Source organism: Vibrio sp. PBL-C16, from assembly GCF_034321865.1.
GTDB lineage: Bacteria > Pseudomonadota > Gammaproteobacteria > Enterobacterales > Vibrionaceae > Vibrio > Vibrio alginolyticus.
Genome location: NZ_JAXLNY010000002.1, coordinates 518,827 through 576,497, shown reverse-complemented (window position 1 = coordinate 576,497; position 57,671 = coordinate 518,827). Strand labels below are relative to the sequence as shown.

Here is a 57,671-nt window from a genome sequence, read left to right as displayed (position 1 = left end):
CTTCCCATTGCTCTTCAGTGCGAGCGTGGATGACCGCAAGAGGTTTATCACTGTCTGCAACCTCACCTAGGCGGATGAACTCGTCGAAACCAACTGCGTAGTCGATTTCATCAGTAGCAACTCGACGACCACCACCCATAGCAACCACAGCCATGCCGATAGCACGTGTATCCATTGCAGAGACAATGCCCGTTTCTGTTGCGTAAACTGGCTTGATGATTTCTGCTTTTTCTAAGTAGTTGTCGTAGTTTTCTACGAAGTCTGCTGGGCCGCCTAAGCCGGCAACCATCTTGCCGAAGCACTCAGCCGCTTTGCCGTTATCCAGCACTTCCATCAGTTTTGCGCGTGCGTCTTCTGTGTTCTCAGCAAGCTTGCCAAGTACTAACATTTCAGCACATGAAGCCATGGTCACTTCAAGTAGACGAGGGTTACGGTATTCACCCGTTAAGAAACGAACCGCTTCACGAACTTCCACTGCGTTACCCGCTGAAGACGCCAATACTTGGTTCATGTCCGTAAGAATTGCCGTAGTCTTAGTGCCAGCACCGTTTGCTACCGCAACGATTGATTTTGCTAGCTCTTCAGACGCTTCGTAAGTTGGCATAAATGCACCTGAACCCACTTTTACGTCCATCACTAGCGATTCCAGACCCGCCGCCAGTTTCTTAGAAAGGATCGACGCCGTAATCAGGGAGATATTGTCTACCGTTGCGGTAATATCACGAGTCGCGTAAACACGCTTATCCGCAGGAGCAAGGTCACCAGTTTGACCGATGATCGCCACACCAGCGTCTTTGGTTACTTGACCAAAAACATCGTTGCTCGGCGTAATGTTGTAACCAGGGATAGATTCAAGTTTATCCAGCGTACCGCCTGTATGACCAAGACCGCGGCCAGAGATCATAGGTACGAAACCGCCACACGCTGCCACCATTGGGCCAAGCATTAAAGAAGTTACGTCACCCACACCACCGGTTGAGTGTTTGTCGACAATTGGACCACCGAAGTTCATGTGGCTCCAGTCGATAACCATGCCCGAATCACGCATTGCACACGTTAAGGCGATGCGCTCATCCATGGTCATTTCATTAAAGAAAATCGTCATAGCAAACGCCGCAATCTGACCTTCAGATACCGTGTTGTTCGCTACGCCTTGAATAAAGAAGTTGATTTCGTCGGCGGTTAGGACTTCGCCGTCACGTTTTTTACGAATGATTTCTTGTGGTAAATACATTAGTGCCTCCCAAGCTCTTTTGAGCCATGGTTGTAGTAGGATAGAAGAGGTTTGGTAGCACCCGTTTAGGTGCTACCGTTCAGACGCATTATTGGAATTAGTACGCTGTTGGATCAGCGACGTCGTCCGATACTTCTAATGTATTTAGTAGGTTGGTTAGCAGGCTAGACGCACCAAAACGGTAGTGACGAGCATCAACCCAGTTGTCACCTAGGATTTCGTCAGCCATTGCTAGGTATGCTGCTGCGTCTTCAGCAGTGCGCACACCACCTGCTGGTTTGAAACCAACAGTTTCTGCAACACCCATGTCGCGAATAACTTCAAGCATCATGCGAGCGTATTCTGGTGTTGCGTTTACTGGCACTTTACCAGTTGAAGTTTTAATGAAGTCAGCACCTGCTTCAATACAGATTTGAGATGCTTTCTTGATTAGTGCTTCTTCTTTTAGTTCACCTGTTTCGATGATCACTTTAAGAAGAATGTCACCACAAGCTTCTTTACATTGCTTAACTAGTTCGAAGCCTACTTTCTCATCACCCGCCATTAGCGCGCGGTAAGGAAAAACTACGTCAACTTCGTCTGCACCGTAAGCAACCGCCGCTTTTGTTTCAGCAACTGCGATTTCAATGTCGTCGTTACCATGTGGGAAGTTCGTTACTGTTGCAATACGAACCTCTGGCGTACCTTGCTCACGAAGTGTCTTCTTAGCAATAGGAATAAAGCGAGGGTAAATACAAATTGCAGCTGTGTTGCCTACTGCTGTTTTCGCGTCATGACATAGTGAGATCACTTTTGCATCAGTGTCATCATCATTCAACGTAGTTAGGTCCATAAGTTTAAGTGCACGTAGCGCTGCTGCTTTTAAATCGCTCATTTCTATCTCCGATCAATATTCAAAAAATTCACTACTCAGCCTTACATCACGTCTTTAACTATAATCAACAAGTCGAGACAATGTGAGTAAATGGCTAAACAGTCTATTAATGAACGGACTTGGTTCCCTGAAGACTCGGCATATACAGCGAAAATTTATCATATGCCAATTGCTATCCTTGTCACCGCACAGTACCAGTTTGGCCTATGGCACAACAATCTATGATTGCGGTGTCTTTAATATCACATCACAAAGCAAAACGCCTATTAGATCTGATATTGCAGGGCAATTCATTTGCCCATCGATTATGTAATATTCATTACGTGATTAAGAATCAAGCTTAACCACTATCCTGTGATTAATACATTATAGAGTTTCACCGCAAAACTGTAGCACCAAATGGAGCGCAAACGGTTTGTATCTCAAAATTTCCTAGCCCCTATTCCATTGACTGCGTAATACCTCGACTAAGGCAAACACCCGATGAAATTTTGGAGCCCGAAAAACGAAAAATGCCCCGCAGCAATCTCTTGCTACAGGGCATGATGTAAAACGGCGTCTATATATTAAGAACCGATTCTAATTATAGTGCTGCAAGGCTTAAGCAGAAGCCTGCAATTGTCGCTGCCATAAGGTTAGACAACGTACCTGCAAGAACTGCTTTAACACCCATGCGAGCGATGTCACTACGACGGTTTGGTGCAAGGCTACCTAGACCACCAAGTAGAATCGCAATAGAAGAAAGGTTCGCGAAACCACATAGTGCGAATGAGATGATAGCTGTTGTCTTCTCAGACATTACTTCACCAGTTGCCGCGATTACTTGAGCGTTTTCACCTAGGTATGGTGTGAAGTTCAAGTAAGCAACGAATTCGTTCACTACGATTTTCTGACCAATGAATGAACCAGCTGTTACAGCTTCTGCCCATGGAACACCGATTAGGAATGCTAGTGGAGAGAACGCGTAACCTAGAATTAGCTCTAGTGTTAGTTCTGGCATGCCGAACCAACCACCGATGCCACCTAGCATACCGTTGATTAGCGCGATTAGACCAACGAATGCGATTAGCATTGCACCTACGTTAAGCGCAAGTTGTAGACCAGAAGCCGCACCGCCCGCAGCTGCGTCGATTACGTTAACTGGTTTGTCGTCACCGCCGTCCATCGCTTCTTCGATACTTTCGTGAGGCTGGTCAGTCTCAGGGTGAAGGATTTTAGCGAACAGTAGACCACCTGGTGCTGCCATGAATGATGCCGCAACTAGGTACTCTAGTGGAACACCCATAGATGCGTAACCAGCTAGTACACCACCAGCAACAGAAGCTAGACCACCACACATTACCGCGAATAGCTCTGATTGAGTCATTTTTGGAACGAATGGACGAACAACTAGAGGTGCCTCAGTTTGACCTACGAAGATGTTAGCTGCAGCTGACATTGATTCCGCACGCGAAGTGCCTAGCGCTTTTTGTAGTGCGCCACCAAGAATCTTGATAACCCATTGCATAACGCCAATGTAGTAAAGAACTGAAATCAGTGCAGAGAAGAAGATCAGTGTAGGAAGAACACGGAATGCGAAGATGAAACCGCCGCCGCCGAATACTTCGAACATCTTGTCAGAAACAAGACCACCGAACAGGAATGATGAACCATCGTTACCGTAGTTGATAACGTTAGAAACACCTGAAGAGAAACCGTTTAGTAGATCACGGCCCCAAGGTACATACAGAACAAATGCACCTAATGCGAATTGGATAGCGAATGCGCCACCCACAGTTCTAAAGTTGATAGCTTTTCGGTTGTTAGAAAATGCCACTGCAATCGCAAGAAGCACTACCATACCGATTAGGCTCATAAACAGGCTCATAGTTTATGACTTCCTTATAAGTTATTTATTGGCGTGTTACAAAATGGAGCTATAAAGCGGGGGCAATTATACTCATGCAGAATCAATTAAAGTAATGCCAGCCTCACACTTTCCTATAAGATTCATGATTGATTCAACCAGCTTTGTGAGTTAATTCACAATAAGCAGGAAAACGTTTTCGATTTCAAACCACATCTTTAGATTTTATTCACATATCGAGAAAGCAAAATTGCTATTTTTCCACAGTTGAGAGGCAATCGATTGCTTTCGGCCGTTATGCAACTCTACGAGCTCATTAAAGACGTGAATGAGTTTGGCTGGGTGATTTGACTCCCCTTGATATCCAAGTATAGGCATATCTGGTGCGTCTGTTTCGATTACTAGGTTTTCGAGTGGTAATTTTTGAATTGCGTCGCGTGTTTTCTTGGCTCTTGGGTAGGTAATCGTTCCTCCTACACCGATAAAAAAACCTAATTTGACCCACTCCATGGCTTGCTGATAACTCCCAGAAAAAGCGTGTAGCACACCACCTCTAGGGAGATTCGCCGATTTCACCATTTGAATGAGGCGATTGTGCGCTTTTCGGCTATGTAAAATAACTGGGAGTTCGAAGCGTCTAGCCAGCTCAAATTGAACTTCAAGTATCTTTTCTTGCAACTGTGGATAAACATCAATGGCAAAATCTAAACCACACTCTCCTATTGCTACGCACTGTGGTCCTTTTTGATTTAGATAGCCTTCTAGCTCTGTAAGGTGCTGCTCAACGTTATCTTCAAGAAAATACGGATGAAAGCCGAGCGCATAATACAAATTGGCATGTTGCTCTGCCAAAGTTTGAATACGAGCCCAGTTTTGCGGACCGACGGAAGGAATCAAAATTCTTGCGACGCCTTGCGTTTGAGCAAGCTCAAGTTGATGCGCAAAGTCATCTTGAAACACATCAAAATCAAAGTGGCAGTGCGTATCAAAGAGCTTCATCTTGACGCTTTTTATCTGTATCTGCGGGCAGAAAATCAGAGGATGGTTGGGCTTCACTCTTCTCTTCAGTTTGATGGGCAGGGTCTTTTCGATATGGGACACAACTGCGTTTCTGATCGGGAGTTAACCCCATCTCTTTACACCAGTTGTCGTAACGCTTTAGCCCACGTTTAAACCAATTCATATCTTATCCTTATATAAAAACGCCCTTGGCTAAGTTTATAGCCAAGGGCGTTTTAAAATCTAGTTTGCGTTAAGGCTTACCCTAACCGCGCAAATTAGTGCTCACGCGTCGCACGGAAATCAACGTCAGGGAAACGCTCTTTCGCCAAGTTTAAGTTAACCATTGTTGGAGCGATATACGTTAGGTTATCACCACCATCCAATGCTAAGTTCGCTTGATTCTTGCGTTGGAACTCATCCAGTTTCTTCGCATCACCACACTCAACCCAACGAGCAGTTGCAACGTTAATGCCTTCATAAATCGCTTCAACGTTATACTCAGATTTCAAACGAGCCACAACAACATCGAACTGAAGTACACCAACGGCACCAACGATCAGATCGTTGTTCTGTAGAGGACGGAATACCTGTACCGCACCTTCTTCTGATAGCTGAACCAAACCTTTGAGAAGCTGCTTCTGCTTTAATGGATCTTTCAGGCGAATACGACGGAATAGTTCCGGAGCGAAGTTCGGAATACCAGAGAACTTCAGTGATTCACCTTGCGTAAAGGTATCACCAATCTGAATAGTGCCGTGGTTGTGTAGACCAATGATGTCACCGGCGTAAGCGTGTTCTGCACGTGCACGGTCACCAGCCATAAAGGTTACTGCATCAGAGATACTCACTTGCTTGCCAAGACGAACGTGGTTCATCTTCATACCTTGCGTGTAAGTGCCCGATACAATACGCATGAATGCGATACGGTCGCGGTGTTTTGGGTCCATGTTCGCTTGGATCTTAAATACGAAACCAGAGAACTTCTCTTCGGTCGCTTCAACTTCACGTTCAACCGCTTGACGAGTTTTCGGCGCTGGGGCCCATTCAGTTAGACCGTCTAGCATATGATCCACACCAAAGTTACCTAATGCAGTACCGAAGTAAACTGGCGTAAGATCACCGGTTAAGAACATTTCCAAATCAAACTCAGGGCAAGCACCCATGACAAGCTCAAGCTCTTCTCGAACACTTTCCGCAAGGCCTGCACCAACTTTTTCATCAAGCTCTGGGTTGTCGAGACCTTTGATGATTCGAACTTCTTGAATCTCATGACCGTGACCTGATTCGTATAAAATCGTTTCATCACGGTGAATGTGGTACACACCTTTAAATTCTTTACCACAGCCGATTGGCCATGTAATTGGCGCACACATCATGCCCAACTCGTTTTCTACCTCGTCCAATACTTCCATTGGATCACGAACGTCACGGTCAAGTTTGTTCATGAAGGTTACGATTGGCGTGTCACGCAGACGCGTTACTTCCATCAGCTTACGTGTACGATCCTCGACACCTTTCGCCGCATCGATAACCATCAAACACGAGTCTACTGCCGTTAACGTACGGTATGTATCTTCCGAGAAGTCTTCGTGTCCAGGCGTATCAAGTAGGTTTACCAGACAGTCATTGTAAGGGAACTGCATTACAGAAGTGGTTACCGAGATACCACGTTCTTTTTCCATTTCCATCCAGTCTGATTTTGCGTGCTGTGCGTTACCACGACCTTTAACCGTACCTGCTTTTTGGATCGCGTTTCCGAATAAAAGGACTTTTTCAGTAATGGTGGTTTTACCCGCATCCGGGTGAGAAATAATAGCGAACGTTCTGCGCTTAGACACTTCGCCTAAAAAAAGGGGATTTGACATTAGTTAATCTTCTAAATTACTTTCATGCTCACAAAATAGGCAAGCATATCTACTATTCGATATTGTGCGGTATTCTCGCTTATTATCGCTGTGCTAGCAAACTGGAAAGACATGAACTGAATTTACTCGGCTCACCAGCCTTTACCTGCAACTAACAAGGGAGAGCCAGCTCCACACAAAGAGATGTAAAAATTCAAAAAATTATTATTACATATTCAAAAGCCTCGAATCCGGATACGCATTTAAAGCATAAGTGTTGATGAGGTAATTAGTAACGGCCTAAAACTAACTCAAAAATAAGTAACTCATGATAATGGCGTCTTCCTTACCATTTCCCGATTTAGCTGGGTAATAGTTGTAACGACGGTCCACTTCATTAAAACCTGCTTGCTCATAAATATGGATAGCTGGGTGATTACTTTCACGCACTTCTAACCAAGCACTCTCTGCTTTGGCTTGTTCACAGTGTTCAATAAACGCGTCCAGCAATTTTTGCCCTAGCCCTCTGCCCTGTTGAGAAGGCGCTACTGCAATATTTAATAGTGTCACTTCTCCAACAATATTCTGTCCATAGAAGTAACCAACCACTTGAGAGCCTTCCAGCATCACATGATGGCAAGCACCGCGACTGGATAAGTCACGAACCAAAGATTCGGCCCAAGGGTGAGAATGTGCTTGCTGCTCGATTTGCCAAACTTGGTCGAGGTGATCTGCACACATCGGCGTAATTTCAATTGTCACGCATTAGCTCCGTTAAGAGTACGAACAGATTTGTTGCCACAATGCGCGGCGCTGTTCGTTATTACCATCAATATCTTGTAATAGTGGCGAGGTCAGGTGCTTTGCCTTGATGCTTTTATCAGCCTCACAGCCTGCAAACCACACCCACTCTAGCTGATGTTCACCCAGCATGGATAAGCGCTCAGGCTCTAGGTGTAGCGCATCATCAAGCGTGAGCTTAATGCTTTTTAATACGCGCTCAAACATCAATGCCGTCTCGTTTTCTGGACATATTGGCGATACCAATAGGAGTTTACATGAACTTTGCAAATCCAATAATGGCGATTGATAGCCTTCCAGTCTTTCAGGGTGTACCAGCTCCCATGTGCTGATCCCCATTTCACGTAAATACTGTTTCTCGTTAATTGACATTTTCCGTCACCTATTTGAACGAGGGCAATCCTATCAAATTATCGCGATTATACCTAAAGGACTTCAAGGAACACCTGAACACAATGAGATGATTTGGATATTCCTTAACATAGCGTTTTGCCAACGGCCACACATTGGGTATGACATATGAGGTACATTATGAAATTCTTAAATACGCTACTGCTTTGCACACTGGTAGCCGCCACCAGCATGAGTGTTTTTGCTAATAACAGCGATGAGTGGGAGCTGATTGCAACGAAAACCGTTAACTTTCATACAGAAACAGATACCGTGACACCAAATAGTCTATTCCGAAACCGAAGCTTCAGTAAAATAAAACTAAAATGTGTGCAAGGAACGGTAGACATTAATGGTTTAAAAGTCGTCATGACAGATGGTAGTGAGAAAAAGCTTTCCTCGATGGGCGTACTAACAAGCGGATTGTCGACTCGTGCCTGGAGCCTTCCAGGTACAAAAGAAGCCAAGCTAAAACAGATTGAAATGACTTACAGTAGCTGGGGAAGCACAAAACTTAGCCTGCTAGGGGTAAGTAAAAAAGCGAAAATAGAGGTCTGGGGCAAAAAGAAAAGTAACCCGTCATCGTAACCTCCCTATCTCAGTTTTCAGTGAATAAGAAAGAAGCCCACATAGTCGTGGGCTTCTTTCATTTACAGTTCAGAAAACTCTGGCGCATAGTCTATACGTCCGGAGCGTCCGGCACATTGACCTTCGACCAACTCTGCGATTCGAAATGCACCTTTAGGGACATCCCAAGCACATTCAAAGCCCATCTCGTCGCATGATTGAAAACCCTGGCGCGCGTAATAATCAGGATCGCCCAACACCACACACACTGGATAGCCAAAATCACGCAGTGAATCAAAACCTTCTTTGATCAACTCTGCAGCGATGCCTTGGCGACGGTAATCTTCATGAACAGCTAATGGCGCTAGCCCTTGCCATGACAAATCTTCACCATTTAAGGTCACAGGGCTAAATAAAGCATGGCCTATCACCTCTCCCTCATCTGTACACGCGACTAAGGAAAGCGTGAATTTGCTGTTTTCGCGCAAACGCATCACAAGCTCAGCTTCAGCTTCCGTCGGGAAGGCGTGTTTCAATAAGCGGTCAATGGTAAGAATGTCCGCTGGGGCTTCAGTTCGAATAAGCATTCGCTACTCCGGTTGGTTGTGCAGGCGCTTGAACTCCTTTCTGAACAAAATCAGCCAATTGATTCAAAGCGACTTGCATTGCTTTCGGTAACTGCTCTAAGTCGACACTGTCCATTAAGTTTTTCACTTCTAAGCCAAGCTCAGTATCACCTTCAATTGAAAGGCGACGTTGGAAGAACAGTGTGTCAGGGTCTTCTTTACGACCAGCAATCAGTACTAGGTCGTTTAGATTACCACTAAAACTCACATCTTCCTGAACTGGTTTTTCAGCTACCACCAATTTTTCGTCTTGATAGCTGATGTACCATGCTAAGTTCAAGTCTTTAATCGCAACTTTTAACCACTTGTCTTCAAGGAACTCAAAGTCACCATCTTCCAAGGCTTCTTTAAACACCATTTTTAGCCCTTCCAGCAACGCTTTTTGCTGAATTGGCTGTGGTAATAACTGGACTGGAGAACGCAAAATATTAGCTGCGTTCTTTACTAGTTGACTGCGAATCTTGTTTAACACGTTCATTATCCGTTACTTTGTCATTAGGTTGCTTATATTAAGCAATCGTGGCGATGAGATTACTGTTATGTATCAATAAAGTGCTTATTTTAGATTGGTGGTTTATTGTTCACTAACGCTTCTTTTTTTGAACTTACGTGTATTATTGATGCGAACAGGTGGATAAACACTTTTACAACCGTATTTTCAAAGTTATAGTTATCTGAGCGTATCCATGTGATTGTCGACTGCACAGCTAAAACCGCGAGCCCTTTAATGGCAGGTAACACTTTAGCTTGGTGGTAGACCGCCGCAGGCTTATCAGGGTGTCGCTTTTTATACACGGACGAATAATCTGGCTCATTGGAGATCGGTAATACCCTAATGCCTTCCCAGCAATTAAAACATTGGTTTGCCACGCTAACCTCAAATAGCCCTTTCTTCTTTGCCATTCTTGATAAAAAACACAATTATCGAATGGTAAGTGACCGTTACTGCGATATCGCAGGTTTAAGTCATGAGGAAATCGTCGGCTTAAACGATTGCCAAGTGCTGGGTGAGCAGTTTTATAAGAAGCTTGCACCATACTATCAGCGCGCGTTCAAAGGGGCACATGTCGAAGCCGAAATCACGCTCGATGAAACCGACCTTGAAACCAGCCTTCACTTTAGTCTTTCGCCAGTTTTTGAAGGTAACGACATTCGCTTTGTTGTTTTTCACGCTGTCGATACTTCAGAAAAGCAGATACTCGTTCGCTCCTTAGAAGAGTCCGAAAGTAAGTTTGCGAAGTTAACACAACTGCTACCAGACGGCTTACTGCTTATCGAGGATGATATTGTCATCTCTGCGAACCCCGCATCAGCGCGCCTTCTCGGACTTAACTCTCCTCATGAATTGTTGGGCGAAGAGCTAAGTCGTTTATTCATCGATGAAAACAGTAAAAAGGTATTTAGTCATCGATTGAGTACATTAATTTCTGACAAACCTTTTGTCTGCTTAACCAGTGCAAGATGCGGCTTTGAACGGAAAGTTCAGCTACACGCGGATTCCACGGCGATATTAGGTAGCGAATCTCAAATTATCCTAATCCAAGATGCTGATGATGCGCCCAAAAACCTGTCTTCTGCATCGAATGAAGACATACACATTGACTCGCTCACCAAACTCTACAACCGCTTTGGCTTCACCAAACGTTTGGAACAGCTGATCAAAAAGCAAACACCGCTTCTGGTGTTCTATTTGGATATCGATAACTTCAAAAACATTAATGACTCACTTGGTCACCATATTGGCGATAAAGTGATTCAAGAGGTATCGGCCCGTCTTAAACGGTTACTACCAAACCAAGCGATTATTGGTCATTTGGGTGGCGATGAGTTTGGCGTCATTCTGCCGGAGCCAGAAAATACCCGCATGGCTGAAATTTTGTCCGATCGCATTATCTCGTTGATCAACCAACCTTTCGACTTGCACCACTTCAGCAAACGCCTTGCCTGTTCAATTGGTAGCGTTCGATACCCTGAAGACGGACAAGATGCACGAATCCTACTACAAAATGCCGATACTGCGATGTATGAAGCCAAAGATCGTGGTAGAAATCGTCTGATCAAATTTAACGATCAAATGAACAAAGAAGCGCGTATGCGTTTGTGGCTTGAAATCGAACTGCAAAAAGCATTGCAGCAGAACGGTTTGGAAGTGTGGTATCAACCTAAGGTTAACGCGCGAGACTTCAGTATCAACGGCGCAGAAGCGCTCGTTCGTTGGAAGCATCCAGTCGAAGGGTACATTAGTCCTGGCTCATTCATTCCTGTCGCCGAGCGCGCTGGGTTAATCGAACACCTTGGACGTGTCGTGATGCGTGATGTTTTCAATACGGTAAAACGTTGGAAGCAACAAGGCATACTGCCAGGCCGTGTCGCCATCAACCTCTCTCCCGAGCAATTTGGCAACCCACAGCTGATCGACTTTATGGAAAAGCTGCTTCGCACTACCGAGCTTGATCCAAGCTGCATTACCTTCGAGCTAACCGAAAGTGCCGTGATGAGTGATAGCGAACATACACTGCAGATGTTGAATGCGATTAAAAAGCTTGGCTTCGCTCTCTCTATCGATGACTTTGGTACCGGCTACTCTTCTCTTTCCTACTTAGCGCGTTTCCCTATTGACGAGCTAAAAATCGACCGCGCTTTTATTAATGATATCGACACACTACCGAAACAAGTCACTGTGATTGAAAACATCATTAATCTGGGTAAGTCGCTCGACTTAACTGTCGTTGCCGAGGGGGTGGAAACCCACCAGCAAGCTACTTTGCTCTCTAACCTTCAATGTAATGCGATTCAAGGATTCCATTTTTATCGCCCGCAGCCAAAACATGAAATTGAAGAGCTGTTTGTACAGAATCGTCGTCACAAGAACTAACCCCGACCCGATACCCTTACTCGCAAGGGGTAAATATCGACTTTATTGAGCTAAACCTAACTTAGGTCAATTTCGCTATTCATAATTCTTCATAAAATGCGGACACCTTTTTATTCTCAATGATTGTGAGCATATGGAACTCTTGTGTCCCGCGGGTAACCTGCCTGCGTTAAAAACTGCGATTGATTGCGGTGCCGATGCCGTCTACATTGGTTTCAAAGATGATACCAACGCCCGTCACTTTGCTGGCCTCAACTTTAACGGCAAGAAATTAGAAAAAGCGGTGCAATACGTTCATGACCGCAATAAAAAAATTCATGTCGCGTTGAATACCTTCGCTCATCCCAATGGCTTCGAGCGCTGGACGAACGCAGTAGACAATGCAGCGGCACTGGGTGTAGACGCGCTGATTGTTGCAGACATTGCAGTGCTGGAGTACGCGGCTCGCAAATATCCCGATCTGGAACTACACCTTTCAGTGCAAGCATCAGCGACCAACGTCGCAGCCATTGATTTTTACAAACAAAACTTCAACGTAAAACGGGTAGTATTACCTCGCGTTTTATCGATTCATCAGGTCAAACAGCTTTCACGCAACATCACTAGCGATGTCGAGTTAGAAGTCTTTGCTTTTGGTAGCCTTTGCATCATGTCTGAAGGTCGCTGCTACCTATCGTCATATATGACAGGCGAGTCTCCAAACACTGTAGGAGCATGCTCTCCAGCTAAGTACGTTCGCTGGCAAGAAACAGAAAATGGTCTGGAATCCCGCCTTAACGACATTTTGATCGATCGCTACAGCACCGGTGAAAATGCGGGCTACCCTACCTTGTGTAAAGGTCGTTTCGAAGCAGAAATCGAAGGCGAGAAAAAACGCTACCACGCACTGGAAGAACCAACCAGTTTGAACACCCTCTCTATGCTGCCAGAACTATTTGCTGCAAATGTGGCGTCTGTAAAAATTGAAGGTCGCCAACGTAGCCCAGCTTACGTAGAACAAGTCACTCGAACATGGCGAGCCGCGATTGAACGTTACCAAGCAAACCCAGAAGCTTATCAAGTCGAAGCGGCTTGGGATGCCGCATTGGCAAACGTGTCTGAAGGTACGCAGACCACACTTGGTGCTTATCACCGCAAATGGCAGTAGAGGTTAAGATGGATAATTCAATGAAATACGCGCTTGGCCCGCTGTTGTACTTCTGGCCAAAACAAGACATCGAAGCGTTTTATGAACAAGCGAAATCAAGCTCCGCGGACATCATCTATCTTGGGGAAACCGTATGTTCAAAACGTCGAGAAATGAAGCCTTCGCATTGGCTTGAAATCGCAAAAGAGCTGTCTGCATCTGGCAAGCAAGTGGTGCTATCAACAATGGCACTACTAGAAGCTCCGAGTGAAGTAAACATAATGAAGAAGTACATCGACAACGGTGACTTCGCGATTGAAGCAAATGACGTATCTGCTGTTCAATTGGCATCAGAGCATAAAGTGCCTTTCGTCGTTGGCCCTGCAATCAATACTTATAACGCACACACGCTCAACTTATTTTTGAAGCAAGGTATGATGCGTTGGTGCATGCCTGTCGAGCTCTCTCGCGAATGGTTAAACGATACTTTGGTTCAGTGTGACGAGCTTGGTATTCGTAACAAGTTTGAAGTTGAGGTATTTAGCCACGGTTATTTGCCTTTAGCGTATTCCGCTCGCTGTTTCACAGCCCGAGCTGAAAACCGAGCGAAAGACGATTGCGAAACCTGCTGTATCAAATACCCTACGGGTATCCAGGTCAGCAGCCAAGAAGGACAAGAAGTCTTTAACCTTAACGGCATTCAAACGCAATCAGGGTATTGTTATAACCTGATCAATGACTTACCAAGTATGCAAGGCCTGGTTGATGTGGTCCGATTAAGCCCTCTCGGTGTGAGTACACTTTCTGAGTTAGAGCATTTTCGCTCAAACGAGCACGGCGACAACCCTGAAAAACTTGAAAGCCGCCAATGCAATGGCTATTGGCATCAGCTAGCTGGCTTAGAAGTAAAAAACATTTAGCTCCCCAAAAAAGAAAAGCGAGGCCCAACCTCGCTTTTCTCTATCAGCCATTGTTAACAGGCTTGCACTGTTGGTTCGACAGAACTCTCATTAAGCAGCTTTTTCACATCTCGCCACAACATACTGATCACGACCAAACTCAATGCAATGTTAGACAATGGGAAAGCTAACCAAATGCCTGTCACGCCGAAAAGTTTCGGCATAATGAATAAGAATGGCAACTGGACCAGCATGTTGCCTAGTGTTACAAACATGGCTTTGCTGCCTTTGTTTACTGATTGATAGTACGCGGCCGCCACAACTAAAAAACCATCTAAGAACAACGCAAACATGTGTAAACGAATCCCGATCACGGTGCTATCAATCAACTGTTGGTCAGCATTATTAAACACCGCAACCAGTTCGTACGGGAAAAGGTTCATCAAAACAACGAATGCCACCCCACCAAGCACAGATGTCCCCATCGCGACCTTTAATAACTTTCTGATGTTCTCCTGATTACGTGCACCGTGGTTGAAGCTCACTAAAGGCTGCATACCATTCGCAATACCTTCGGCTATCAGATAGTAAACCGTCACGATGTACCCCAAAATGGCGTACGCTCCAATCAACATTGCACTTCCGTATTGAGCAAATAACGCGTTGTGCAGTGCCACCATCACAGAGCCGTAGGCGTACATAAAGAAACTTGATGTACCTATCATGATAATCTTTGGTGCAGCATCAACCTGAACTTTGAAGTCGCGGATACGAAGGCGTAATGTTGCTTTTGAAGTAAAGAAGTAACCAATACCGAGCACAGTGACCACTAATTGTGCAAGTGCAGTGGCAATAGCGGCTCCGGTTAATTCCCACTCCAACCAAGCAATAAATACGTAGTCTAATACAATGTTAATAACGGCACCGATGACCATCAAAATCGTTGCTAAGTTCGGGCTGTCGTCATTGCGTAATAAAAACGGAACTGCGATAGAACCCAACGTGAATACGCACGCGACAATCAGAATATGCAAATATTGCAGCGCAAGTTCAAACACTCGCCCTTCCGCACCTTGCCAGCGAATAAATTCATCCGAAAACAAGAACAATATTGTAGCAACGATCGGCATCAATGCCGCTAACAACGTCAATCCGGTCGTTAGGATTCGCTTAGCGCCTTCATGATCGTTCTCTCCTTGCTTGATCGAAGTCAGCGCGCCAGTCCCCACCCCAATCATCATTCCTATACCGAGGATCGAACCGATAATAGGCCACGCAACATTGATCCCAGCTAATCCGTCAGCGCCAACATAACGGCCAATAAAAATGCCATCAACTATTTGATACAAACCGTTTACGAGCATTGCTGCGACGGTTGGAATCGTATATTTCCAAAACTGTCTATAAATTGAGTTTTGCATGACTGTCACCAGTAGTTAGCAAAGCTAACCATTTAATTAGCAAGGCTAACTAAATGGTTAAATTAAATAAAAGAAAGATGAAACAACAAAAACTAAACCATACAGCTGAGGCCTTTGCTTCAGTTTAAAATGACTTATTACTCAATGCTTTATTCAATAAAGCTTGTAACTGTTCAGCTTCTTGCTGATTTAATTGTTGCATCATTTGGTCAGAGATATCTTTGTACACTACCTGCTCCAAAGACATTTTTTCTGCGACTTCTTCCGTAAGCAACACACGCTTAGCACGAGCATCCTCATTACATGCGATGCGTTTCACCAAACCCTTTTTTTCCAAACGCACAACCATTGTCGATGCGGAAGGCTTAGTCACTTGCAGCTCTTCTGCAAGATCGGTTATTCGCACACCCTCAGGGTAAACCTGAATCACACGTAAATAATCGAACTCATTAAAGCTTAGATGTGATAATGGATCTTCTTTGGCATAGACACGCCAAGCTTTGGCGCAAAAACGCTCTAAATCAATCAAGCTTTCTTCTAATGCCATAAAAGCCACCACCACTTAGTTAGCAAGACTAACTATTTTAAATGAGTCACTAATCAAGTTCAATCATAAAAAAAGCCGCTCTCATCGAGCGGCTCTAAATCATTCAATTTCCAGCTTCTTGGCAGCCTTTAACTTGGCCAATCTATCTTGCTGTAATTGATCGTAAATTTGCGCCAGCTCCAAGAAAGAATAGCGATGCTCAACATAATCGTAAACGTTGAACGAAATCGCGAGCTTATAAAGTGAGATGGCACTTGCGATATCACCTTCAAGCTGATTACGCTTTCCAAGGTAGAAATACGTTTCCGTCAATCGTTCAGCTAGGCGGTAGTTCTCTCTCGTTCCATCCATAATTGCTTTAAGCGCGTCTTCGTCCGAGACGTCTCGTAGCATGATAGCAACAAGAACCCATCCCCACTCTTCACTACGATCTCGTAAATAACGCTGTTGAAGATTGGCTTTTGCTTGCTCTGGATTTTGCTCAGCTTCGATGATGTACAGCCATAATGAACGAAAAGGATCCGTTGGCATTTCTTGATAATGCTTGGTCATATCTTCTAAAGCGAGATCGATTCGGCCACCATAATACAGTGCAATCGCACGGTTGCGCTCAGCATAGGTATTATCAGGAGCCAACTCTATGGTCGAGTCAAACGCTTCATATGCCGCATCAAACTCTCCTACTTGGGTAAAGTATACTCCCAAAAGATTGAAGATGTCCGGCTGAGCAGGATTCAACTGCAAAGACTGGTTAAAGTCCAAACGGGCAAGATCACGCAAACCAACGCTGTCGTAGTAGCTACCGCGCTCATAATGCATTTTAGCGCGCACTTCATCACTAAGGTCGGGACGTTGTAGCAACTGCGAGAGACGCGCAATTTGTACTTCTTGTTGAACACTAGGCTGAAGTGGCACCGCCATCGGTGGATATAACCACTTTTGTGCTGATTGTTGAGAAGTATTTGCACAACCGGTCAGCGCGATAGCAACACATAAAATTGCGGTTTGAAACCATTTCACTAATTGATACTCCTGTTTGGACCGCTCAAGATTTGTTTCTCTTAATGCAATATAGGCGATAACCTCGTTTGAGGTTAATACATCGAAACAAACCAAAAAAGGGGAGCGAAAATGCTCCCCTTTTATAACATGCTTTCAGGCCCTTAATCTAATAAAAGGCTGAAAGTCTCATTTTGTCTTACTCGTCTTTAGCAGCCGGTGCTTCAGCAGCAGCTTCTTCAGCTGGCTTTTCTACCGCTTCTTTCATGCTTAGACGTACACGGCCTTGGCGGTCGATTTCAAGAACTTTAACTTGAACTTCTTGACCTTCAGCTAGGTAGTCAGACACTTTCTCTACGCGTTTTTCTGCGATTTGAGAAATGTGTACAAGACCATCTTTGCCTGGAAGAACCGTTACGAATGCACCGAAGTCAGCTAGACGTGCAACTTTACCTGTGTAGATACGGCCCACTTCCACTTCAGCAGTGATCTCTTCGATACGGCGGATAGCTTCTTTCGCAGCAGTGCCTTCAGTTGCCGCAATCTTGATAGTACCGTCGTCTTCGATTTCGATAGTTGTACCAGTCTCTTCAGTTAGAGCACGGATAACTGCACCACCTTTACCGATAACGTCTTTGATCTTCTCAGCGCTGATCTTCATCGTGTGAATACGCGGAGCAAATTCAGAGATGTCTTCACGAGCACCAGAGATAGCTTCATCCATTACAGATAGGATGTGCTTACGTGCGCCTTGAGCTTGGTTAAGCGCAATTTGCATGATTTCTTTAGTGATGCCTTCGATCTTGATGTCCATTTGAAGTGCAGTGATACCAGTGTTAGTACCTGCTACTTTAAAGTCCATGTCACCTAGATGGTCTTCATCGCCAAGGATGTCAGAAAGTACAACGAAATCGTCACCTTCTTTAACAAGACCCATTGCGATACCAGCAACAGATGCTTTGATTGGTACACCTGCGTCCATAAGCGCAAGAGAAGTACCACATACTGAAGCCATTGAAGATGAACCGTTAGATTCAGTGATTTCCGATACAACACGTACTGTGTATGGGAACTCATCAACAGAAGGCATTACTGCAGCAATACCACGCTTCGCCAGTTTACCGTGGCCGATTTCACGACGCTTAGGAGAACCTACAAAACCAGTTTCACCTACACAGTATGGAGGGAAGTTGTAGTGCAGTAGGAAGTGATCTTTACGCTCACCAGTTAGCTCATCGATGATTTGAGCATCACGCTGAGTACCTAGCGTTGCCGTAACGATCGCCTGAGTTTCACCACGAGTGAATAGCGCGCTACCGTGAGTACGAGGAAGAACACCAGTACGTACATCTAGTGCACGAACCATGTCTTTTTCACGGCCATCGATACGAGGGTTACCTGCAATAATACGGCTACGTACTACTGTCTTCTCTAGATCATGGAAGATAGTGTGGATTTCTTTTGTATCTGCTTCAGGATCTTCAGCAAGAAGAACTTCATTTACTTCCGCAGCGATCTCATGGATGCGGTCGTAACGAGCCATTTTCTCAGTAATTTGGTAAGCTTCAACAAGTTTAGCTTCTGCTAGATCAGCAATCTTATTTTTAAGCGCTGTGTTCTCTTCAGGAGCAACCCAATCCCAAGCAGGAGTTGCAACTTCTGCTTTGAATTCGTTGATAGCTTGAATAGCAACTTGTTGTTGGTCATGACCATAAACAACCGCCGCTAGCATTTCTTCTTCAGTTAGGTTGTCCGCTTCTGACTCAACCATCAGTACTGCTGACTCTGTACCTGCAACAACAAGGTCAAGCTTAGAAGTTTCTAGTTCAGTTTGGCTAGGGTTAAGTACAAGCTGACCATCGATATGACCAACACGCGCCGCACCGATAGGGCCGTTGAATGGAATGCCAGAGATAGCAAGAGCAGCAGAAGTACCGATCATTGTAACGATATCTGGCTGAACATCTGGGTTTACAGACATTACTGTCGCGATAACCTGAACTTCGTTTTTAAACGCGTCTGGGAATAGCGGACGGATTGGACGGTCGATTAGACGAGCTGTTAGCGTTTCGCCTTCAGAAGGACGACCTTCACGTTTGAAGAAGCCGCCTGGGATTTTACCCGCAGCGTAAGTACGCTCTTGGTAGTTAACCGTTAGTGGGAAGAAGTCTTGACCTGCAACGGCTTCTTTTTTACCTACAACAGATACGAATACAGACGTATCATCCATTGTGACCATAACTGCTGCTGTAGCTTGACGTGCAATAACGCCAGTTTCTAAAGTAACTGTGTGGTTGCCGTACTGGAACGTTTTAACAACTGGTTTTTCGAACATTGTTATTCCTTGTTTCTAATCTTCCTTTAGTGCTTAAAGAAATCTTAGATGTGTTAATTGACACTCAAGGCATTACGAATCGCGACTAGTAAAAAGAAACTCGGAAATTCCTTTTGAATAGTCGCGACCTTTTGGTCGACGTGGTTGACTGTAATGCTATGAGCTTTTGAGAAAACCTCTTACAAGGTTTAGCCGCCAGTATTATAACGGCATAAGTCTAATTTGGCTAAATTTAGGCAACAAAAAAGGGGCATAAAGCCCCTTTTTAGACAAACTGCTATGCAGTCGCTGATTAGCGACGTAGGCCTAGACGTTTGATTAGGTCTTGGTAGCGAGCTAGGTTTTTACCTTTTAGGTAATCTAGAAGCTTACGACGACGAGAAACCATGCGTAGAAGACCACGACGGCTGTGGTGATCGCCTTTGTGCGCTTTGAAGTGACCTTGTAGGTGGTTGATAGAAGCTGTAAGTAGAGCTACTTGAACTTCTGGTGAACCAGTGTCGCCTTCGCCTTGTGCGTATTCTGCAACGATTGCTGCTTTAGTTTCTGCATTCAGAGACATAATTCTCTCCTAATAAGAGTAGGTTTAAAGTTGTAGCAGCCAATCTCTGATTCAGCCGCTACGCGAAGCGCGGATTATAGGGAAATTTCCTATCTCGTGCAATATAAAAATACCGACACTCAGGTCGGTATTTTCAATCATTTACTTGGATGCAACGTCATCTCGGAACACGACCAATCGCTTAGGAGCGATTTTGCCATCTTCGTTCATTTCGCCAACGCCAATAAACAAGCGTTCTTCACCCATAGTAAGGCGAAGTGAGCCCTCAGTCGGAGCACCAAATACTTGAACGGGCTGCCCATGTTGGACCATATTCGCCAGTTCAGGCACCAAGTTGACTTCTGGTAAGTCTTCTACCGCTGTATCCATTGGCAAAAGCAGTGGGTCCAGTAGCTCTCGAGGCGCTCGTTCCTCGCGGTGAGCTTGCTCTAGCAACTCATTTAGTTGCTCAAGTGTTACCATATTCTCGTAAGGGTATTTAGCAACACCAGTACGACGAAGCATAGTTACGTGCGCACCACAACCTAACATTTCGCCCAGATCATCAACGATAGTACGAATATAGGTACCTTTAGAGCAGTGCACTTCCATCTCTACTTCATCGCCTTCAAAACGGTGAAGAACAATCTCATATACCGTGATCTTACGAGATTCACGCGGAACTTCGATGCCTTTACGAGCGTATTCATACAAGGGTTTACCTTGATACTTCAACGCAGAGAACATGGAAGGCACTTGATCAGATTCACCACGGAACTGATCGATGCACGCTTCTAGCTTGTCTAACGTAACATCGACTGGACGCGTCTCTACAACTTCACCATCCGAGTCAGACGTATTGGTACGTTCACCCAGCTTTGCGATCACACGGTAGCGTTTATCAGAATCAAGAAGAAACTGAGAAAATTTTGTCGCTTCACCCAAGCAAATTGGCAGCATGCCTGTCGCTAATGGGTCCAAGGCTCCAGTGTGGCCTGCTTTCTCGGCAAAGTAGATTCGCTTTACTTTTTGCAGTGCATCATTGGAAGAGATACCTGTTGGTTTGTCCAACAGTATAACGCCATTAATTGGACGACCTTTACGACGACGAGCCATTATTCTTCGTCCTCACGACCAGAATCTTTTTGCTTTTGTTTGTCTGAACTAACGACTTCAGACACTAGGTTAGACATACGCATACCTTCAACAAGCGTATTGTCATAGTGGAAGCGGATTTCTGGCGTTAAACGTAGACGAATACGCTTACCTAACATCATGCGAATGTGCACTTCGTGCTCACGTAGCGCTGCTAGACATGATTCTGGTGTTTGCTCACCCACACACAGGAAGGTCACAAATACTTTTGCGTAAGCTAGGTCACGAGAGACTTCTACGTCTGAGATCGTCACCATGCCAAGGCGAGAGTCACGAACTTCACGTTGAAGGATCATCGCTAGTTCTTTTTGCAGCTGCTGTGCAACGCGCTGCGTGCGGCTAAATTCTTTTGACATATCTTTACTCTTATATAGAAAGAATGGGGGGTTGGTCAAAGCCAGCCCCCCATGGTGTATTCAACAACCAATTACTACTTATCTTTCAAAGACAATATTAGTAATTTTAGTCAATTAGTCTAGAGTACGTTTAATTTCAACGATTTCGAAGACTTCGATTTGGTCACCAACGCGAACATCATTGTAGTTCTTAACGCCGATACCACATTCGTAGCCATTCTTAACTTCTTGAACGTCATCTTTGAAACGACGTAGTGACTCTAGTTCACCTTCGTAAATAACAACGTTATCACGTAGTACACGGATTGGGTTGTTACGCTTGATCACACCTTCTGTAACCATACAACCAGCGATAGCGCCCAGTTTCGGTGACTTAAACACGTCACGAACTTCAGCAAGACCAATGATCTCTTGCTTGAATTCTGGAGCAAGCATACCGCCCATTGCTTGTTTCACTTCGTCAATCAATTGGTAAATGATTGAGTAGTAACGTAAGTCAACAGCTGCGGCTTCAACAGCACGACGAGCAGAAGCATCTGCACGAACGTTAAAGCCAAGGATGATTGCGTTTGAAGCTTCCGCTAGTACTACGTCAGTTTCCGTAATACCACCTACACCAGAACCAACGATGTTCACTTTAACTTCGTCAGTAGATAGCTTAACTAGTGAGTCAGCGATTGCTTCTACAGAACCTTGAACGTCTGCTTTAAGTACAACGTTAAGTTCAGCAACTTCACCAGCAGTCATGTTAGAGAACATGTTCTCTAGTTTAGATTTCTGCTGACGAGCAAGTTTCACTTCACGGAACTTACCAGCACGGTAGTTAGCTACTTCACGCGCTTTACGCTCGTCACGAACTACTGTTGCTTCATCACCTGAAGATGGTACACCTGAAAGACCTAGGATCTCTACAGGGATAGATGGGCCAGCCGAAGTAATTTCTTTACCTAGCTCATCACGCATTGCACGAACACGGCCGTATTCTTGACCACAAAGAACGATGTCGCCTTTGTTTAGTGTACCTGATTGAACAAGTACTGTTGCAACTGGACCACGACCTTTATCTAGGCGAGATTCAACAACAACACCAGATGCCATGCCTTCAGCTACAGCTGTAAGTTCAAGAACTTCAGACTGAAGAAGGATTGCTTCTAGAAGACCATCGATGTTTGTACCCTGTTTAGCAGAGATGTGAACGAACATGTTCTCACCGCCCCACTCTTCAGGAATAACGTCGTATTGAGCAAGCTCGTTCTTAACGTTATCTGGGTTCGCGTCTTCTTTATCGATCTTGTTCACAGCAACAATTAGAGGAACGCCTGCCGCTTTCGCGTGCTGAATCGCTTCTACTGTTTGTGGCATTACGCCATCGTCTGCTGCAACTACAAGAACAACGATATCTGTCGCTTGAGCACCACGAGCACGCATTGCAGTAAACGCTGCGTGTCCAGGAGTATCAAGGAACGTGATCATGCCGTTGTCTGTTTCAACGTGGTACGCACCAATGTGCTGAGTAATACCACCCGCTTCGCCAGAAGCAACGTGTGTGCGACGGATGTAGTCAAGTGTTGACGTTTTACCGTGGTCAACGTGACCCATGATAGTAACAACTGGAGCACGTGGAACTGCTTCCGCGTTAGTGTCACGGTCAGATAGCACCGCTTCTTCCAGTTCGTTCTCTTTACGAAGAACTACTTTATGGCCCATTTCTTCAGCAACAAGTTGTGCTGTTTCTTGGTCGATCACTTGGTTGATAGTCGCCATAGCGCCCATCTTCATCATTACTTTGATAACTTCTGTCGCTTTAACCGACATCTTGTTAGCAAGTTCTGATAGAACGATCGTTTCGCCAATTACAACGTCTTGCTTAGCAACCGTTGCTGACTTATCAAACCCGTGCTGCATTGAAGTCGGCTTAGCAAGTTTGCCCTTACGACCTCTACCGCCACGTTGGTTGTTACGGCCACCGCGAGCTTGGTCGTCTTTACCCGAAGCTGCTTTTTTCTTCTTACGACGACCGCCTTCTACTTTGCGATCTGCTTCATCTTCGGCTTCACGTGCGTATTGTGAAGTCGTTACATGGTAATCTGTATCTTCCATATCACCCTTTTTCTCTTCTGCAGCAGACCAACGCTCTTTATTCTTTTCAGCCAATTCGCGAGCTTCTTCAAGCTTGCGCTGACTTTCCTCTTCAGCCTTACGCTTAGCTTCTTCTTCCTGACGACGTTTAAGCTCGTCGGCCTCTTTTCGCGCTGCTTCTTGCTTAATTTTCTCTTCAGCATCACGCTTTGCTTTTTCTTCAGCATTACGTTGTGCATTCGTATCTACGTCTCGCTTCGCTTTTTCTTCAGCTTCACGTTTCGCTTTTTCTTCCGCTTCACGTTTTGCAGCTTCTTCAGCTTCACGTTTCGCAGCTTCTTCAGCTTCACGTTTTGCAGCTTCTTCTGCTGCACGTTTTGCTGCTTCTTCTGCTTCACGTTGTGCTGCTTCTTCAGCTTCACGTTTCGCTTCATCTTCAATTGTGCTGCGCTTCACGTATGTACGTTTTTTGCGCACCTCAACCTGAACATTCTTACTCTTACCACCACCCGCGTTCACACTAAGTGTACTACGAGTTTTACGCTGAAGCGTAAGGCGAGTCGGCTCTGAATCACCTGATTTATCACCGTGTTCTTTCTTTAAATGAGAGAGAAGCTTCTGCTTCTCTTCATCAGTAACATTGTCAGAGCTCGCCTTTTTAATGCCAGCGTCAGCAAGTTGTTCAATCAAGCGGTCGACTGGCGTACCAATCTCATCACTCAGTGCTTTAACTGTTAATTGTGTCATGCCGCTTCCTCCTTGCCGAAAATTATGCTTCTTCGCCGAACCAACAGATGTTACGTGCGGCCATAATTAGCTCACCTGCACGTTCTTCGGTCAGGCCTTCGATACCTTCTAAATCGTCAATACCTTGGTCAGCAAGATCTTCCAGTGTCGCTACACCTTTCGCTGCCAATTTAAATGCCATCTCACGCTCAAGACCTTCAAGTGCAAGTAGGTCCTCAGCAGGTTCTAGACCTTCAAAAGACTCTTCTTGTGCTAGTGCGATCGTCGTTAGTGCATCTTTTGCACGTCCACGAAGCTCTTCGATTAGTTCTTCATTCAAACCATCGATTTCTAGTAGCTCGTTAACTGGCACGTATGCGATTTCTTCTAGCGTTGAGAAACCTTCTTCAACAAGAAGTTGAGCGAAGTCTTCTTCAATATCTAGGTACTTCATGAAGTTTTCAATAGATGCTTGTGATTCTTCAGCGTGTTTCTTCTGAAGATCAGCAACTGTCATAACATTCAGTTCCCAACCGGTTAGTTGAGATGCTAGACGCACGTTTTGACCGTTACGACCAATAGCTTGCGCTAGGTTGTCAGCTTCAACTGCGATGTCCATTGAGTGTGCATCCTCATCAACGATGATAGAAGCAACATCAGCTGGCGCCATTGCGTTGATAACGAATTGAGCTGGGTTATCATCCCAAAGAACGATATCGATACGCTCACCACCAAGTTCGCCAGAAACAGCTTGTACACGTGCACCACGCATACCAACACACGCACCTACAGGGTCGATACGTTTGTCATTTGTTTTGACAGCGATCTTAGCGCGAGAACCAGGATCACGTGCTGCGCCTTTCAGCTCGATAATATCTTCTGCGATTTCAGGCACTTCAACACGGAACAGTTCTGCCAACATTTCTGGCTTAGAACGAGTGATGAACAATTGGAAACCACGTGCTTCAGGCGCGACTTTGTAAAGAAGGCCACGTACGCGGTCGCCTGGACGGAAGTTTTCACGAGGAAGTTGGTCATCACGCAGGATTACCGCTTCAGCGTTATTACCAAGATCAAGCACGATTGTGTCACGGTTTACTTTTTTCACGACACCAGTGATTAGATCACCTTCATTATCGATGAACTGTTCAACGATTTGTGCGCGCTCAGCTTCACGAACTTTTTGAACGATAACTTGCTTAGCAGTTTGAGTCGTAATACGGTCAAACGTTACTGATTCGATTTCGTCTTCTACGTAGTCGCCAAGCTCGATTGAGTCATCTTCGTATTGCGCTGCTTCTAGTGAGATCTCTTTTGTAGGGTTCTCAACGTCATCAACAACTAACCAACGGCGGTAAGTTACAAACTCACCGGTTTTACGGTCAATGGCAACACGTACGTCGATTTCGATTTCGTATTTTTTCTTTGTAGAAGTTGCTAGAGCAATCTCAAGAGCCTCAAAGATACGCTCACGAGGTACCGCTTTTTCGTTCGATACCGCTTCTGCTACCGCTAAAATTTCTTTACTCATTGTATTTAGCCTCTAAGCTTAAACTTTTTTAGGGAACTAAAATTTAGGGATCAGGTTAGCTTTGGAAATGTTACTTAGAGCAAACTCTTCTTGCTGACCGTCTACAGTAATTGTCACTGTTTCGCCATCAACACCGTGGATAATACCTTTCCACTTACGACGGTTTGCTACAGCCATTTTCAATACGATGCTGACCTCGTGACCAATAAATTGCTCGTAATGTGCTGCTTTAAAAAGTGGTCTTTCTAAACCTGGAGAAGACACTTCTAGGCTGTAAGCAACAGAAATTGGATCTTCAACGTCTAAAACTGCACTAACTTGGTGGCTAACTTCTGCACAGTCGTCTACGTTAATACCATTTTCATGGTCAATGTAGATACGTAACGTTGAGTGCGCGCCTGCACGAATGAATTCTAATCCAACTAACTCATAACCTGATGCCGCTACTGGCGCGTCAAGCATTTCAGTAAGTTGTCTTTCTAAACCAGTCATTTAACCACTCCAGAAACAAAAAAAGGGCTCAGAGCCCAATCAAAAAACCAAGCAGTATCTGAGCTATTTCAAAAAGCTCAGATAACAAAAAACCCCGATAGTCGGGGTTTTATGCTGCTGGACCCTGATACGTTAAGAATAGCCAACAATTGCTTTTCTTAACTCGTAGTGTGGTTAGCACTACGCAAACTTGCCAATCTACGATTTCCTTTTAAAGAAAGAGATTGGTTGCGGGGGCCGGATTTGAACCGACGACCTTCGGGTTATGAGCCCGACGAGCTACCAAGCTGCTCCACCCCGCGTCCGACTTGCTGAGCATTATACTCGCAAACAAGTGATTTACAAGTTTGTAAATACATGGTGCCGAGAGAGGGACTCGAACCCTCACACCTAAGGCACTAGCACCTCATGCTAGCGTGTCTACCAATTTCACCATCTCGGCATCAAAACCTTACAGCTTATTGAGGAATTTCATCACCCGCAGGGGCAGGAACTTCACTCGCTGCATCCTTAACTTGTTCGACAACTGGTTGACCTAACGTTGGGTCTACCCATTGTGATTCAGTCTGGTGCGTAGACATACGACCAAGTAACAAGCTAACGATAAAGAATACGGTTGCTAAAATAGCAGTTGTTCGGGTTAAGAAATTACCTGAGCCGCCAGCACCAAACACTGTGTTTGAAGCACCAGCACCGAACGAGGCTCCCATATCTGCGCCTTTACCTTGTTGAATCAACACAAGGCCAATCACACCAAGCGCTGCCAACAGGTAAATCACAAGTAGAACTGAAAACATTTTTTCCACCTATGTTCCAAATTGTTGAGCCAGCGCCGTTCAAAAGAACAAATCATAATGAACAAGGCTAGCGACCTCCTAACGGGAGGCGGAGCAATACTAGCGAAAGCCAGTAACGCTGACAAGGGAAAATTAGTAAAAAATCAATGCCAATGCGTTAAGCGCTCAAAAAAAGGGCAAAAGATGCCCTTTTCATTCAAGACATGCTTTAACGCAATGATTAACAACTTGCTTTAACAGCCTCAGCGATTTTCAATGCTGAGTGTTGAACTAGTTCACCATCTTCGCCTTCCACCATAACGCGGATCAAAGGCTCAGTGCCAGACTTACGCAGCAGTACACGCCCTTTATCACCAAGTGTCGCCTCTACTTCAGCGACAGCGTTTAATACAGCTGTAGCTTCAAGAGGGTTACTTTCTCCTGAGAAACGGACATTTTCTAAAACCTGAGGATATAATGTCATTCCTTGCGATAGTTCATATAAAGACATATCGCTGCCAATTACAGAAGCAAGTACTTGAAGTGCAGCAACAATCGCATCGCCGGTTGTGACTTTATCTAATAAGATCACATGGCCTGAGTTTTCAGCACCAATTTTCCAACCTTTTTCTAGCAGTTGCTCCATGACATAACGGTCACCAACAGCAGCACGTACAAACGGAATGCCTAGCTGCTTTAAACCATTTTCCATACCCAAGTTAGTCATTAGTGTACCAACAACACCACCCTTTAGCTCACCACGACGAAGTGCATCACGAGCGATGATATAAGCAATTTGGTCACCATCAACTTTGTTACCTAGGTGGTCGACCATAATGATGCGGTCACCATCACCATCAAATGCGAGACCAAGATGCGCTTGCTCTTCAACAACACGCTGTTGAAGAGCTCGTACGTCTGTTGCGCCCACTTTTTCATTAATGTTGATGCCGTTAGGCTCTACGCCCATAGCGATAACTTCTGCCCCAAGTTCTTTGAAAACATTTGGAGCGATGTGGTACGTTGCACCGTGCGCACAGTCTACTACGATCTTAAAGTTCGCAAGGCTCAACTCAGATGGGAAAGTACTCTTACAGAATTCGATGTAACGACCAGCTGCATCATTTAGGCGGGTTGCTTTACCAAGCTCAGCAGACTCCACACATTCAATTTCTTTATCTAACTCAGCTTCGATCGCCAATTCGATATCGTCAGGTAGCTTAGTACCCTCAGAAGAAAAGAATTTAATGCCGTTGTCGTAATATGGGTTATGTGATGCAGAAATCACAATACCAGCCTCGGCACGGAAAGTCTGAGTTAAATATGCCACAGCTGGAGTTGGCATGGGACCAGTAAATGTTGCTTTAAGTCCCGCAGCTGCAAGGCCAGCCTCTAGTGCAGATTCAAGCATATAACCTGAAATACGTGTATCTTTACCTATGATAACTTTCTTTGTGCCTTGTTTCGCTAGTACACGACCAGCAGCCCAGCCAAGCTTAAGTACGAAGTCTGGAGTGATTGGGTATTGTCCTACTTTACCGCGCACACCGTCAGTACCAAAGTAACGTCTTTCATTCGACATAAACTTTCCTTTATTATTTTTAAATATTGTTTTTCGTCATCTCAACAACTTTCATTGCTTCGATTGTCTCTTCAAAGTCATGCACGCGAATGATCTGCGCGCCTTTCATCGCGGCAATCGTAGCACAAACAACACTTGCGTTCGTACACTCTGCTGCTGGCTTGTCTAACAGTTTGAAGATCATGGATTTACGAGACATGCCAGCCAAAATAGGCAGGCCGAATTCATGAAACTTTTCAAGATGAGCAAGCATATGATAATTGTGTTCGATTGTTTTGCCAAAGCCAAACCCAGGATCGAGAATCAGTTGAGATTTATCAATCCCTGCAGCTTCACACGCCGCGATACGTTCTTCTAGAAAAGCCGACACGTCCCCCATTAAATCATCATAATGAGGGTCAACTTGCATGGTCCTAGGTTGACCTTTCATATGCATCAGACAAATTGGAAGGTTTGCTTCTGCTGCGACTTCCAGAGCGCCTGGCTCTTGCAGCGAACGGATGTCATTGATCAAATCAGCCCCAGCATCAATTGCTTGACGCATCACTTCTGCTTTACTGGTGTCAACGGAAATCCACACATCATACTTTTCACGAATGGCTTTGATTACTGGGACAACACGCCTAAGCTCTTCTTCCAAAGACACATCCGGTGCACCAGGCCTTGTCGATTCACCACCAACATCAACAATACTTACACCAGCCTTTATCATTTTATCAACTTGAGCAAGAGCAAGTTCAATTGAGTTGTATTTACCGCCATCCGAAAAGGAATCCGGTGTCACATTTAGAATGGCCATGACATGTGGACGCGAAAGGTCCAAAGATTTGTTATTTGCTGTAATCATCATCATAAACACAAAAACCCCGAGATAACTCGGGGTTTAATATTATCGATACTCTTTATTCAGAGTCTTTCTTTTCAGGCGCTTCGTTAGAAGTTGTTTCAGAAGAGCTAGGCTGTTCTACATCTTTCGCAGTCTCCGTTGCTTCTTCTTTAACTTCTTGCTTTGCTTGAGGCTTGTCGCTGTCTTCTGGTTTGCTTGCTGAGTTATCACTCCAGCCCGCAGGCTCACGAATTTCAGCTTTGCGCTCCATTAAGTCATCAATCTGGCGAGCATCAATGGTTTCATACTTCATCAGCGCATCTTTCATCGCATGCATGATATCCATGTTCTCTTGAAGAATCTTCTTCGCACGATCGTAGTTGCGGTCAATGATCTGACGAACTTCGTCATCAATCAACTTCGCTGTATCGTCAGACACATGTTTAGTCTGAGTTACACTACGCCCTAAGAACACTTCGCCTTCATCTTCTGCATACAGCAGAGGGCCAAGCTTTTCAGAGAAACCCCATTGAGTAACCATCTTACGAGCAATATCTGTTGCGCGCTCGATATCATTAGAAGCACCGGTTGATACTTTGTCAGCACCGTAGATAAGTTCTTCTGCTAAACGACCACCGTACAAGCTAGAAATCATTGACTCTAGGTGTTGGCGAGACATACTCACGCGGTCCTGCTCTGGAAGGTACATTGTTACACCCAACGCACGACCACGTGGAATGATAGACACTTTGTACACTGGATCGTGTTCAGGAACCAAGCGACCAACAATCGCGTGACCCGCTTCGTGGTATGCTGTTGACTCTTTCACTTCCTCAGACATCACCATTGAACGGCGCTCAGCACCCATCATGATTTTGTCTTTCGCCAGTTCAAACTCAACCATAGAAACGTTGCGCTTGTTACCGCGCGCAGCAAACAGTGCAGCTTCGTTAACTAAGTTTGCTAGGTCAGCACCAGAGAAGCCTGGAGTACCACGTGCGATGAGAGAAGGCTCTACATCACCCGCTAGAGGGACCTTACGCATGTGAACTTTTAGGATCTGTTCACGGCCACGTACATCTGGAAGACCAACTACCACTTGACGGTCAAAACGACCAGGACGCAGTAGCGCAGGGTCTAGCACGTCCGGACGGTTAGTCGCAGCGATAACGATAATACCTTCGTTACCTTCGAAACCATCCATCTCAACGAGCATTTGGTTTAGTGTTTGTTCACGTTCATCATGACCACCACCAACACCTGCGCCACGTTGACGACCTACCGCATCGATCTCATCGATAAAGATGATACAAGGTGCAGCTTTCTTTGCTTGTTCAAACATGTCACGCACACGAGATGCACCAACACCAACGAACATTTCTACGAAATCAGAACCAGAGATAGTAAAGAATGGTACTTTCGCCTCACCGGCAATGGCTTTCGCTAGAAGCGTTTTACCCGTACCAGGAGGACCAACCATTAGAACACCCGTTGGAATCTTACCGCCCAGTTTTTGGAAGCGGCTTGGATCGCGTAGGTAGTCCACCAGTTCTTTCACGTCTTCTTTTGCTTCGTCACAACCAGCAACGTCAGCAAAAGTTGTCTTGATTTGTTCTTCGCTCATCATTCGAGCTTTACTCTTACCAAAAGACATGGCGCCTTTACCACCGCCGCCTTGCATTTGACGCATGAAGAAAATCCATACACCAATTAGTAAGATCATTGGGAACCAAGAGATGAAGATAGTACCAAGCAAGCTTTGCTCTTCTGGAGGCGTGCCTTGTACTTTCACGTTTTGGTTAATTAGGTCATCTAGAAGCTTTTGGTCATACACTGGCATGTAAGTGACCATTTTGGCACCGCCGCCACGACGAACAAAGCTAATTTCACCGTCTTTAAAAGTTGCTTCTTGAATCTGGCCTTGGCCAACTTCCTGTACAAACGTGGTGTAATCCACGGTTCTGCCATTGCTTTCTCCAGGGCCAAAGCTCTGGAATACCGACATCAATACGACGGCGATAACAAGCCACAGAATTAAATTTTTTGCCATGTCACTCAAGGTGTAAGCCTCTCGATAACTAATTGTAATTAAAGGTAGGGTACTACAGTTCATTAACTGTAGCTATAGTGTTAACACGCTCTCAAGAGAGCAAAATGGTTAACCTTTGTAACCAGTGGCTACGACGAAGACCTCTCGAGAGCGAGCTCGCGATGAGTCTGGTTTTCTAATTTTTACGGCTTTAAACATGTCTCGGACTTCTTTCACATACTGATCGAAGCCTTCCCCTTGGAAAACCTTTACGACAAAGCTACCATTAGGCGCTAGAACTTGTCGACACATATCTAAAGCTAATTCAACTAAATACATAGCGCGAGGTTGATCAACAGAATTGTTTCCCGCGATGTTAGGCGCCATATCAGACATTACTACGTCTACCATGGAAGGTTGGATCCTTTCTAGCAAAGCTTCCAATACCGCATCATCACGAAAGTCGCCTTGTAAAAAGCTAACGCCAGCAATCGGGTCCATAGGAAGCAAGTCACACGCGATGATCTGACCACTGTCCCCTACTATCTTAGCAGCATATTGAGACCATCCGCCCGGCGCAGCCCCCAAGTCGACGACTGTCATTCCAGGCTTTAACAATTTATCTTTCGTTTGAATCTCATCGATCTTGAAATAAGCACGTGAGCGGTAGCCTTTTTTTCGGGCTTCATTCGCGTATTTATCATCAAAGTGTTCTTTCAACCAACGACCAGAACTAGCCGAATGTTTTTGTTTACTCATTTTAATCCCAACAAGGCACAAATTGGAGCTATTGTTTTAATAGGCGCTACCTATTACTCAATAAATTATAGTCTTCAGCAATAGATGGCGTTAAAATAGCTTTTTTCAACCCTTATTTTAAAGAAAATTGGCCGCGTAATGAACCTAAGCACCAAACAAAAGCAGCACCTTAAAGGCCTAGCTCACAGTTTAAAACCTGTTGTGCTAATGGGCGCAAATGGACTTACAGAAGCCGTGCTAGCAGAAATTGAAATCGCTCTTAACCATCACGAACTTATCAAAGTAAAAGTTGCTTCGGAAGATCGTGAAACAAAACAGCTAATCATCGACGCTATCGTACGTGAGACGGGCGCTGAAAAAGTTCAGACTATTGGTAAAGTGCTTGTGCTATACCGCCAGTCTGAAGAGCGTAAAATCGAAATCCCTCGTAAGTAACTCTACTTACGTTGCTGAAGAAAAAAGGTCGCCTGAGGCGACCTTTTTGCGTTTTATCAGAGTAGTAATGCTACTCCAAACGACTTAGATATATTCTACTCGGTCAATTTCGAAGTCTTTCGCGCCACCCGGAGTTTGAATAGCAACTTCATCGCCTTCCATCTTACCAATCAGGCCACGAGCAATAGGTGAGCTCACTGAAATGCGACCTGCTTTGATATCGGCTTCGTCATCACCAACGATTTGGTACGTTTTTTCTTCTTCGGTGTCGATATCAATCAAGGTTACGGTTGAACCAAAAATAACTTTACCCGTGTTCTCCATCTTCGTTACATCAATAACTTGAGCAACTGACAGTTTGTATTCAATGTCACGGATTTGTGCTTCACAAATGCCCTGCTCTTCACGAGCGGCGTGATATTCAGCATTCTCTTTTAAATCACCTAGCTCACGAGCTTCAGCAATTGCCTCTGAGATCTGAGGACGTAGTTTAAGTAGACGATCGAGTTCTGCACGTAGCTTTTGCTCGCCACGTAGTGTCATTGGAACTTTTTCCATTTTATAACCTCAAGCCCAAATGGGTCTTTGGACAAAAAAAGCCCACCCTGTCATAGGACTGGGTAGTGCGCTTAAAGATGTATTTCGTTTAGTGTAAACAAACTCCCGGACGAAATCATCTTAATTCGAAAGACAGCAAGACTATGCCTTTTCGGCATAATGATATAACTCACTTTTAGAGCGGTTCTAGGGCGAATCACCTTCTCAATTTATTGAAAAACAACACTGTTCATTACACCAAAAACCTCAAAAAAGATAAAAACTAATCAATGTCAGGCTAATGTCATTGCCAATAATTTCAATCAAAAACAGCAATTTAAATAAAAACAACGCACAATTGAACAGTGTTCATCAGTGGGATTTATATCATTTTACTAACTCATACGGAAACTTTAGCAGTAAAACATGTCCAGCGAGTTGTTAGATCAATGGCTTACAAGTGCGAACTATATCGCTCAATTAGCCAATTTTGGACCAACAACTTGTGAGAGATCACCTCTCCCCCATACAACAATGATTATGGACAGCTAACTAGGACAAATAAGATGAAAAAGACTCTAATTGCTCTTTCTGTATCTGCAGCAGCTATGGCAACTGGCGTAAACGCAGCTGAACTTTACAACCAAGACGGTACTTCTCTAGAAATGGGCGGCCGTGCTGAAGCACGTCTATCTGTGAAAGATGGCGACGCTCAAGACAAATCTCGCATCCGTCTAAACTTCCTTGGTAAACAAGAAATCAATGACAACCTATACGGTGTTGGTTTCTGGGAAGGTGAATTTGAGACTGCTCAAAACGGTACTGTAGACGGCGACGACAAGAGCGATCTAGAAACTCGTCTTGCTTACGCTGGTCTTGGCGGTGCTTACGGTGAGTTCGCATACGGTAAAACTGAAGGTGCACTAGGCGTTATCACTGACTTCACAGATATCATGGCTTACCACGGTAACTCTGCAGCAGACAAACTAGCTGTATCAGACCGTACAGACAACATGATGGCTTACAAAGGCCAGTTTGAAAACCTAAGCGTAAAAGCAAGCTACCGCTTCGCTGATCGTATGGAAAACAAAAACACTGGTGAGTACTACGACAACAAACAAGACGGTTACTCTCTATCTGCAATCTACGCTCTAGCTGACACTGGTCTTGAGCTAGGTGCTGGTTACGCAGATCAAGACAAAGCTAACGAGTACATGCTAGCTGCATCTTACACAATGTCTGATCTTTACTTCGCTGGTGTATTCACTGACGGCGAGAAAATGGAAGATTCAAACAACAGTAACACAGTTGATTACACTGGTTACGAGCTAGCGGGTGCTTACACTCTAGGCCAAACAGTATTTACAACATCATACAACAATGCAGAAACTAACAACGAAACTTCTGCAAACAACTTCGCTGTTGATGCTTCTTACTACTTCAAGCCTAACTTCCGTGGTTACATTTCTTACAACTTCAACCTGATTGATGCAGGTGACAAGTTTGGTTCAACTGACACTAGCAAAACAGTTGCAACTAAGATCGATGCTGAAGACGAGCTAGCTCTAGGTCTACGTTACGACTTCTAATTCCGGTCTTTGACTAGAATATCGAATGCCCGCTTTAAGCGGGCATTTTTTATACTTCATTTTAAGCAGCGCGCCTTTCTCTCGTGTCTCATTCATGAAGACATTTGAAGCATTTATTTAGTTACCTAGCATATTGAAAGGACTTGCGTATACTCAATCACATAACTCACCTTAGAAAGTATCATTATGCGTTTACGTTGGCCCTTGCTCATATTCTCTTCATTACTTTCTGCTTTTTCACAAGCGTACCCTCATCAAGAGGTGTTGCCTGAAGGCGCCCGCATCAGTTTAGTTGCGGAAAAACTCAGTGAAAATGCTGAGCTTGACGGTGTTCATCCTACCGAACAACTGTTCCCACCAGCGAGTACATTAAAAATCGTCACCGCATTAGCCGCAAAGCTAGAACTGGGTGATAATTTCCGGTTTCGAACCAAGCTGGAAACGTCGAACTCAGATGCAGTGATTTACTTTGTCGGCGACCCAACACTCCAAACCAACGACTTAAAATCACTTCTCACTCTAGCTAAGAAAAATGGCTTAAAACGGATTAACGGTGACCTATGGCTCGATAACAGCGCATTCACTGGTTATAACCGTGCGGTGGGCTGGCCGTGGGATATCTTGGGAGTTTGCTACAGCGCTCCGGCATCGACCATCACACTCAATAACAACTGTGTACAAGCCTCTATCTATACACAAAAAGATGGTGGAACGCGGGTCTACGTACCAGAGCATCAACCTATTCGTGTCACAAGTACCGTAGAAACAGTTTCTAAAACCATTAAGAAAAGTCGTCATTGTGACTTAGGTTTAGTTGCAAATCCCGATAACAACTACAAGCTAACAGGGTGCTTGGTTGAAAGAGACAAACCATTGCCACTGAAATTTGCGGTTCAAGACCCTGAGCGTTACACCAGTCAAAGGTTGGCGACTTTGCTCAAGGAGCTCAACATTGGGGTATCAGGAAAGATTAGGGTCGGTACGGCGCCAGAAAAGCAGCGAAAGCTCATCGCAATGCATCAATCAAAGGCCTTACCAGACATTCTTGAAGATATGCTCAAAAACTCTGACAACTTGATTGCCGACACATTAACCAAAACACTTGGTGCTAAATTTTTCGTTCAGCCAGGCAGTTTTACTAACGGTACAGAAGCGATCAAGCAGATCATTTTCGCCAACACTGGTATTGATATTCGTAATGCGCGCCTAGAAGACGGCTCAGGACTTTCGCGAAATAACCGGATCTCCGCGACCAAGATGGCTGAAATGCTGCGCTATATTTGGAAGCATGAAAACGAACTCAAATTGATTGCCATCATGCCGAAATCAGGTGAATCCGGCACATTAAAGTACCGACAAAGTATGCGAAAACTTCCAATTAAAGGACAGCTGATCGCGAAAAGTGGCTCTATCTACGGGACTTACAATATGGCTGGATATGGCTTGGATAAAAATGGTCAACCTAACACCATTTTTGTTCAGTTTGTTTCAGACTACTTCCCAGAAAAACGGGACGACAACACACCTGTCATCGCCCCGATTACACATTTTGAGCAGCTTTTTTACAATGACATTGTGAACTTTAGTCAGGCAATACCTAAGAAATAGTTCACCACGTTAAAGTAAATCCACATTCCTGAAATATCGACGATAGACGCAAGAACTGGACTCACCAATACGGCTGGGTCCAACTTGCAAGCTCGTGCAATAATTGGCAACAGCCCGCCCAATGTTGTAGAAATGGTGACTTGAATGAACAGCGCAACTGCTATTGCCAGTGCGATATCGGTTAGTTCAAAGCCTCCTGTTGATTGTCCTGCACTAAATAACATAATGCGTCCAATCATCACGATAGCGATCGCTAGCGCAATAAATAGAGCGACTCGGCTCTCTTTCCACAAAACTTCTAACCATTGGCGTTTTTTTAACTCTCCAGTAGCAAGAGCACGAATCACCAAAGTTGCTGCTTGTGTTCCTGTGTTACCACCAGCAGCTGCAATCACTGGCATGTACACTGCAAGTAAAACAAGCTGACTAAGGGTGTCCTCATACTGAGCGATGATCAAGCCTGACACTATCCCTAAAAGAGCCAGCGCAATGATCCATCCAATACGCTGTTTTACATGCCCTAAAACACTAGTTGATAAATAACCATCGGGTGTATCAACTTCAGACATATGCAGACCCAGTTGGTGAGCATAATGACGTGCGCGTTTGTCATGACCTGCTTGCTCAAGTTGAGCAATAAGACTATTCACATAGCCGACAGAGCAATGCTGTAAAATACCTACAGCCTCATCAATCGGCATAACCGTAAGCAAATGGACTTGTTGCTCTTGCTCGTACTGCAAGAATGCATTGCGAGCTGCACCAATTTCTACTTCAGAAAAGTTTGGTGTTGTTTCAATAAAAGTGTTGTTCATTACCGTCATGGCGAATCTCCCGATTGGCATTGGTAACGACCATCGACAAAGCATGAAAAGCCACTCTTGCACGCTAAAAGTCAGACAACAATTAAGATGCACAGAGAAAACCAATGCGAATGCACTGTCTATTCAGAATGTATGAAGGAAATAACGAGAAGAAAATTAGAAAAGATGCCTCACCACTTAGGTAAGGCGGAGATCGCCAATACCGAAGCGGGTTATTTCGCTCCCTTAATCTTACTCACCCAACGACTGGGAGGATGGTCGGTATTGTTCATGTAAATCTCCGATAGCGCTGCCATTATTGGCAGCGCAAGTATAGTAGCAAAGTTCATCAGGTATGGAAGTTTTACTTTGCCGTTTTTGCTAAATTTTCATACAAAAAAAGCGCCCTTCGGACGCTTTCATTTGCAGTCATTATGAATTACTGAATAGTAATACGAGCAAATTTACGTTTGCCTACTTGGAACACGTAAGTACCCGCTTCTGGAGCAAATTTGCTGTCCGCAATTTTTTCACCATCAATCTTCACAGCGCCCTGCTTGACCATGCGCATCGCATCTGACGATGATGGACATAAGCCTGCTTCTTTCAACAGATTACTCACTGGGCGACCTGCGTCAAAGTCAAACTCTGGCATTTCATCAGGAATTTGGTTCTTCGCAAAACGGTTTACGAATTCTTGCTCTGCTGCATCGGCATCGGCTTCACTGTGGAAACGAGCAATAATTTCTTTTGCTAGCAATACTTTGATGTCACGAGGGTTTTTGCCCGCTTCTACATCAGCTTTGAATTGAGCAATCTCTTCCAGAGGACGGAAAGAGAGCAGCTCGTAGTAGCTCCACATTAGGTCATCAGAAATAGACATGATTTTACCAAACATTTCGCTTGGCGCTTCGCTGATACCGATGTAGTTGTTTGCTGACTTAGACATCTTCTTCTCGCCATCAAGGCCCACTAGAAGCGGCATCATCAGTACAACCTGAGGTTTTTGACCGTGAGACTTTTGCAGTTCACGACCCATTAGAAGGTTGAACTTCTGGTCTGTACCACCTAATTCAACATCCGTTTCCATTGCTACTGAGTCCCAGCCTTGTAGAAGTGGGTACATGAACTCATGAATAGCAATTGGCTGACCACCCGCGTAACGCTTTTTAAAGTCGTCACGCTCTAGCATACGAGCAACGGTTTGGTTTGCCGCAAGGCGAATCATACCTTCTGCGCCCAGTTCAGACAGCCACTCAGAGTTAAACTGAATTTTAGTCTTTGCAGGATCGAGAATTTTGAACACTTGCTCTTTGTACGTTTCAGCGTTACGCAATACGTCTTCGCGACTTAGCGGCGGACGAGTTGTGTTTTTACCTGTTGGGTCACCAACCATTGCAGTGAAGTCACCGATTAGGAACGTCACTTCATGACCTAGTTCTTGGAACAAGCGAAGCTTATTGAAAATAACCGTATGGCCTAGGTGAATGTCAGGTGCTGTTGGATCAGCGCCCAATTTAATACGTAGAGGACGGTCTTCTTTTAGTTTTGCGATTAGCTCTTCTTCTGGAATCAGCTCTTCAACACCGCGCTTAATCTCGGCTAGTGCAGCTTCAATGCTCGCCATTCTTGTTCACTCCCACAGATTTGGCAAAAATATAATAGCTGAACATATTACTTGAATAGCGATGCATTTTGAAACACGTTAGACTAGGTAGTTGTCACTTTTTCCGTTTAATTTAGCAATCAAGTACCTCATGCATTCGATTTTTGTCCGACTTCCACTCTTGCACAAAGTATTGATCGGTTTTTTTAGTGCGCTGATTATCTTCGCGCTCTTCTTTTTACCTGATCCGCAAGACCTAGACCCGCAGCAGAGCCGATTAAAAGTTGGTCAACATTATCCTGTGCCAGTTTCCCTCGAACTCAGTGCACTAAATAGTTCATCGCCTGCGGTTCCTGCCGTGCTGCGCTGGGAAACATACAAAGTAAAAAATGGCGAGAGTGCTGCCATCTTATTTAGTCGCGTAGGGCTTTCTGCTCGTCTATTACATGAACTGGTGTCATCAGACAAAGAAGTGGAAAAACAGTTAACTCGGCTTCGACCTGGTGACCGATTGCAATTTGGTTTTGACGAAAATAACGACTTGGTGCAGCTAAGAAGAACACTAAGCGCGTTCGAGACTTTTCGTATCACATTAAAAGACGGCAAGTACGTTTCTGAAGTTGATAAAAAAGAAGTCGACTTCCAGTACAACTACGCTGAAGCCACCATCAAATCAAACTTTTGGAATGCAGGAATATCTTCTGGATTAAATGGTAACCAAATCATGGAACTGGCTGGCATATTTGGTTGGGACATCGACTTTGCTTTAGATATTCGTAAAAACGACAGCTTCCGAGTACTTTACCAAGAGGAAGTGGTAGAAGGTGAAGTAATCGGCCGTGGAAAAATCATTGCTGCGATCTTTAAAAACCAAGGCGATACCTTTACCGCAATATTGGATCAGAAAAGTGGCAAGTATTACGACGAAAATGGGCGTGCAATGAAAAAAGCATTCTTACGCGCGCCGTTGGACTTCCGTCGAGTTTCGTCTAATTTCAACCCACGCCGCTTACATCCAGTGACGGGACGCGTTCGTCCTCATAGAGGCACGGACTATGCGGCACCAGTGGGCACCCCGATTTGGGCGGCTGGTGATGGCGTTGTTCAAAAATCGTCTTACAACAAATTTAATGGTAACTACGTTTTCATTAAACATAGCAATACTTACATTACCAAGTACCTGCACTTAACCAAACGTACTGTACGAGCTGGTCAACGCGTTAAGCAAGGCCAAACCATTGGTACGCTTGGCGGAACTGGCCGTGTAACTGGCCCTCACCTGCACTATGAGTTCCTTGTGAATGGTGTCCATAAAAACCCGCGCACGGTGAATTTGCCACAATCTAAATCCCTGACAGGCAAAGCGAGACAAACTTTCATGGCAAACGCGAAAATTAGCATGGACAAGCTTGAACGCTACAGCAAACTGCTAGCAATGAAGTAAGCCAGGTATTGAAAAGGGCAGCGAAGCTGCCCTTTTTGTTTTGTCGATATCATCACGATAAAGCTTACTGTTCGGAGTGATGCTCTCTCCCGAGCATAAGCAAACACGGTGTCAGAACTAACGTTAGCAAAGTCGCAAACGCCAAACCACCCGCGACAGCGGTCGCAAGCTGAGACCACCATTGAGTGCTTGGTGCGCCAAACTCCACTTTCTGATTAACTAAGTCGATGTTCATTTCTAACACCATTGGCAATAAGCCTAATATGGTGGTCACCGTCGTAAGTAAAACGGGTCTTAAACGCTGCACACCCGTACGCAAAATAGCCTCAGATTTTTCTAAGCCACGTTTACGCATCTGATTATAAGTATCGATTAAAACAATATTGTTGTTTACCACGATACCAGCCAACGCAATCACTCCAATTCCCGACATAATGATGCCAAATGGCTTTTGGAAAATAAGTAACCCGGCGAAGACACCAACGGTAGAAAACAGCACTGCACTAAGGATTAAGAAAGCTTGATAAAAGCTATTAAACTGCGTAATTAAAATCAAAGCCATCACACCAAGCGCGACAATAAAAGCATTTTGCAAGAATGCTGATGAGTTTTCCTGCTCTTCATTTTGACCCCGAATCTTATATTCAATGCCTTCCGGTAAGTCGAGCTGTTCCATTCCAGCGGCAATCTTAGGTAACTCAAGCGCCAAATTGTAACCTTCCACCATATCCGCTTTAATATTGATAACTCGATGACTGTCGACCCGACGAATAGTGTCTTGCTTATGATCTGGTTTGATTTGAGCAAAATTCGTAATCGGTACCAGACCAGCTGCCGTTTTCACTCTCAGTTGATCAAATCGACCTATGTCGCGCTTATCTTGCGGATAGCGCACCAAAATATCGACTTCTTCATCCGCATCATCGGGCAAATAATCGCCTATTTTCAAGCCGTTCGTAACAAACTGGACGGTATTCCCGACTAAAGTAGCATCCGCTGCAAAGCGAGAGGCGTCATCTCGCTGGATATCAATTTGCCAATCAATCCCTTCCTTATTAGTGGTATCACTCAAGTTGGTCAGTGCAGGATTACCATCAGCCCAATGTCGTACTTTTTTGGCTGCTTCATCTAACGCACTAACACTCAAATTTCGTGATGACACTTCAATCACGAGATCATGCTCGACAGGCGGTCCTGCGTCCGGGAATTTATACTCAAGTTCAACACCATAAAAGCGGTCTGTCGTCTCTTTTAGTTCCTCAATAATGGTTTTCACTTTGCGTCGATACTGCCAATCCACAGGCGTTATTTGAATCTGGCCAATCTCGTCCCCATTATCGCTCGATCCTGTGCGCGTGTAGACACTTTCAAACTCGTCATGACCGAGCATCACCTTCTCGATTTCGCGCATAACAACATCTTTTTCGTGAATAGACAGGTCACCATAAGAACGAACTTTAACGGTAAAAAAGGCAGGGTCCACCTCAGGGAAAAACTCTGCACCCAAGCCAGCTTTGTTGTAAGTGAAGCCGACACCTGCCGCTAGCAGTATCGCGCTGAGTAAGACCTTCCATGGATGACGAATCGCTACCGACAGAGTCTGGTAATAAAGCTTGGTAATGCCTGTCGCTTTTTCAAAGTTGCCGTTATGCAGCTCAACCATTTCTCGCTGAGCTTTCTGATTGACTACTTGAGGCTTGCCAATGATCCCACCGATGACAGGAACGAACAATAAAGCCATCATCAGAGAAGCGGCCAAAGTAGCAATTAAAGTAAGTGGTAAGTACTTCATGAACTCACCAGTGATGTCTGGCCAGAAAAGTAACGGAGCAAACGCAGCCAATGTGGTTGCTGTGGATGCGGTAATAGGCCAGGCCATTCGCTTTGCGGCATCTCGATAGGCTTCTTTACGTGGCGTTCCTTCTTGCATGCGCCGATCTGCAAACTCTGTCACCACAATGGCACCATCCACCAACATGCCTACTGCCATAATTAAAGCAAACAGTACGACGATATTGACCGTCAGCCCAAATACCGATAACACCAACAACCCAGTCAAGAACGATCCTGGAATAGAAATCCCCACGAGAAGCGCGGTCCTAACCCCCAATATGGCAATAATGACGATAACTACGAGGATAATTGCGGATAAGATATTGTTTTGTAGATCACTGAGCATCAATTTGACATCGTCGGATTGATCCCAAGTGTATTTAACTTGCAAATTGTCGGGCCACTCGGCGCGCTTCTGTCCCTGAGCCAGTACTTCTTTTACCAGCTCAACCGTTTCAATGATGTTTTCCCCTGCCCGTTTTTTTACGTCCAAAACGATGGCAGATTCGCCATCTAAACGAGCAAAACTTTCAGGATCGCGAAATGCACGCCGTACTGTCGCCACATCGCCAAAAGTGATCACCTCTTTTCCATTCACCTTGATAGGTAGTTCAAGCACATCTTTCAGTGAATCAAAAACCGATGGGACTTTTACCGAAAAGCGTCCATACCCAGTATCGACAAACCCCGCAGCCACAACTCGGTTATTCAAGGCAATTAAATTATAGATATCCGCTTGATCGAGACCGTAGCTTTCCATCAATAGCGGATCGACAACTATCTCCACGATGTCTTCGCGATCTCCTGCGATTTCAACCTCAAGAATCTGACGGAAACTTTCCAAACGATCACGTAACGTTCTGGCAATCTGAACAATGGTTCGCTCTGGTACGGTGCCATAGAGCACAACGGTCAAAACAGGCTCTTCAGATGCAAACGTGACTTCGTTTACCGTTGGCTCATCACTGTCCTCTGGTAACTTTGGCTTCGCAAGATCAACCGCATCACGCACATCTGCCATCGCTTTATCAAGATCCACTCCGACACTAAATTCCAGCGTCACCGAAGCATGACCTTCTGATGCCACAGAGGTCATCTCTTTTACGCCTTCAATAGAGCGCAACTCTTGCTCTATTGGCCGAACTAATAAACGCTCGGCATCGACAGGAGAAATGCCTTGATGCCCAACAGAAACGTAGATAATAGGAATGGTAATATCAGGGCTCGATTCCTTGGGGATTGTGACGTAAGTAATGACACCTGCAATTAATATCATCACCAACAATGTCAGCATAGTGCGAGCGCGAGATAACGCAGCATCAATCAGAGTGTACATAGGTGCTCCTTACTGCTCATTAGCCGCTTCAATAACTACGTCATCAACTTTATTGGCCAGTACTTGATCACCATCTCGCACAAAACCTTGTCCCAGCACGATAATGTCTACACGCTCTCCTAACCCAGAGAGCCACACACCATCATCCTCGGCCTTAACGAGTTGAATTGGAACAAACTCAACATGCTCATTACGCAGTGTCTTGACACCTAAGTTACCTTCTTCATCTAGTGCTAACATGGCAGCCGTAATCTTTACTGCCAACACTTCACTCAAAGGCAGCTGTACTTCTGCGCTCATACCAGCAGGAATTCTTGCGTCTTGATTATCAATTTCGATTTCAATTGGAAACGTATTAGTAGAAGCAGAAGAAACACGTCCAATGTAGCGCACACGACCTTGATGATGCTGTTGGTTAATGGTTCTTACGTCGGCTTCTAGGCCTTCCTTAAGATATTGTATATGCCGTTCACTGACATCGGCTTCAATCACTAAAGTATCCAAATCAATGACCGTCGCAATAGGATCGCCAATCCCGACAAAATCACCTAACTCAACAAAGTGATGATCTACGATGCCATCAAATGGCGCTTTAACCTCAGTATTTCTTAAAGCCGTTTGCACGTTACTCAAATTCGCACGTGCATCTACCAACGCTGCTTGCGCTGTCGCAAATGCAACCTCACCTTGCAGTCCGCGACTTTTTAGCGATTTAGCTGCATTAAACTCTTTCTCTTTAACCAACAGCATCGCCTGGGCCCGTTTAAGTTGAATGCCAAGGTCGCGCTTATCGATGTTTGCGATCACTTGTCCCTGTTTGACCGCTTGGCCTTTCTTTATGTTAAGACTGACTATTTTACCGGCAACTTCGGCGCCAAGACGCGCTTGACGATTGGGCGCTGTTCGTCCATACAATTCAATGGTTTTACTGGTAGGTTCGGCAAGAAAAGTATCAAACATCACCTTTGCAAGTGGTGTTGTGTTCGTGGATGTTGAAGAGTTAGGATGATCATCTTGTGCTTTGAGTTGGCCGATGGTTAGCCATGCAACAAGAAGTAAGACGAGGATAAGAGATACTAGCCAAGGGCGCTCGACAATTCGGCGCCCAAAAGAAAGTCCAGACATATAAAGTCCTTTTTATTATTTCTCTGCATATCTGCGAGCGTGCGCTTTACGTGACATCCTTCTACATAAAGCACAGGCAGCCATTAGCTGCCTGTTAGGTGTTAATTACACACTGAACGATGCACCACAACCACATGTTGTCGTTGCATTTGGATTATTTACGAAGAAGCGCGCTCCTTCCAACCCTTCTGTGTAGTCAACAATACCGCCAACGAGATATTGCAGACTCATAGGGTCTACAACCAGTGTTACACCACTGTTTACGATTGTCGTATCGCCTTCGTTTACATTTTCATCAAAAGTAAAGCCGTATTGGAAGCCGCTGCAGCCGCCGCCAGTAATGTATACGCGCAGTTTCAATGCTGGGTTTTCTTCTTCAGCAATCAATGCTTTAACGCGAGATGCTGCTGCGTCAGAAAAAGATAATGGTACGTTTACTTCGCTCACGAAGACCTCTCTCACTCGTGTAATGCGTCAAGCCTGAAGCAAGACGTCAAATTTGTGCTAATTGAGACGATTATCCAATACCTGACAAACTCGTTCAAGTATTCGCCGCCGATTCTTTATAACAGATGCGGATATATAAGATTACACTGCGAAACAACACATAAATTAAGCAAAACGTTTCTAACTTGATTATAGCTAGGTACAATGCGCTCCACTTGGTCCGAGAAATCAAAAGAGGATAACCCCATGACCAAATCATCAGAGCTGTATCAAAAAGCTCAGCAAACCATCCCTGGCGGTGTCAATTCACCAGTTCGTGCATTCAACGGCGTTGGCGGCTCTCCGCTATTTATCGAACGAGCAGACGGTCCACTGATTTTTGATGCCGATGGTAAAGCGTATATTGATTACGTTGGCTCTTGGGGTCCAATGATTCTTGGTCACAACCACGCGGTTATCCGCGAAGCAGTAATTGATGCAGCGCAACGCGGTCTTAGCTTCGGTGCGCCAACAGAACTTGAAATCGCGATGGCAGAATTAGTTTCTGAGCTTGTTCCATCAATGGAGCAAATCCGCATGGTAAGTTCTGGTACTGAAGCTACGATGAGCGCGATTCGCCTTGCACGTGGCTTCACCGGTCGCGACAAGATCATGAAATTTGAAGGTTGTTACCACGGCCACGCTGACAGCTTGCTAGTAAAAGCAGGTTCTGGTGCACTAACTCTAGGTCAGCCAAGCTCTCCTGGCGTTCCTGCAGATTTTGCTAAGCACACGCTAACAGCAACATTCAACGACCTAGATTCTGTACGCGAGCTATTTGCTGCTAACAAAGGCGAAATTGCTTGTATCATCGTTGAGCCAGTAGCAGGCAACATGAACTGTATTCCACCAGTGGAAGGCTTCCACGAAGGGCTACGTGAAATCTGTGATCAAGAAGGCGCGCTACTAATTTTTGATGAAGTAATGACAGGCTTCCGTGTTGCTCTAGGCGGCGCGCAAGCACACTACAACATCAAACCCGACCTAACGACACTGGGTAAAGTGATTGGTGGCGGTATGCCAGTAGGTGCTTTCGGTGGCCGTAAAGAAGTGATGCAATACGTTGCACCTACAGGCCCAGTTTACCAAGCTGGTACCCTTTCCGGTAACCCTGTCGCAATGGCAGCAGGCTACGCATGTTTGAACCTTCTAAAAGAAGAAGGCAACGAAAAGCGCCTAGCTTCTAAAACGAAACAACTTGCTGAAGGTTTTAAGTCTCTAGCAGAAAAACACGGTATTCCGCTAGTTGTTAACCAAGTGGGCGGTATGTTCGGCTTCTTCTTCACTGACCAAGAAAAAGTAACTTGCTACGAAGACGTAACGAAGTGCGATATAGAACGCTTCAAGCGTTTCTTCCACTTAATGCTAAAACACGGTGTCTACCTTGCGCCATCTGCGTTTGAAGCGAGCTTTACTTCACTCGCTCATGGTTCAAAAGAGATTGATGCCACACTAGAAGCTGCTGACCGCTGTTTTGCTGTTCTTGCAGAAGAAGCGAAATAATCGCTAAAAACGGCGATAACGCATTTAGAAAAGGACCGTAACGGTCCTTTTTTATTGCCAATTCAAAATAACCAATATCGCTAATACCCCAACGACAATGCCAAACCACGGTATTCGCTTAGCTTTTTTCTCGGTTTGACACTTTTTATCACCGTTGCAACAACCCATAGCTCATCTCTTGATTGATAACCGACTGATTTGTAGTCATTATAGCAAGGTACATCGCCCTGCTCTAATTCGGCATTGTCATAAGCTTGAAAGAGTTAAGAGTGCAAAGTAATAAAGGTTACACGCCATCATTGAAGGCATAAACCGTAAACGTCACCTGTAAGTTGGACTAATACCATGCCAAATAATGTAAAAATAACGTCGAGTCACCGAGTACTAATGGTTGCTTTACTCGCCGCTGCTTTTGCTTGCTACTTATTGGTTGAGCCATATATCAATTCCATTGTGATGGCTTTTATCATTTCTTTGCTCATGTTTCCGATACACGAATGGTTTGAGCAGAAAATTCCCAAGCACCCAAATATGGCAGCACTGCTGTCATGTGTCGTCTTGACGTTTATTATTGTTATCCCGCTTTTATTTGTGTTTGCAGCCATTGTTCAGCAAGGCTCTGTTTTCTCACAAAATACATATAATTGGGTTACCAATGGTGGCATCCAAGATATATTCCAACATCCTTTCGTTATCAAAGGCTTAGCGATTGTTAATGAGTACTTACCTTTTGATAAAATCGAGCCCAAAGCCATTGCTGAGAAAATTGGTCAATTTGCTACATCGTTTGGCTCTAACTTAGTTGCTATCAGCGCAAAGATTTTAGGAGACGCAACCAACTTCCTAATGAACTTCTTCCTGATGCTGTTTGTGCTGTTTTTTCTGCTTCGTGACCACGACAAAATTATCTCTGCGATTCGTCATATCCTGCCACTCTCACGTAGCCAAGAAGACCGCATATTGACAGAGATAGAGCAAGTTTCTAAATCAGCCGTGATGGGCTCATTCATGACAGCGATTGCTCAAGGTTTGGCTGGCGGCATCGGTATGTGGCTAGCTGGCTTCCCTGGGCTATTTTGGGGAACGATGATGGGCTTTGCATCATTCATTCCAGTGGTAGGAACCGCGCTAATCTGGATTCCTGCAGCAGCGTACTTGTTCTTAACAGGCGATATGACTTGGGCTATCTTCTTGACGGTGTGGAGTGTAGTCGTCGTTGGCTCTATAGATAACCTATTGCGTCCGTTGCTAATGCAAGGCAGCGCCGGCATGAATACCCTTATGATTTTCTTCTCATTACTGGGTGGTCTGCATCTGTTTGGTTTGATTGGTCTTATCTACGGCCCACTTATTTTTGCCGTGACCATGGTACTGTTTAATATCTACGAGGAAGAATTCAAAGACTTCCTTAACCAACAAGACAACAGCTAGTCACCGCTTAATCACTTCAAGCTTGGGGCAGATTGTGCGAAAATCTGCCCCAAATTATTTCTGATGAACCAAATTTATGTCTGCTTATATCGCTCCTAGCCAAATAGCTCAGCGCCAACTTGAATACTTCAATGGAAAACACGTTTTAGTCGCTGGTGAAGTTGAAGACCTATTTCCTCTTGAGTTAGTGGCTCATTGTGAGTCTGTTGAAGTGTTTACTTCCAACTATAGCTACTACCGCCAAATTCAAACCTCTGACAAAGTGAAAAGTCATTTTGGCTCTGTGTTTGATGTTGAAACAAAAGCAGACATGGTCCTTTTATACTGGCCAAAAGCAAAAGCCGAAGCAGAATACTTGCTGGCGATGTTGATGGCGAAACTGGGCATTAACACCGAAATCGTCATCGTTGGTGAAAACCGCTCCGGCATCAAGAGCATCGAGAAGATGTTCCAAGAATACGGCCCTGTGAACAAGTACGACTCTGCTCGTCGCTGCTCATTTTACTGGGGTAATTGCCTCAATGAACCAAAACCTTTCAACCAAGCAGATTGGTTTAAGTCTTACACTGTTACACTCGGTGAGCAGTCGCTAGCGGTTAAGAGCCTACCTGGCGTATTCAGCCATGGCGAGTTCGACTTAGGTAGCCGATTGCTGCTTGAAACCTTACCTAAGCTGTCGGGCAAAGTGCTCGACTTTGGTTGTGGTGCAGGTGTACTCGGTGCGTTTATGGCGAAAGCGAATCCAGAGATCGCGATTGAGATGTGTGACATTAATGCTTATGCGATCACTTCTAGCCAAGCCACATTAGAAGCGAATGGTTTATCCGGACGCGTATTTGCATCAGATATATACTCGGATACCGAAAAAGACTACCGCTTTATCGTCAGCAACCCGCCATTCCACAGTGGTCTAGACACAAATTACAACGCAGCGGAAACCTTGTTGGGTCAGGCGCCACAATACCTAACCAAAGACGGCGAAATGGTGATTGTCGCGAATAGCTTCTTAAAATACCCACCAATTATCGAGCGGGCGTTTAATAATTGCGAGACGCTAAATAAGACCAATAAATTTTCTATCTACTACGCGAAAAAATCATAACTTCCCTCCGCGCAGGCACAAACCTGCGCGATTTTTTCTCATAAATTCAACACTCATAAGAAAAACTGCGTCACCCTGCACGCTTTACAACTAACTTTCTTGTCAAAGAAAAAAAACTCGTTAATTTTGTTAATTCTATCTAGTTGAACATCTTATCCGTTTTTAACGAGAACCTCGGCAGCGAATTATGTTTTAGAACTGCCCATTATGAGTTGTAATCTTATCCATGTTTAAATTCTACAAAAAACAGAAATTTAAGCGCCTTCAGAGTACACTGATGACCGCATTTCTGGTGCTCAGTATCACACCTCTTACCATTACTGCGATCTTTTTCTTGCAGTCCCACAGTAAAGATCTGCAAGAACAAAGCACCTCGCACTTACTGTCTGTTCGAGATACAAAACAGCAGCAAATCATCGACTACTTTGAGGCACGAGAAACCGAAGTCATGGGCTTTGTGCGCTCAGAGTTGGCTTACGCCAGTGGTGGCCGATTCTACGGTCTCGTCAATGCTTTTAGTCGTTTAGGCAATGATATTGAAGAGTCTCGTAAAAACGCCCAACAGCGCTACATCGAGGGCAGCGGAGACCAAATCAAAACCTCAACGTTACCCGAGTCATCCAACTATGTAGGAAGTGAACGTTACCGACTTTTACATAAACGCTATCATTGGGCCTACTTGGAGCTCCTCAAGCGCTCTGATTTTAATGACATTTTGCTGGTCGACATCAATGGTAACGTCACCTACTCGATCAACAAAGACGATAACTACGGAACGAACTTGTTATCAGGCCCCTACAAAGACTCGGCACTTGGCAAAACTTTCAAGCGTCTCGCCGATGATGTGACTGAACGTCGAAAAGTAAACGAAGACTACACTCCTGTGATTGTGTCTGACTTCGAGCTGGAAGGGGGTAAATCAGTCGCTTGGCTAGGTGCACCAATTGTTCAGCAAGGTTATCTACACAGCTATGCCATGTTCCGCTTGCCAAATAATGGCATCACTAAGTTAGCCGCAGACGCTAATCGAGAGTCATCCATTAACACCCTGCTGGTTGGAAATGATCACCAACCTCGCACAATTAACACGAAACAAGACGACATTAAGAACAGTTTAGAAGTGATCGATAAAGCACTCTCTGGTGCGTTTGGTGTCGGCACTTACACGAACGGCTTAGGTGAAGAAATCATCGCGGCTTATGCACCGATTGAAACTCGTGGTGTGATTTGGGCGCTCGTCGTACAGTTACCAGAAAACGAAGCTTTCGCTCGTATCCATCAACTCGAAAAACTATTCGTTATCGCTATGTTGATCGCCATTATCCTTGTGGTGATCGCTTCTCACTATTTATCAAACTTTATCACTTCTCCGTTGCTGAAATTGACTTGGGTTGCCGAAAAGGTCTCTGCAGGGGATCTTGATGACACGTCTTTTAATACGGTTCGTAAAGATGAAATTGGTCGGCTTGCGTTAAGCTTTGAACGAATGCAACGCTCTATTCGAGAGAAGATTCAAACCATTAAGAAGCAAAATGAAGAACTAGAAAGCAACATACAGATCATTCAGAAACAGAATGAAGAACTGCAATTGGCCGATAAATTAAAAGATGAGTTCTTAGCCACGACTTCTCATGAACTTCGTACACCGTTACACGGCATGGTCGGGATTGCTGAAACCTTAGCGTCCGGCGCCAATGGTGCGATCCCCGCTAGCCAGAAATATCAGCTTGATATCATCATTAAAAGTGGTCAGCGTCTCGCTAATCTAGTCGATGACTTGTTGGATTATCATAAAATGCGTTATGGAAGCATGGATATCCAGAAATCAGCAGTGAGTTTGGGCAGTGCAACACGATTGGTTTTAGAGCTTTCTAGCCATTTACTTGGAAGTAAAACCATCCGCATCATCAACCAAGTCCCTGCGGATTTAAAAGCAGTGTCGGCTGACCCGCAACGCCTTGAACAAGTGCTATATAACCTGATTGGCAATGCGATTAAATACACCTCAGAAGGTAAAATTGTTATCTCCGCTAATGTGGTAGATGATCATGTACGCGTACAAGTTGTGGATACTGGACAAGGAATTCCCGCAGAACAACTTGAACATATTTTTGAACCACTCATCCAAGCAGGGCAAGACGCGAGCCGTTATCGTCAAGGTGCAGGACTTGGGCTCTCCATTAGCCGTCAATTGATCGAATTAATGGGAGGCTCGTTATACGTCAGTAGCCAACCAATGGTCGGAACTACCTTCAGTTTCACTTTACCGCTCGCCAGTGAAGAAGAAATCCAAGCAACCCAGACTCTAGCTGCGCACGGGCACTTCCAAATTCCTGAAGTTAATGTAGAGAACAGTGAAGACTTATCACTTCCAGAGAACCCAGACGGCCCGTTACTGTATGTTGCTGACGATGAACCAGTAAACTTACGCGTGCTTGAAAGCTTTTTACGTTTAGAAGGCTATCGTGTGCGTACCGTCTCCGATGGGCCAGAAACGTTAGCGCTCGTCGAGCAAGAGAAGCCGGAACTTCTGTTATTGGATATCATGATGCCAGGCATGAGCGGCTACCAAGTTTGTAGTGAACTACGTGAAACCTATGATCATGCCGAGTTGCCAATCATTATGCTCACCGCACTCAGTCAAACAGAAGATCGTGTAAGAGGTTTTGAGGCAGGAGCCAACGACTATTTATCGAAACCATTTAATAAACAAGAGTTGGCGGCACGTATCCAAGCGCATTTAACGGCAAGTAAAGCAGAAATGCGCCATATGGAAAACAAAGTGCTAGAGTCTGAACTTAGACAGCGTGCAGTCGTTGAAGCAAGCTTACTTGAGACTCAAGGTCGTTTGTTGGAACAGCTAGAATCGGCTCCTGAAGCTATCATCTGTCTACGTGAAGACAAGCGTATTCGCTTTGCTAACGAAGCTGCTTGTAAGCTATTCAAGCGCAGCTTAGAACAGCTAAAGCGTTCATCTGCTGATGAGCTGATTGCCCCTAAATATCTGACCGTCAAACAACCTCATTACTGTGGCAAGATTGATATCTATATTGAAGATATTCGTCAGAACATCGAAGCAGACATTCTTAAGCTCCCTGAAGGTTCAGGGTTAGATATCATGTACATCTTTAATGTCGGCGGTGGAGCCAGTGCCGCTCGCATACATAATCTAGAAACCGCCGTAGAAGTGCTTTCAAGTTATGCATTTGATGGTGACAAAGACCAATTGCAAAAGCTAAAAGAGCTTGGCGGAGAATTTACGCGCCTTGCAGACAAAGCGCTCGGTAATAAAAAAGACAAGCAAGAACTTATGCGAGAAGTTCTAGTAGACGCAATGACACATGCTTTAGAGTATTGGGAATCTGTAACGGGTGAAAGTAAGTTCGCATTTGCAGAGCAAAGTGGCTTGTGGCGCGTTTATCTAGACCGTAGTACTTTGCAAACACGCACTTTAGATAAATACATGCGTATAGAAACATTACCCAAAACACCACGTTGGAGAACGGTGCTAAGCTCGATAGAGTTCATTCTCGAACACTGCAAAGAACAGAGCCCCGAGAGAGCATACATAGAAGCACAACGAGATAAACTACAGCGACTATTGACCAGCTAATATTTATCAAAAAAACTAGCCCAGCGTGCATGCTGGGCTTTTTTGTTATTCGAGTATTCCCTTCCTAGAGATAAAAGAGACCGCCTCTTCCTACCCCATTAACATATTTCCAATAACGAACATTCGGTTAGACATCGCTATCTATTGTTGGTCTTCAAAACGTACGATCTTATCCATTTAACTGGCCTTAATTAGGTAAGTTCGAGCAACCAAAAAACTTCATTCATACAATAAAAAAAGGACGACAAACGGAAGAAAACTGTCGATAAAAAAGGCCATTTTTCAGATAACAAGCGGATTTTGACGAACTATTGATAGAGATTGCGAACTTAATCACAACAGAACGGCAGATTAATTTTTAGCTGATTAATTAACACCATTTCTGCATGTGAGCGAGATCTCCGAACCTAGAAACCAAGCAGGAAACGTATATTTAAAAAGGACCAACAGGTTAGTAATCACCAACACTCATTATTAACAAGGATATAAACTGCGACGCATATCAACGTTTATTTTTTGGCCCAATGCTGGTTAAAATTAGCCAAAATAACGTTTATAACGGAGAGCTCAGAGATTTTAACGTTTTTAACGGGAATCAAGTTTGATTATTTTATGGATAAGGTGTTTTCTTACTCCTGCCTAAGGCCTACAGGCCACTCTTGGCGAAACTCAATGTTGTAATGAGTAAGGCATGTACAAGAGGTAGGTCTTAGAGAGTGTTTATCAATTGATGACATTCAATTCCATTTAGTGAAATGAAAGCAAATAGTAAGGAACAGCTATGCTTGCCAATATTAAAAAAACAGCACTAGCAACAGCAATTATTGCAACGGCTACTACAGGTTTTGCATCGGTAGCTACTGCGGCTGAACGCAGTGAACTGACTATCCACCCTAAAGAGTTTACAACTTTCGTTCGTAACTTTAACCCTTTCTTGGGTGCAACTAACCTGCACACAACAACCGACTTTATTTACGAGCCGCTCGTTGTTTTTAACGAAATGCACGGTAACACGCCTGTATTTCGTCTAGCAGAAAACTTTACCATGGCTGATGACCTGATGAGCGTAACCTTCGATATCCGTAAGGGCGTAAAATGGTCTGATGGCAAAGCGTTTACCGCTGATGACGTTGTTTATTCTTTCAACCTAGTGAAAGAGAAGCCAGAGCTAGACCAGTCTGGTATCAACTCTTGGGTGACTGGCGTAGAAAAAGTTAACGACTACCAAGTTAAATTCCGTCTAAGCGAAGCAAACTCAAACGTTCCTTACGAAATTGCGAAAGTACCCGTCGTACCTAAGCACGTATGGAGCAAAGTAAAAGATCCAGCTACATTCACAAACGAAAATCCAGTAGGAAGTGGTCCATTTACTGAAATCGACACTTTCACACCGCAGCTATATATCCAGTGTGAGAACCCGAATTATTGGGATGCTGACAACCTAGATGTAGACTGTCTGCGTGTGCCACAAATCGCGAACAACGACCAATTCTTGGGCAAGATCGTTAACGGCGAAATGGACTGGACGTCTTCATTCGTACCAGACATCGACCGTACGTACGCTGCAGCAAGTCCGAATCACCACTACTGGTACCCACCAGCGGGTACTCAAGCATTTGTAGTGAACTTCAAAAACCCAGACGCTGCGAAAAACGAAGCGCTAACTAACGTTGACTTCCGTCGTGCGTTCTCTATGGCGCTAGACCGTCAAACTATCATTGATATCGCTTTCTACGGCGGCGGTACAGTGAACGACTTCGCATCTGGCCTTGGCTACGCATTCGAAGCTTGGTCTGATGAAGAGACACACAACAAGTACAAAGGCTACAACACATACAACGCGGAAGGTGCGAAAAAGCTTCTAGCTAAAGCTGGCTTCAAAGATGTAAACAAAGATGGCTTTGTGGATACACCATCTGGCAAGTCTTTCGAGCTTCTAATTCAATCACCAAACGGTTGGACTGACTTCAACAACACAGTACAACTAGCCGTTGAGCAACTAGCAGAAGTGGGCATTAAAGCTCGTGCTCGTACACCGGACTTCTCGGTATACAACCAAGCAATGCTAGAAGGTACTTACGACGTTGCTTACACCAACTACTTCCACGGTGCAGATCCACACTTGTACTGGGATAGTGGCTACAACTCGAAGCTACAAGCTGGTGATGGCATGCCTCGCTTTGCAATGCACTTCTACAAGAACGATAAGCTAGACGGTCTTCTTAACAGCTTCTACAAGACAGCAGATAAGCAAGAACAACTAGAGATCGCTCATGGCATTCAGAAGATCATTGCTCAGGACCAAGTAACTATTCCTGTGCTATCTGGCGCGTACATGTACCAATACAACACAACTCGCTTCACTGGTTGGTGGAACGAAGAAAACCCTAAGGGCCGTCCAAACATTTGGGCAGGTATCCCAGAGCGTCTACTTCACGTACTGGACCTAAAACCAGTTAAATAAGTAGAAGTTCATTTCAAGCGGCATACATCCCGTGTGCCGCCTATAAAAATCCCTTGTTAACGAAACCAATATGTGGCGCTCGTCGTCAGGGGATTTTTCGCTCTAAATTTCGCTAGGAGCGACCTGAAACCAGAAACAGGGAAAAAATCTGGGTGAGTAAGGTGTGAGTTATGGGTTATTTTTTAAGACGTTTGTCGTTCTATCTTGTCGCGCTCTTAGTTGCAGCGACGTTAAACTTTATTATTCCGCGAGCAATGCCTGGTGACCCAGTTACCATGATGTTTGCTAATGCTTCAGTACAGGTGACTCCAGAACGAATCGCAGCAATGAAAGAACTGCTCGGTTTCGTTGATGGGCCAATTTACATTCAGTACTTCTCGTACATTAAAAACATTCTAAGTTGGGAATTGGGCACCTCAATCCAGTTCTACCCACTTTCAGTTAATTCTTTACTAGGTAGTGCATTTGGCTGGTCACTATTTCTAGCTGGTACTGCGGTTGTACTTTCTTTCTCCATCGCTTCTGTCCTTGGTATTTTTGCCGCCTGGAAGCGCGGTAGTAAGTACGATGCATTCGTAACGCCTGGCACATTGATCATTCAAGCTATTCCACAAATGGTTATCGCAATGTTAGCGCTGTTTACCTTTGCGATTGGCCTGAAATGGTTCCCATCTGGCTATGCTTACACGCCAGGTACTATTCCTGATTGGACAAGCTGGGAGTTCATCAAGAACGTGGGTTACCACGCTGTACTACCTCTATTCTGTGCAACCATCGTTCAAATTGGTGGCTTCCTAGTTAACATGCGTAACAACATGATCAACCTTCTCGCCGAAGACTATATCACGATGGCTAAAGGTAAAGGGCTGAGTGAAAACCGCGTCGTCTTTAATTACGCCGCACGTAACGCACTACTTCCAAGTGTTACCGCACTGTCTATGTCTTTAGGTATGGCCATTGGAGGTCAATTAATCATCGAGATGATTTTCAACTACCCAGGCCTAGGTACTGTTCTATTGAACGCAATTCACGCTCGTGACTACCAAGTACTTCAAGGTCAGTTAATTATCATGACGATGTTCATGCTGTGCTTCAACTTAATGGCTGACATGCTGTACATGATTCTAGACCCTCGCCTACGTACGGGAGGCAAATAATCATGAAAGAACTATTCAAACTTATTTTAGGTAACGCATTTGCTCGCATTGGTCTTGGCATTGTTACGCTGTTCGTGTTCGTTGCGATTGCCGCTCCTTTACTTACAAAGCATGCGCCAGACAAGCGAACCGGTAACCCACACGAATACCCAAGCTTTGTTGTAAAACAGGCACAAAACAACCCTGATGGTTGGGTCGCTAAAAACCTAGCAGACGATCGTCGTACACTGCTTATGTCTAAAAAGGCCGACCACGTATTAGGTACTAGCCGAATGGGTCGCGATATCTGGTCGCAGGTGGCTTACGGTGCACGAGTATCACTGGGTGTAGGCTTTGGTGCTGGCATCATCGTGTGTTTCTTAGCAACAGTCATTGGTATATCGGCAGGTTACTTCGGCGGTAAAGTGGATGACATATTGAGTGCCGCAATGAACATCATGTTAGTAATTCCGCAGTATCCATTGCTATTCGTGCTGGCGGCCTTTATCGGTGAAGCAGGCCCACTCACCATTGCCTTGATTATCGCTGGTACTTCTTGGGCATGGGGTGCACGTGTTGTCCGCTCTCAAACTATGGCACTACGCGAGAAAGAGTTCGTTAAAGCTGCCGAAGTATTGGGAGAGTCTTCATTCCGCATCATCTTCGTTGAGATTTTACCAAACCTTATCCCAATTGTCGGTGCGAGCTTCATTGGCTCAGTAATGCTGGCGATCAACACTGAAGCGGTCATTTCGTTCCTAGGTTTGGGTGATGCCAACACGATCAGTTGGGGCATCATGCTTTACAACGTGCAAACCTCATCAGCCATGCTGATTGGCGCATGGTGGGAAGTCCTAGCACCGTGTATTGCCCTAACACTACTGGTTACTGGTCTTGCTCTGTTGAACTTTGCCGTTGACGAAATTGCGAACCCTCAACTTCGTTCTCACAAAGGCATGAAACGCTGGAAAAAACTAGCAGCAAAAGACAAGAAAGAACGTGAGCCTGAACTGGCACCACAAAATGCACTATGGAGCGGAGATAAATAATCATGACTGCACCACTAATTTCCATCCGTAACCTATGCGTAGACTACATCACAGACGCGGGCGATGTCCGCGCCTGTAACAACGTGAGCTTCGACATTGCACCAGGTGAAGTATTCGGTCTGGCTGGTGAATCTGGCTGTGGTAAATCCACTGTTGCCTTCTCACTAATGCGCCTTCATAAGCCGCCAGCGTTTATCACAGGTGGTGAGGTTATCTTCAACGGTGAAGATATCCTTCAGTACAGCGATGATCGCATGCAAGCGTTCCGCTGGAGTGAAATGTCGATGGTATTCCAGAGTGCGATGAACGCTTTGAACCCTGTTTTAACCATGG

Annotated in this window: 48 protein-coding genes and 2 tRNA genes (2 of these 50 only partly in view); 17 read left to right on the top strand and 33 right to left on the bottom strand. The window is 44.8% G+C overall.

The features are described from left to right. Nucleotides 1-1,234, bottom strand: the 5' portion of a protein-coding gene (deoA, locus tag UQW94_RS10940) for a thymidine phosphorylase (protein WP_005380134.1). It extends 95 nt beyond the left edge of the window; 1,234 of the gene's 1,329 nt are visible here — the first part of the coding sequence; its start codon is at nt 1,232-1,234; its stop codon lies off the left edge, out of view. 97 nt (nt 1,235-1,331) lie between these two features. Beyond that, nucleotides 1,332-2,108, bottom strand: a complete 777-nt coding sequence (gene deoC / locus UQW94_RS10935) for a deoxyribose-phosphate aldolase (protein WP_005380133.1) — start codon at nt 2,106-2,108, stop codon at nt 1,332-1,334. A gap of 90 nt (nt 2,109-2,198) precedes the next feature. Here deoC and UQW94_RS10930 point away from each other — a divergent pair, with 90 nt between their 5' ends. Continuing rightward, on the top strand, nt 2,199-2,333 hold the full coding sequence (locus UQW94_RS10930; protein ID WP_005391675.1) for a hypothetical protein: 135 nt from the start codon (nt 2,199-2,201) through the stop codon (nt 2,331-2,333). 358 nt (nt 2,334-2,691) lie between these two features. Here UQW94_RS10930 and UQW94_RS10925 read toward each other — a convergent pair whose 3' ends face one another. The 6 genes from UQW94_RS10925 to UQW94_RS10900 all read right to left on the bottom strand — a co-directional run bounded on the left by UQW94_RS10925 (nt 2,692) and on the right by UQW94_RS10900 (nt 7,973). Further along, complete coding sequence (locus tag UQW94_RS10925; RefSeq protein ID WP_005380131.1) at nt 2,692-3,975, bottom strand: NupC/NupG family nucleoside CNT transporter; 1,284 nt, start codon at nt 3,973-3,975, stop codon at nt 2,692-2,694. A gap of 204 nt (nt 3,976-4,179) precedes the next feature. After that, nucleotides 4,180-4,953, bottom strand: a complete 774-nt coding sequence (locus tag UQW94_RS10920; protein ID WP_062730461.1) for a TatD family hydrolase — start codon at nt 4,951-4,953, stop codon at nt 4,180-4,182. Then, the gene (locus tag UQW94_RS10915; protein WP_005380125.1) at nt 4,940-5,137 is read right to left on the bottom strand and encodes a DUF5363 family protein; all 198 of its coding nucleotides are present in this window, start codon (nt 5,135-5,137) and stop codon (nt 4,940-4,942) included. The genes UQW94_RS10920 and UQW94_RS10915 overlap by 14 nt, the downstream gene beginning before the upstream one ends. Before the next feature lie 94 nt (nt 5,138-5,231). Beyond that, on the bottom strand, nt 5,232-6,821 hold the full coding sequence (gene prfC / locus UQW94_RS10910; RefSeq protein WP_005380123.1) for a peptide chain release factor 3: 1,590 nt from the start codon (nt 6,819-6,821) through the stop codon (nt 5,232-5,234). A 285-nt stretch (nt 6,822-7,106) separates the two neighbouring features. Continuing rightward, nucleotides 7,107-7,562 carry a ribosomal protein S18-alanine N-acetyltransferase gene (rimI, locus tag UQW94_RS10905; RefSeq protein ID WP_158174144.1) on the bottom strand — a complete coding sequence of 152 codons (456 nt, stop codon included), beginning with the start codon at nt 7,560-7,562 and terminating at the stop codon, nt 7,107-7,109. 12 nt (nt 7,563-7,574) lie between these two features. Beyond that, nucleotides 7,575-7,973 (bottom strand): DNA polymerase III subunit psi, encoded by a 399-nt coding sequence (locus tag UQW94_RS10900; protein WP_017635885.1) that lies wholly within the window; start codon nt 7,971-7,973, stop codon nt 7,575-7,577. A 159-nt stretch (nt 7,974-8,132) separates the two neighbouring features. On the opposite strand from UQW94_RS10900, the gene UQW94_RS10895 reads away from it, so the two are divergent. Beyond that, nucleotides 8,133-8,579 carry a hypothetical protein gene (locus UQW94_RS10895; RefSeq protein ID WP_176311148.1) on the top strand — a complete coding sequence of 149 codons (447 nt, stop codon included), beginning with the start codon at nt 8,133-8,135 and terminating at the stop codon, nt 8,577-8,579. Nucleotides 8,580-8,641: 62 nt separating this feature from the next. Here the strand turns inward: UQW94_RS10895 and UQW94_RS10890 are convergent, their stop codons facing one another. Together UQW94_RS10890 and ubiT are read right to left on the bottom strand one after the other, a co-directional pair. Continuing rightward, nucleotides 8,642-9,145 (bottom strand): GNAT family N-acetyltransferase, encoded by a 504-nt coding sequence (locus tag UQW94_RS10890; protein ID WP_017820425.1) that lies wholly within the window; start codon nt 9,143-9,145, stop codon nt 8,642-8,644. After that, nucleotides 9,129-9,656, bottom strand: coding sequence for a ubiquinone anaerobic biosynthesis accessory factor UbiT (gene ubiT, locus UQW94_RS10885; RefSeq protein WP_005394645.1), 528 nt, complete (start codon nt 9,654-9,656; stop codon nt 9,129-9,131). The genes UQW94_RS10890 and ubiT overlap by 17 nt, the downstream gene beginning before the upstream one ends. 363 nt (nt 9,657-10,019) lie before the next feature. Here ubiT and UQW94_RS10880 point away from each other — a divergent pair, with 363 nt between their 5' ends. The 3 genes from UQW94_RS10880 to UQW94_RS10870 all read left to right on the top strand — a co-directional run bounded on the left by UQW94_RS10880 (nt 10,020) and on the right by UQW94_RS10870 (nt 14,105). Beyond that, nucleotides 10,020-12,059: a bifunctional diguanylate cyclase/phosphodiesterase gene (locus UQW94_RS10880; RefSeq protein WP_005380112.1), complete on the top strand. Its 2,040-nt coding sequence runs from the start codon at nt 10,020-10,022 to the stop codon at nt 12,057-12,059. 133 nt (nt 12,060-12,192) lie between these two features. Then, nucleotides 12,193-13,206 (top strand): ubiquinone anaerobic biosynthesis protein UbiU, encoded by a 1,014-nt coding sequence (gene ubiU, locus UQW94_RS10875; RefSeq protein WP_213870455.1) that lies wholly within the window; start codon nt 12,193-12,195, stop codon nt 13,204-13,206. A gap of 20 nt (nt 13,207-13,226) precedes the next feature. Next, complete coding sequence (locus UQW94_RS10870) at nt 13,227-14,105, top strand: U32 family peptidase (RefSeq protein ID WP_065275085.1); 879 nt, start codon at nt 13,227-13,229, stop codon at nt 14,103-14,105. A 53-nt stretch (nt 14,106-14,158) separates the two neighbouring features. Here the strand turns inward: UQW94_RS10870 and UQW94_RS10865 are convergent, their stop codons facing one another. The 17 genes from UQW94_RS10865 to rlmE form a co-directional block, all read right to left on the bottom strand. Continuing rightward, the gene (locus UQW94_RS10865; protein WP_238966855.1) at nt 14,159-15,505 is read right to left on the bottom strand and encodes an MATE family efflux transporter; all 1,347 of its coding nucleotides are present in this window, start codon (nt 15,503-15,505) and stop codon (nt 14,159-14,161) included. 124 nt (nt 15,506-15,629) lie between these two features. Next, complete coding sequence (locus UQW94_RS10860) at nt 15,630-16,052, bottom strand: MarR family winged helix-turn-helix transcriptional regulator (protein WP_005380103.1); 423 nt, start codon at nt 16,050-16,052, stop codon at nt 15,630-15,632. A gap of 99 nt (nt 16,053-16,151) precedes the next feature. After that, nucleotides 16,152-17,072, bottom strand: coding sequence for a lipoprotein NlpI (gene nlpI / locus UQW94_RS10855; RefSeq protein ID WP_005380101.1), 921 nt, complete (start codon nt 17,070-17,072; stop codon nt 16,152-16,154). A 178-nt stretch (nt 17,073-17,250) separates the two neighbouring features. Beyond that, on the bottom strand, nt 17,251-19,386 hold the full coding sequence (gene pnp, locus UQW94_RS10850) for a polyribonucleotide nucleotidyltransferase (RefSeq protein WP_005380098.1): 2,136 nt from the start codon (nt 19,384-19,386) through the stop codon (nt 17,251-17,253). 292 nt (nt 19,387-19,678) lie between these two features. Beyond that, entirely contained in the window at nt 19,679-19,948 is a 270-nt protein-coding gene (gene rpsO / locus UQW94_RS10845; RefSeq protein WP_005380094.1) for a 30S ribosomal protein S15, read from the bottom strand. 141 nt (nt 19,949-20,089) lie between these two features. After that, entirely contained in the window at nt 20,090-21,043 is a 954-nt protein-coding gene (truB, locus tag UQW94_RS10840; protein WP_005380088.1) for a tRNA pseudouridine(55) synthase TruB, read from the bottom strand. Then, complete coding sequence (rbfA, locus tag UQW94_RS10835; RefSeq protein ID WP_005380087.1) at nt 21,043-21,438, bottom strand: 30S ribosome-binding factor RbfA; 396 nt, start codon at nt 21,436-21,438, stop codon at nt 21,043-21,045. The genes truB and rbfA overlap by 1 nt, the downstream gene beginning before the upstream one ends. Nucleotides 21,439-21,552: 114 nt before the next feature. Continuing rightward, nucleotides 21,553-24,264, bottom strand: coding sequence for a translation initiation factor IF-2 (infB, locus tag UQW94_RS10830; RefSeq protein WP_005380086.1), 2,712 nt, complete (start codon nt 24,262-24,264; stop codon nt 21,553-21,555). Nucleotides 24,265-24,286: 22 nt separating this feature from the next. Next, nucleotides 24,287-25,774 carry a transcription termination factor NusA gene (gene nusA / locus UQW94_RS10825; protein WP_005380084.1) on the bottom strand — a complete coding sequence of 496 codons (1,488 nt, stop codon included), beginning with the start codon at nt 25,772-25,774 and terminating at the stop codon, nt 24,287-24,289. Between the two features lie 36 nt (nt 25,775-25,810). Further along, nucleotides 25,811-26,266: a ribosome maturation factor RimP gene (rimP, locus tag UQW94_RS10820; RefSeq protein ID WP_005386424.1), complete on the bottom strand. Its 456-nt coding sequence runs from the start codon at nt 26,264-26,266 to the stop codon at nt 25,811-25,813. Nucleotides 26,267-26,491: 225 nt separating this feature from the next. After that, a tRNA-Met gene (locus UQW94_RS10815) sits at nt 26,492-26,568 on the bottom strand. A gap of 56 nt (nt 26,569-26,624) precedes the next feature. Beyond that, nucleotides 26,625-26,708, bottom strand: a tRNA-Leu gene (locus UQW94_RS10810). A gap of 16 nt (nt 26,709-26,724) precedes the next feature. Then, entirely contained in the window at nt 26,725-27,063 is a 339-nt protein-coding gene (gene secG, locus UQW94_RS10805; RefSeq protein WP_005380080.1) for a preprotein translocase subunit SecG, read from the bottom strand. A 220-nt stretch (nt 27,064-27,283) separates the two neighbouring features. Beyond that, nucleotides 27,284-28,624: a phosphoglucosamine mutase gene (gene glmM, locus UQW94_RS10800; protein WP_005388992.1), complete on the bottom strand. Its 1,341-nt coding sequence runs from the start codon at nt 28,622-28,624 to the stop codon at nt 27,284-27,286. A gap of 19 nt (nt 28,625-28,643) precedes the next feature. Next, entirely contained in the window at nt 28,644-29,474 is an 831-nt protein-coding gene (gene folP, locus UQW94_RS10795; protein WP_017820419.1) for a dihydropteroate synthase, read from the bottom strand. 52 nt (nt 29,475-29,526) lie between these two features. Next, a complete protein-coding gene (gene ftsH, locus UQW94_RS10790; protein ID WP_031781272.1) occupies nt 29,527-31,500 on the bottom strand; it encodes an ATP-dependent zinc metalloprotease FtsH in 1,974 nt (657 codons plus the stop codon). A gap of 108 nt (nt 31,501-31,608) precedes the next feature. After that, nucleotides 31,609-32,238, bottom strand: a complete 630-nt coding sequence (rlmE, locus tag UQW94_RS10785; protein ID WP_005388985.1) for a 23S rRNA (uridine(2552)-2'-O)-methyltransferase RlmE — start codon at nt 32,236-32,238, stop codon at nt 31,609-31,611. 138 nt (nt 32,239-32,376) lie between these two features. On the opposite strand from rlmE, the gene yhbY reads away from it, so the two are divergent. After that, complete coding sequence (gene yhbY, locus UQW94_RS10780; protein WP_005380066.1) at nt 32,377-32,673, top strand: ribosome assembly RNA-binding protein YhbY; 297 nt, start codon at nt 32,377-32,379, stop codon at nt 32,671-32,673. Nucleotides 32,674-32,757: 84 nt separating this feature from the next. Here the strand turns inward: yhbY and greA are convergent, their stop codons facing one another. Continuing rightward, a complete protein-coding gene (greA, locus tag UQW94_RS10775) occupies nt 32,758-33,231 on the bottom strand; it encodes a transcription elongation factor GreA (RefSeq protein ID WP_005380065.1) in 474 nt (157 codons plus the stop codon). A 545-nt stretch (nt 33,232-33,776) separates the two neighbouring features. Here greA and UQW94_RS10770 point away from each other — a divergent pair. Both UQW94_RS10770 and dacB read left to right on the top strand, forming a co-directional pair. Beyond that, nucleotides 33,777-34,799, top strand: a complete 1,023-nt coding sequence (locus UQW94_RS10770) for a porin (protein WP_322142233.1) — start codon at nt 33,777-33,779, stop codon at nt 34,797-34,799. Nucleotides 34,800-34,985: 186 nt separating this feature from the next. Next, nucleotides 34,986-36,407: a serine-type D-Ala-D-Ala carboxypeptidase gene (dacB, locus tag UQW94_RS10765; protein WP_017820417.1), complete on the top strand. Its 1,422-nt coding sequence runs from the start codon at nt 34,986-34,988 to the stop codon at nt 36,405-36,407. Here dacB and UQW94_RS10760 read toward each other — a convergent pair. Both UQW94_RS10760 and tyrS read right to left on the bottom strand, forming a co-directional pair. Then, nucleotides 36,386-37,231 (bottom strand): magnesium transporter, encoded by an 846-nt coding sequence (locus tag UQW94_RS10760; protein ID WP_005380062.1) that lies wholly within the window; start codon nt 37,229-37,231, stop codon nt 36,386-36,388. The two genes, dacB and UQW94_RS10760, sit on opposite strands and share 22 nt — an antisense overlap. Before the next feature lie 418 nt (nt 37,232-37,649). Continuing rightward, entirely contained in the window at nt 37,650-38,837 is a 1,188-nt protein-coding gene (gene tyrS, locus UQW94_RS10755) for a tyrosine--tRNA ligase (RefSeq protein ID WP_017820416.1), read from the bottom strand. A 130-nt stretch (nt 38,838-38,967) separates the two neighbouring features. On the opposite strand from tyrS, the gene UQW94_RS10750 reads away from it, so the two are divergent. Then, a complete protein-coding gene (locus UQW94_RS10750) occupies nt 38,968-40,260 on the top strand; it encodes a peptidoglycan DD-metalloendopeptidase family protein (RefSeq protein WP_005386530.1) in 1,293 nt (430 codons plus the stop codon). 64 nt (nt 40,261-40,324) lie between these two features. Here the strand turns inward: UQW94_RS10750 and vmeK are convergent, their stop codons facing one another. The 3 genes from vmeK to erpA form a co-directional block, all read right to left on the bottom strand. After that, nucleotides 40,325-43,429 carry a multidrug efflux RND transporter permease subunit VmeK gene (gene vmeK / locus UQW94_RS10745; protein ID WP_054576316.1) on the bottom strand — a complete coding sequence of 1,035 codons (3,105 nt, stop codon included), beginning with the start codon at nt 43,427-43,429 and terminating at the stop codon, nt 40,325-40,327. Between the two features lie 9 nt (nt 43,430-43,438). Then, nucleotides 43,439-44,554, bottom strand: coding sequence for an efflux RND transporter periplasmic adaptor subunit (locus UQW94_RS10740; protein WP_005380030.1), 1,116 nt, complete (start codon nt 44,552-44,554; stop codon nt 43,439-43,441). Nucleotides 44,555-44,659: 105 nt separating this feature from the next. After that, nucleotides 44,660-45,001: an iron-sulfur cluster insertion protein ErpA gene (gene erpA / locus UQW94_RS10735; protein WP_005380031.1), complete on the bottom strand. Its 342-nt coding sequence runs from the start codon at nt 44,999-45,001 to the stop codon at nt 44,660-44,662. A gap of 246 nt (nt 45,002-45,247) precedes the next feature. Here erpA and hemL point away from each other — a divergent pair, with 246 nt between their 5' ends. The 8 genes from hemL to UQW94_RS10695 all read left to right on the top strand — a co-directional run. Next, nucleotides 45,248-46,543, top strand: a complete 1,296-nt coding sequence (gene hemL, locus UQW94_RS10730; protein WP_054576317.1) for a glutamate-1-semialdehyde 2,1-aminomutase — start codon at nt 45,248-45,250, stop codon at nt 46,541-46,543. A gap of 345 nt (nt 46,544-46,888) precedes the next feature. Beyond that, nucleotides 46,889-47,974 carry an AI-2E family transporter gene (locus tag UQW94_RS10725; protein ID WP_005386541.1) on the top strand — a complete coding sequence of 362 codons (1,086 nt, stop codon included), beginning with the start codon at nt 46,889-46,891 and terminating at the stop codon, nt 47,972-47,974. A gap of 76 nt (nt 47,975-48,050) precedes the next feature. Next, nucleotides 48,051-49,076: a 16S rRNA (guanine(1207)-N(2))-methyltransferase RsmC gene (gene rsmC / locus UQW94_RS10720; protein WP_005380034.1), complete on the top strand. Its 1,026-nt coding sequence runs from the start codon at nt 48,051-48,053 to the stop codon at nt 49,074-49,076. Between the two features lie 226 nt (nt 49,077-49,302). Continuing rightward, a complete protein-coding gene (locus UQW94_RS10715) occupies nt 49,303-52,689 on the top strand; it encodes a response regulator (protein ID WP_005380036.1) in 3,387 nt (1,128 codons plus the stop codon). 781 nt (nt 52,690-53,470) lie between these two features. After that, the gene (locus tag UQW94_RS10710) at nt 53,471-55,153 is read left to right on the top strand and encodes an ABC transporter substrate-binding protein (protein WP_005380037.1); all 1,683 of its coding nucleotides are present in this window, start codon (nt 53,471-53,473) and stop codon (nt 55,151-55,153) included. Nucleotides 55,154-55,323: 170 nt separating this feature from the next. Continuing rightward, a complete protein-coding gene (locus UQW94_RS10705) occupies nt 55,324-56,310 on the top strand; it encodes an ABC transporter permease (protein WP_005380038.1) in 987 nt (328 codons plus the stop codon). Between the two features lie 2 nt (nt 56,311-56,312). Further along, nucleotides 56,313-57,338: an ABC transporter permease gene (locus tag UQW94_RS10700; protein ID WP_130545024.1), complete on the top strand. Its 1,026-nt coding sequence runs from the start codon at nt 56,313-56,315 to the stop codon at nt 57,336-57,338. Nucleotides 57,339-57,340: 2 nt separating this feature from the next. Next, nucleotides 57,341-57,671 carry the beginning of an ABC transporter ATP-binding protein gene (locus tag UQW94_RS10695; RefSeq protein WP_005386550.1) on the top strand. Its footprint extends 653 nt past the window's final position, so 331 of the gene's 984 nt are visible here — the first part of the coding sequence; the start codon lies at nt 57,341-57,343; its stop codon lies off the right edge, out of view.

What these genes read in the sequence shown, in the direction of transcription:
- UQW94_RS10865 (WP_238966855.1), bottom strand. Translation starts at nt 15,505, where the DNA reads ATGCAAAACTCAATTTATAGACAGTTTTGGAAATATACGATTCCAACC.
- UQW94_RS10860 (WP_005380103.1), bottom strand. Translation starts at nt 16,052, where the DNA reads ATGGCATTAGAAGAAAGCTTGATTGATTTAGAGCGTTTTTGCGCCAAA.
- rbfA (WP_005380087.1), bottom strand. Translation starts at nt 21,438, where the DNA reads ATGTCAAAAGAATTTAGCCGCACGCAGCGCGTTGCACAGCAGCTGCAA.
- UQW94_RS10915 (WP_005380125.1), bottom strand. Translation starts at nt 5,137, where the DNA reads ATGAATTGGTTTAAACGTGGGCTAAAGCGTTACGACAACTGGTGTAAA.
- UQW94_RS10930 (WP_005391675.1), top strand. Translation starts at nt 2,199, where the DNA reads ATGGCTAAACAGTCTATTAATGAACGGACTTGGTTCCCTGAAGACTCG.
- UQW94_RS10890 (WP_017820425.1), bottom strand. Translation starts at nt 9,145, where the DNA reads ATGCTTATTCGAACTGAAGCCCCAGCGGACATTCTTACCATTGACCGC.
- rpsO (WP_005380094.1), bottom strand. Translation starts at nt 19,948, where the DNA reads ATGTCTCTGAATGCAGAAACTAAAGCAGCAATCGTTGCAGAATACGCA.
- tyrS (WP_017820416.1), bottom strand. Translation starts at nt 38,837, where the DNA reads ATGGCGAGCATTGAAGCTGCACTAGCCGAGATTAAGCGCGGTGTTGAA.
- UQW94_RS10710 (WP_005380037.1), top strand. Translation starts at nt 53,471, where the DNA reads ATGCTTGCCAATATTAAAAAAACAGCACTAGCAACAGCAATTATTGCA.
- UQW94_RS10705 (WP_005380038.1), top strand. Translation starts at nt 55,324, where the DNA reads ATGGGTTATTTTTTAAGACGTTTGTCGTTCTATCTTGTCGCGCTCTTA.
- nusA (WP_005380084.1), bottom strand. Translation starts at nt 25,774, where the DNA reads ATGAGTAAAGAAATTTTAGCGGTAGCAGAAGCGGTATCGAACGAAAAA.
- folP (WP_017820419.1), bottom strand. Translation starts at nt 29,474, where the DNA reads ATGATGATTACAGCAAATAACAAATCTTTGGACCTTTCGCGTCCACAT.
- infB (WP_005380086.1), bottom strand. Translation starts at nt 24,264, where the DNA reads ATGACACAATTAACAGTTAAAGCACTGAGTGATGAGATTGGTACGCCA.
- UQW94_RS10895 (WP_176311148.1), top strand. Translation starts at nt 8,133, where the DNA reads ATGAAATTCTTAAATACGCTACTGCTTTGCACACTGGTAGCCGCCACC.
- UQW94_RS10920 (WP_062730461.1), bottom strand. Translation starts at nt 4,953, where the DNA reads ATGAAGCTCTTTGATACGCACTGCCACTTTGATTTTGATGTGTTTCAA.
- UQW94_RS10725 (WP_005386541.1), top strand. Translation starts at nt 46,889, where the DNA reads ATGCCAAATAATGTAAAAATAACGTCGAGTCACCGAGTACTAATGGTT.
- UQW94_RS10870 (WP_065275085.1), top strand. Translation starts at nt 13,227, where the DNA reads ATGAAATACGCGCTTGGCCCGCTGTTGTACTTCTGGCCAAAACAAGAC.
- UQW94_RS10760 (WP_005380062.1), bottom strand. Translation starts at nt 37,231, where the DNA reads ATGACGGTAATGAACAACACTTTTATTGAAACAACACCAAACTTTTCT.
- greA (WP_005380065.1), bottom strand. Translation starts at nt 33,231, where the DNA reads ATGGAAAAAGTTCCAATGACACTACGTGGCGAGCAAAAGCTACGTGCA.
- yhbY (WP_005380066.1), top strand. Translation starts at nt 32,377, where the DNA reads ATGAACCTAAGCACCAAACAAAAGCAGCACCTTAAAGGCCTAGCTCAC.
- UQW94_RS10925 (WP_005380131.1), bottom strand. Translation starts at nt 3,975, where the DNA reads ATGAGCCTGTTTATGAGCCTAATCGGTATGGTAGTGCTTCTTGCGATT.
- deoC (WP_005380133.1), bottom strand. Translation starts at nt 2,108, where the DNA reads ATGAGCGATTTAAAAGCAGCAGCGCTACGTGCACTTAAACTTATGGAC.
- secG (WP_005380080.1), bottom strand. Translation starts at nt 27,063, where the DNA reads ATGTTTTCAGTTCTACTTGTGATTTACCTGTTGGCAGCGCTTGGTGTG.
- UQW94_RS10715 (WP_005380036.1), top strand. Translation starts at nt 49,303, where the DNA reads ATGTTTAAATTCTACAAAAAACAGAAATTTAAGCGCCTTCAGAGTACA.
- UQW94_RS10880 (WP_005380112.1), top strand. Translation starts at nt 10,020, where the DNA reads ATGCCTTCCCAGCAATTAAAACATTGGTTTGCCACGCTAACCTCAAAT.
- vmeK (WP_054576316.1), bottom strand. Translation starts at nt 43,429, where the DNA reads ATGTACACTCTGATTGATGCTGCGTTATCTCGCGCTCGCACTATGCTG.
- truB (WP_005380088.1), bottom strand. Translation starts at nt 21,043, where the DNA reads ATGGCTCGTCGTCGTAAAGGTCGTCCAATTAATGGCGTTATACTGTTG.
- ubiU (WP_213870455.1), top strand. Translation starts at nt 12,193, where the DNA reads ATGGAACTCTTGTGTCCCGCGGGTAACCTGCCTGCGTTAAAAACTGCG.
- UQW94_RS10700 (WP_130545024.1), top strand. Translation starts at nt 56,313, where the DNA reads ATGAAAGAACTATTCAAACTTATTTTAGGTAACGCATTTGCTCGCATT.
- UQW94_RS10770 (WP_322142233.1), top strand. Translation starts at nt 33,777, where the DNA reads ATGAAAAAGACTCTAATTGCTCTTTCTGTATCTGCAGCAGCTATGGCA.
- UQW94_RS10740 (WP_005380030.1), bottom strand. Translation starts at nt 44,554, where the DNA reads ATGTCTGGACTTTCTTTTGGGCGCCGAATTGTCGAGCGCCCTTGGCTA.
- UQW94_RS10900 (WP_017635885.1), bottom strand. Translation starts at nt 7,973, where the DNA reads ATGTCAATTAACGAGAAACAGTATTTACGTGAAATGGGGATCAGCACA.
- UQW94_RS10750 (WP_005386530.1), top strand. Translation starts at nt 38,968, where the DNA reads ATGCATTCGATTTTTGTCCGACTTCCACTCTTGCACAAAGTATTGATC.
- rlmE (WP_005388985.1), bottom strand. Translation starts at nt 32,238, where the DNA reads ATGAGTAAACAAAAACATTCGGCTAGTTCTGGTCGTTGGTTGAAAGAA.
- hemL (WP_054576317.1), top strand. Translation starts at nt 45,248, where the DNA reads ATGACCAAATCATCAGAGCTGTATCAAAAAGCTCAGCAAACCATCCCT.
- prfC (WP_005380123.1), bottom strand. Translation starts at nt 6,821, where the DNA reads ATGTCAAATCCCCTTTTTTTAGGCGAAGTGTCTAAGCGCAGAACGTTC.
- rimP (WP_005386424.1), bottom strand. Translation starts at nt 26,266, where the DNA reads ATGACTGGTTTAGAAAGACAACTTACTGAAATGCTTGACGCGCCAGTA.
- glmM (WP_005388992.1), bottom strand. Translation starts at nt 28,624, where the DNA reads ATGTCGAATGAAAGACGTTACTTTGGTACTGACGGTGTGCGCGGTAAA.
- pnp (WP_005380098.1), bottom strand. Translation starts at nt 19,386, where the DNA reads ATGTTCGAAAAACCAGTTGTTAAAACGTTCCAGTACGGCAACCACACA.
- ftsH (WP_031781272.1), bottom strand. Translation starts at nt 31,500, where the DNA reads ATGGCAAAAAATTTAATTCTGTGGCTTGTTATCGCCGTCGTATTGATG.
- rsmC (WP_005380034.1), top strand. Translation starts at nt 48,051, where the DNA reads ATGTCTGCTTATATCGCTCCTAGCCAAATAGCTCAGCGCCAACTTGAA.
- dacB (WP_017820417.1), top strand. Translation starts at nt 34,986, where the DNA reads ATGCGTTTACGTTGGCCCTTGCTCATATTCTCTTCATTACTTTCTGCT.